The 55843-nt window shown below is 69.4% G+C and carries 55 protein-coding genes and 3 pseudogenes (1 of these 58 cut by a window edge); 35 read left to right on the forward strand and 23 right to left on the reverse strand.

Features of this window, described 5'->3' with window-relative positions; all coding sequences use genetic code 11:
* Window positions 1-152: 152 nt before the first annotated feature.
* Complete coding sequence (locus JI746_RS14675; RefSeq protein ID WP_201690470.1) at window positions 153-1151, reverse strand: LysR family transcriptional regulator; 999 nt, start codon at window positions 1149-1151, stop codon at window positions 153-155.
* Between the two features lie 164 nt (window positions 1152-1315).
* On the opposite strand from JI746_RS14675, the gene JI746_RS14680 reads away from it, so the two are divergent.
* From JI746_RS14680 to JI746_RS14695, 4 genes are all read left to right on the forward strand, one after another.
* Window positions 1316-2548, forward strand: a complete 1233-nt coding sequence (locus JI746_RS14680; protein WP_201690471.1) for an acyl-CoA dehydrogenase family protein — start codon at window positions 1316-1318, stop codon at window positions 2546-2548.
* Window positions 2549-2683: 135 nt separating this feature from the next.
* Window positions 2684-3664, forward strand: coding sequence for a Bug family tripartite tricarboxylate transporter substrate binding protein (locus tag JI746_RS14685; protein WP_201690472.1), 981 nt, complete (start codon window positions 2684-2686; stop codon window positions 3662-3664).
* A 24-nt stretch (window positions 3665-3688) separates the two neighbouring features.
* Window positions 3689-4885 (forward strand): CaiB/BaiF CoA transferase family protein, encoded by a 1197-nt coding sequence (locus tag JI746_RS14690; protein WP_201690474.1) that lies wholly within the window; start codon window positions 3689-3691, stop codon window positions 4883-4885.
* Between the two features lie 344 nt (window positions 4886-5229).
* Window positions 5230-6165 (forward strand): hypothetical protein, encoded by a 936-nt coding sequence (locus JI746_RS14695; RefSeq protein ID WP_201690475.1) that lies wholly within the window; start codon window positions 5230-5232, stop codon window positions 6163-6165.
* Window positions 6166-6498: 333 nt separating this feature from the next.
* Here the strand turns inward: JI746_RS14695 and pcaF are convergent, their stop codons facing one another.
* From pcaF to JI746_RS14735, 9 genes and pseudogenes are all read right to left on the reverse strand, one after another.
* Complete coding sequence (gene pcaF, locus JI746_RS14700; RefSeq protein WP_201690477.1) at window positions 6499-7704, reverse strand: 3-oxoadipyl-CoA thiolase; 1206 nt, start codon at window positions 7702-7704, stop codon at window positions 6499-6501.
* Window positions 7701-8711 (reverse strand): 3-hydroxyacyl-CoA dehydrogenase, encoded by a 1011-nt coding sequence (locus JI746_RS27675; protein ID WP_236599862.1) that lies wholly within the window; start codon window positions 8709-8711, stop codon window positions 7701-7703. The genes pcaF and JI746_RS27675 overlap by 4 nt, the downstream gene beginning before the upstream one ends.
* Window positions 8712-8769: 58 nt before the next feature.
* A pseudogene (locus JI746_RS27680) lies at window positions 8770-9777 on the reverse strand (enoyl-CoA hydratase-related protein); the annotation flags it as partial.
* Window positions 9777-10625: an alpha/beta fold hydrolase gene (locus tag JI746_RS14710; RefSeq protein ID WP_201690478.1), complete on the reverse strand. Its 849-nt coding sequence runs from the start codon at window positions 10623-10625 to the stop codon at window positions 9777-9779. The pseudogene JI746_RS27680 and the gene JI746_RS14710, both read right to left, overlap by 1 nt.
* An 8-nt stretch (window positions 10626-10633) precedes the next feature.
* The gene (locus JI746_RS14715; protein ID WP_201690480.1) at window positions 10634-10975 is read right to left on the reverse strand and encodes a hypothetical protein; all 342 of its coding nucleotides are present in this window, start codon (window positions 10973-10975) and stop codon (window positions 10634-10636) included.
* Window positions 10962-12320 carry an MmgE/PrpD family protein gene (locus JI746_RS14720; RefSeq protein WP_201690482.1) on the reverse strand — a complete coding sequence of 453 codons (1359 nt, stop codon included), beginning with the start codon at window positions 12318-12320 and terminating at the stop codon, window positions 10962-10964. Before JI746_RS14720 ends, JI746_RS14715 begins: the two co-directional genes overlap by 14 nt.
* Window positions 12321-12330: 10 nt before the next feature.
* Window positions 12331-14421, reverse strand: a pseudogene (locus JI746_RS14725) (acetate--CoA ligase family protein).
* Window positions 14422-14424: 3 nt separating this feature from the next.
* Complete coding sequence (locus JI746_RS14730) at window positions 14425-15402, reverse strand: tripartite tricarboxylate transporter substrate binding protein (protein WP_201690484.1); 978 nt, start codon at window positions 15400-15402, stop codon at window positions 14425-14427.
* Window positions 15403-15431: 29 nt separating this feature from the next.
* Window positions 15432-16589, reverse strand: coding sequence for an acyl-CoA dehydrogenase family protein (locus JI746_RS14735; RefSeq protein ID WP_201690485.1), 1158 nt, complete (start codon window positions 16587-16589; stop codon window positions 15432-15434).
* A gap of 98 nt (window positions 16590-16687) precedes the next feature.
* Here JI746_RS14735 and gcvA point away from each other — a divergent pair, with 98 nt between their 5' ends.
* The 10 genes from gcvA (at window position 16688) to JI746_RS14785 (ending at window position 25178) form a co-directional block, all read left to right on the forward strand.
* Complete coding sequence (gcvA, locus tag JI746_RS14740; protein ID WP_201690486.1) at window positions 16688-17593, forward strand: transcriptional regulator GcvA; 906 nt, start codon at window positions 16688-16690, stop codon at window positions 17591-17593.
* A gap of 240 nt (window positions 17594-17833) precedes the next feature.
* Complete coding sequence (locus JI746_RS14745) at window positions 17834-18325, forward strand: RpiB/LacA/LacB family sugar-phosphate isomerase (protein ID WP_201690487.1); 492 nt, start codon at window positions 17834-17836, stop codon at window positions 18323-18325.
* Between the two features lie 13 nt (window positions 18326-18338).
* Entirely contained in the window at window positions 18339-19109 is a 771-nt protein-coding gene (locus tag JI746_RS14750) for a FadR/GntR family transcriptional regulator (RefSeq protein WP_201690488.1), read from the forward strand.
* The gene (rbsK, locus tag JI746_RS14755; protein ID WP_201690489.1) at window positions 19106-20029 is read left to right on the forward strand and encodes a ribokinase; all 924 of its coding nucleotides are present in this window, start codon (window positions 19106-19108) and stop codon (window positions 20027-20029) included. The genes JI746_RS14750 and rbsK overlap by 4 nt, the downstream gene beginning before the upstream one ends.
* Window positions 20026-20709: an amino acid ABC transporter permease gene (locus tag JI746_RS14760; protein WP_201690490.1), complete on the forward strand. Its 684-nt coding sequence runs from the start codon at window positions 20026-20028 to the stop codon at window positions 20707-20709. Before rbsK ends, JI746_RS14760 begins: the two co-directional genes overlap by 4 nt.
* Entirely contained in the window at window positions 20706-21377 is a 672-nt protein-coding gene (locus tag JI746_RS14765) for an amino acid ABC transporter permease (protein ID WP_201690492.1), read from the forward strand. Before JI746_RS14760 ends, JI746_RS14765 begins: the two co-directional genes overlap by 4 nt.
* Window positions 21374-22099 carry an amino acid ABC transporter ATP-binding protein gene (locus JI746_RS14770; protein ID WP_201690494.1) on the forward strand — a complete coding sequence of 242 codons (726 nt, stop codon included), beginning with the start codon at window positions 21374-21376 and terminating at the stop codon, window positions 22097-22099. Before JI746_RS14765 ends, JI746_RS14770 begins: the two co-directional genes overlap by 4 nt.
* A 32-nt stretch (window positions 22100-22131) precedes the next feature.
* Entirely contained in the window at window positions 22132-22938 is an 807-nt protein-coding gene (locus JI746_RS14775; RefSeq protein WP_201690495.1) for a transporter substrate-binding domain-containing protein, read from the forward strand.
* 4 nt (window positions 22939-22942) lie between these two features.
* A complete protein-coding gene (locus JI746_RS14780; protein ID WP_201690496.1) occupies window positions 22943-23854 on the forward strand; it encodes an amidohydrolase family protein in 912 nt (303 codons plus the stop codon).
* Between the two features lie 4 nt (window positions 23855-23858).
* Complete coding sequence (locus JI746_RS14785) at window positions 23859-25178, forward strand: PQQ-dependent sugar dehydrogenase (protein WP_201690497.1); 1320 nt, start codon at window positions 23859-23861, stop codon at window positions 25176-25178.
* Window positions 25179-25235: 57 nt separating this feature from the next.
* Here JI746_RS14785 and glmS read toward each other — a convergent pair whose 3' ends face one another.
* Window positions 25236-27080: a glutamine--fructose-6-phosphate transaminase (isomerizing) gene (gene glmS, locus JI746_RS14790; protein WP_201690498.1), complete on the reverse strand. Its 1845-nt coding sequence runs from the start codon at window positions 27078-27080 to the stop codon at window positions 25236-25238.
* A gap of 135 nt (window positions 27081-27215) precedes the next feature.
* Between glmS and JI746_RS14795 the strand changes: the two genes are divergently transcribed.
* The 3 genes from JI746_RS14795 (at window position 27216) to JI746_RS14805 (ending at window position 29012) form a co-directional block, all read left to right on the forward strand.
* Entirely contained in the window at window positions 27216-27707 is a 492-nt protein-coding gene (locus tag JI746_RS14795) for an Lrp/AsnC family transcriptional regulator (protein ID WP_201690991.1), read from the forward strand.
* Between the two features lie 92 nt (window positions 27708-27799).
* On the forward strand, window positions 27800-28015 hold the full coding sequence (locus JI746_RS14800) for a hypothetical protein (protein WP_201690499.1): 216 nt from the start codon (window positions 27800-27802) through the stop codon (window positions 28013-28015).
* 16 nt (window positions 28016-28031) lie between these two features.
* Complete coding sequence (locus tag JI746_RS14805) at window positions 28032-29012, forward strand: M23 family metallopeptidase (protein ID WP_201690500.1); 981 nt, start codon at window positions 28032-28034, stop codon at window positions 29010-29012.
* Between the two features lie 276 nt (window positions 29013-29288).
* On the opposite strand, the gene glmU is transcribed toward JI746_RS14805, so the two are convergent.
* On the reverse strand, window positions 29289-30689 hold the full coding sequence (gene glmU / locus JI746_RS14810) for a bifunctional UDP-N-acetylglucosamine diphosphorylase/glucosamine-1-phosphate N-acetyltransferase GlmU (RefSeq protein ID WP_201690502.1): 1401 nt from the start codon (window positions 30687-30689) through the stop codon (window positions 29289-29291).
* Between the two features lie 18 nt (window positions 30690-30707).
* Here glmU and JI746_RS14815 point away from each other — a divergent pair, with 18 nt between their 5' ends.
* Both JI746_RS14815 and JI746_RS14820 read left to right on the forward strand, forming a co-directional pair.
* On the forward strand, window positions 30708-31586 hold the full coding sequence (locus JI746_RS14815; protein WP_201690504.1) for a DUF6279 family lipoprotein: 879 nt from the start codon (window positions 30708-30710) through the stop codon (window positions 31584-31586).
* On the forward strand, window positions 31583-32728 hold the full coding sequence (locus JI746_RS14820) for an MFS transporter (protein ID WP_201690506.1): 1146 nt from the start codon (window positions 31583-31585) through the stop codon (window positions 32726-32728). The genes JI746_RS14815 and JI746_RS14820 overlap by 4 nt, the downstream gene beginning before the upstream one ends.
* 36 nt (window positions 32729-32764) lie before the next feature.
* On the opposite strand, the gene JI746_RS14825 is transcribed toward JI746_RS14820, so the two are convergent.
* From JI746_RS14825 to JI746_RS14840, 4 genes are all read right to left on the reverse strand, one after another.
* A complete protein-coding gene (locus JI746_RS14825; RefSeq protein WP_201690508.1) occupies window positions 32765-33070 on the reverse strand; it encodes a hypothetical protein in 306 nt (101 codons plus the stop codon).
* 248 nt (window positions 33071-33318) lie between these two features.
* Window positions 33319-34308 (reverse strand): MBL fold metallo-hydrolase, encoded by a 990-nt coding sequence (locus JI746_RS14830; RefSeq protein WP_201690510.1) that lies wholly within the window; start codon window positions 34306-34308, stop codon window positions 33319-33321.
* Between the two features lie 27 nt (window positions 34309-34335).
* Complete coding sequence (locus JI746_RS14835; RefSeq protein ID WP_201690512.1) at window positions 34336-34881, reverse strand: gluconokinase; 546 nt, start codon at window positions 34879-34881, stop codon at window positions 34336-34338.
* Between the two features lie 40 nt (window positions 34882-34921).
* Window positions 34922-35416: a DUF2917 domain-containing protein gene (locus JI746_RS14840; RefSeq protein ID WP_201690513.1), complete on the reverse strand. Its 495-nt coding sequence runs from the start codon at window positions 35414-35416 to the stop codon at window positions 34922-34924.
* A gap of 136 nt (window positions 35417-35552) precedes the next feature.
* On the opposite strand from JI746_RS14840, the gene JI746_RS14845 reads away from it, so the two are divergent.
* Window positions 35553-36536, forward strand: a complete 984-nt coding sequence (locus JI746_RS14845; RefSeq protein ID WP_201690514.1) for a LysR substrate-binding domain-containing protein — start codon at window positions 35553-35555, stop codon at window positions 36534-36536.
* Window positions 36537-36669: 133 nt separating this feature from the next.
* Here JI746_RS14845 and JI746_RS14850 read toward each other — a convergent pair whose 3' ends face one another.
* Entirely contained in the window at window positions 36670-37272 is a 603-nt protein-coding gene (locus JI746_RS14850; RefSeq protein WP_201690515.1) for a 5-formyltetrahydrofolate cyclo-ligase, read from the reverse strand.
* Window positions 37273-37281: 9 nt separating this feature from the next.
* Here JI746_RS14850 and JI746_RS14855 point away from each other — a divergent pair, with 9 nt between their 5' ends.
* Window positions 37282-39288 carry a lytic transglycosylase domain-containing protein gene (locus JI746_RS14855; RefSeq protein WP_201690516.1) on the forward strand — a complete coding sequence of 669 codons (2007 nt, stop codon included), beginning with the start codon at window positions 37282-37284 and terminating at the stop codon, window positions 39286-39288.
* 58 nt (window positions 39289-39346) lie between these two features.
* On the opposite strand, the gene JI746_RS14860 is transcribed toward JI746_RS14855, so the two are convergent.
* Complete coding sequence (locus tag JI746_RS14860; protein WP_201690517.1) at window positions 39347-40747, reverse strand: amidase; 1401 nt, start codon at window positions 40745-40747, stop codon at window positions 39347-39349.
* 101 nt (window positions 40748-40848) lie between these two features.
* On the opposite strand from JI746_RS14860, the gene JI746_RS14865 reads away from it, so the two are divergent.
* Both JI746_RS14865 and JI746_RS14870 read left to right on the forward strand, forming a co-directional pair.
* Window positions 40849-41535, forward strand: coding sequence for a glutathione S-transferase family protein (locus JI746_RS14865; protein ID WP_201690518.1), 687 nt, complete (start codon window positions 40849-40851; stop codon window positions 41533-41535).
* A gap of 24 nt (window positions 41536-41559) precedes the next feature.
* Entirely contained in the window at window positions 41560-42804 is a 1245-nt protein-coding gene (locus JI746_RS14870) for a multifunctional CCA addition/repair protein (RefSeq protein WP_201690520.1), read from the forward strand.
* Here the strand turns inward: JI746_RS14870 and JI746_RS14875 are convergent.
* The 3 genes from JI746_RS14875 to JI746_RS14885 are packed head-to-tail and all read right to left on the reverse strand — an operon-like array spanning window position 42777 to window position 45019.
* Window positions 42777-43703, reverse strand: a complete 927-nt coding sequence (locus JI746_RS14875) for an ROK family protein (protein WP_201690522.1) — start codon at window positions 43701-43703, stop codon at window positions 42777-42779. The two genes, JI746_RS14870 and JI746_RS14875, sit on opposite strands and share 28 nt — an antisense overlap.
* Window positions 43704-43707: 4 nt before the next feature.
* A complete protein-coding gene (locus tag JI746_RS14880; RefSeq protein WP_201690524.1) occupies window positions 43708-43902 on the reverse strand; it encodes a DUF2905 domain-containing protein in 195 nt (64 codons plus the stop codon).
* Window positions 43903-43924: 22 nt separating this feature from the next.
* Window positions 43925-45019, reverse strand: coding sequence for a class I SAM-dependent methyltransferase (locus JI746_RS14885; protein WP_330893008.1), 1095 nt, complete (start codon window positions 45017-45019; stop codon window positions 43925-43927).
* A gap of 17 nt (window positions 45020-45036) precedes the next feature.
* Between JI746_RS14885 and JI746_RS14890 the strand changes: the two genes are divergently transcribed.
* From JI746_RS14890 to JI746_RS14945, 12 genes and pseudogenes are all read left to right on the forward strand, one after another.
* Window positions 45037-45795, forward strand: coding sequence for an SDR family oxidoreductase (locus JI746_RS14890; protein WP_201690526.1), 759 nt, complete (start codon window positions 45037-45039; stop codon window positions 45793-45795).
* On the forward strand, window positions 45792-46160 hold the full coding sequence (locus JI746_RS14895) for a dihydroneopterin aldolase (protein ID WP_201690527.1): 369 nt from the start codon (window positions 45792-45794) through the stop codon (window positions 46158-46160). The genes JI746_RS14890 and JI746_RS14895 overlap by 4 nt, the downstream gene beginning before the upstream one ends.
* Window positions 46161-46347: 187 nt before the next feature.
* Complete coding sequence (locus JI746_RS14900) at window positions 46348-46752, forward strand: DUF1924 domain-containing protein (RefSeq protein ID WP_201690528.1); 405 nt, start codon at window positions 46348-46350, stop codon at window positions 46750-46752.
* 7 nt (window positions 46753-46759) lie between these two features.
* A complete protein-coding gene (locus JI746_RS14905; RefSeq protein ID WP_201690529.1) occupies window positions 46760-47215 on the forward strand; it encodes a diheme cytochrome c in 456 nt (151 codons plus the stop codon).
* Window positions 47187-47894: a cytochrome b/b6 domain-containing protein gene (locus JI746_RS14910; protein WP_201690530.1), complete on the forward strand. Its 708-nt coding sequence runs from the start codon at window positions 47187-47189 to the stop codon at window positions 47892-47894. Before JI746_RS14905 ends, JI746_RS14910 begins: the two co-directional genes overlap by 29 nt.
* An 8-nt stretch (window positions 47895-47902) precedes the next feature.
* Window positions 47903-48574: a winged helix-turn-helix domain-containing protein gene (locus JI746_RS14915; protein WP_201690531.1), complete on the forward strand. Its 672-nt coding sequence runs from the start codon at window positions 47903-47905 to the stop codon at window positions 48572-48574.
* A complete protein-coding gene (locus tag JI746_RS14920; RefSeq protein ID WP_201690533.1) occupies window positions 48568-49932 on the forward strand; it encodes an ATP-binding protein in 1365 nt (454 codons plus the stop codon). The genes JI746_RS14915 and JI746_RS14920 overlap by 7 nt, the downstream gene beginning before the upstream one ends.
* A gap of 4 nt (window positions 49933-49936) precedes the next feature.
* Entirely contained in the window at window positions 49937-50854 is a 918-nt protein-coding gene (gene ttcA / locus JI746_RS14925; protein WP_201690534.1) for a tRNA 2-thiocytidine(32) synthetase TtcA, read from the forward strand.
* 118 nt (window positions 50855-50972) lie between these two features.
* Entirely contained in the window at window positions 50973-51584 is a 612-nt protein-coding gene (locus JI746_RS14930; RefSeq protein ID WP_236599865.1) for a DUF4136 domain-containing protein, read from the forward strand.
* A gap of 71 nt (window positions 51585-51655) precedes the next feature.
* Entirely contained in the window at window positions 51656-52300 is a 645-nt protein-coding gene (locus JI746_RS14935; RefSeq protein ID WP_201690538.1) for a histidine phosphatase family protein, read from the forward strand.
* Window positions 52269-53462 carry a DSD1 family PLP-dependent enzyme gene (locus JI746_RS14940; protein ID WP_201690540.1) on the forward strand — a complete coding sequence of 398 codons (1194 nt, stop codon included), beginning with the start codon at window positions 52269-52271 and terminating at the stop codon, window positions 53460-53462. Before JI746_RS14935 ends, JI746_RS14940 begins: the two co-directional genes overlap by 32 nt.
* Window positions 53463-53542: 80 nt before the next feature.
* Window positions 53543-54676: pseudogene (locus JI746_RS14945) on the forward strand (sterol desaturase family protein); the annotation flags it as partial.
* A gap of 94 nt (window positions 54677-54770) precedes the next feature.
* On the opposite strand, the gene ruvB reads toward JI746_RS14945, so the two are convergent.
* On the reverse strand, window positions 54771-55832 hold the full coding sequence (ruvB, locus tag JI746_RS14950) for a Holliday junction branch migration DNA helicase RuvB (protein WP_201690544.1): 1062 nt from the start codon (window positions 55830-55832) through the stop codon (window positions 54771-54773).
* Window positions 55829-55843 carry the 3' end of a Holliday junction branch migration protein RuvA gene (gene ruvA / locus JI746_RS14955; RefSeq protein ID WP_201690545.1) on the reverse strand. It continues 561 nt past the right edge of the window, so the window shows 15 of its 576 coding nt (coding positions 562-576); its start codon lies beyond the right edge, outside the window — the gene reads right to left on this strand; the stop codon is at window positions 55829-55831. Before ruvA ends, ruvB begins: the two co-directional genes overlap by 4 nt.

Raw genomic sequence — 55843 nt, forward strand, 5'->3', positions numbered from 1 at the left:
ACGAGCGACCAGCGCGCATATCCGGCGCAGCACACCACTGGACGCCCCCGCCAGGGCAAGCACGCGCGACCAGGCACGCCGCCTCCCAGAAGGTTCGCGCCGAGATTTCACACAGCCTCGGCCGGGAGCAGTCCTCCCGAGTCAGCCGCCAATCAGGCGCCGGGCTCCTGGTCAGCCGAATTGCGTCTGGCAAGTAACGGCACCGCGATCTGTGAAGCCAGCGCCGCCACCGCCTTGCTTGCGAGGGTAAACGGCCGTTGGGTGCTGGTGGCCAATACGACATGCTGTCGGAAAATGCGCTCGGCCAAAGCCACGGCTCCCAAGGTGCCGTGGCGTAGTTCCTCACTGATGGCATGGCGAGGCAGCGTGGTGACGCAGTCATGCTGCTCCAGCATGCTCTTGAGAATGACGGACGAACTGCCCTCCAGGATGACGTTCAGGTGCAAACCATGACGCCGCGCCTGTTCGTCGAGCAAAGTTCGAGTGGCATTTGGCGGAACTGGCAGCACCAGAGGGAGTGGGGCGAGGACGGCCAACGTGATGCTCGCCGGCAGATGGGAGCGCGCCACGCCTGACCCTGATTCCGACAGCGCGCGCTGCAGTATCCGGCGCCGACCGACGACGCAGATCTGCGCATCGAGCAGCTTGCGGTAGCTGTTGGTGCCTTGGGCGCGGTATCGATTCAGTAGGGCCATGTCGATCCTGCCCTGGCTCAATGCGACTTCCATGTCCCCGCTGTACCCCTCTATGACCCGCAGCCGGATCTCGGGGTGGAGGCGCGCGACTTCGCCATAAAGCGCCGCGGCCATGAAGCCCGCCACGCCAGGCACCATGCCAATGGTGACTGTGCCGCTGGGGATGCCTGTGTGTTCCTTTCCAAGCTTGACGAGTTCGTCCGCCCCGGACAGGAGCGCCTCCACCCGCGGCAGCAGCTGCTGTGCCAGGGCCGTCGGCTTCACACCTCGCCCGGTACGATGAAAGAGCGCTCCGCCTAACGCATGCTCCAGTTCGACGATCTGTCGGCTGACCGCTGATTGAGCCAAGCCAATTTCCACTGCGGCACGAGTCAGGCTGCCGCTGCGAGCAGCGGCCAGCAGCGTCCGCAACGACTTCAGCGTGAGCTGCTCCAGGGAGTCGGATGAGGTGGTCATGGGGCGGGAGCCATCTCGATCGGAGATAACTGATTCTCGCACTTGCAGTTGGCCCAAGCCGGCCAGGTTCCTACAGTGGTACGTGACAGGAGCGCTCTCGGCCGAGACGCACTCGCGACGCAGATCACGAGACCCCTGGCTGGGTCGCAAAAGGAGACCAATTCATGCCCCCCGTACAAGCCCCACCGCGCCTCTTCGGTGATCACTTCCTGCGCCAGCTGCTGCCCGATGAACTTGGGATGCTTGAGAAGGTGCGAATGCTCGTACGCGATGTCATCGGCCCCAAAGCTGCGGAGGTGGGGCGCAGCGACACCTTCGCGTGGGGCAACTTCCACCTTCTCGCCCGCGAAGGCGTTGTCGCCACGGCATTTCCCCGCCAATACGGGGGAACCGATGCGAGGCAGGCACTACGCATCCGCATCATCGAGGAGCTCGGCCGCGTCTGCAGTGCATCGGCATCGATCGTGACGGGTACGGACCTGTCGAGTCGTGCGATCGTTTCCGGCGGATCCGAGGAGATGAAGCAGCGGCTCGTTCCGCAGCTTTGCACCGGCGAGGTTCAAGTTGCGTTTGCACTGACCGAGCCTGAAGCAGGCTCGGACGTCCGAGGCTTGCGAACGACCGTGCGTCGGGACGGCGACAGCTATGTCGTGAGTGGCCGGAAGAAATTCATCACCCGGGGCACCACGGCGGATTCCTTCATCGTGGTGGCGCGAGGGGCCGACGATCCCGCCGTGTTCATCGCCGTTCTGGTACCGAGGGATGCTCCGGGCTTCTCGATCAGCTCCGAGGTGGGGAAGCTCGGCTGGTTCGGGGTTCCGATCTCCTCGCTGGAGTTCAATGACGTCGCCGTGCCAGTCAGCCAGCGGCTAGGCGCAGAGGGGGACGGCTTCAACCTCGCCCAGGACGCACTCCTTCGAGCCCGTATCGGCCATGCGGCAATGGCGCTGGGACGCGCCATCGGAGCCGTCGAAATTGCCGCGACCTACATGAGTGACCGCTCTCTCTTCGGGAAGGCACTGGGCGAGCACCAGGGTGCGCAGTGGATGCTCGCCGAGATGATCACTCAGATCGAGGGGGCCAGAGCCCTGGTTGCCGTCGCTGCCGAGAAGTACGACCGCGGTGATGCCGACGTGGCGATCTTCGCATCCATGGCGAAGCTCCAGGCAACCGATCTGTGCATGAAGGTAGTGGTCGACGCCCTGCAGCTGACGGGCGGACGCGGCTACCTGCAAGACTTCCCCCTTGAGCGATTCTTCCGCGACGCAAAGCTCAACCAGATCGGCGAAGGATCCAGCGAGGTGCACAAGACGGTCATCGGGCGGGATGCGGTCCGGCGTACGCGTCTGGCGGAGCGCAATCCTTGCCTTCGCCCCGGCTCCCTCGTCGACTACTGACCGCAGAACCGCTTGGGCAGCGGCACGCCAACTGCAACTCCAGAGTAACCGCAGCATGGATTGCCCAAGCCATCAACCAACACTCGAGGGGCTCCGGGTACCGGGCTCCTGACTCGAATTCCACGAGAGGCTCCCATGAAAGCAATGCGTCATCTCCTCGCAACCCTGATTGGCGTCCTGCCGCTGGTTACCGGCGTTCCGGCAGCCGCGCAGGGGGAATTTCCCAACAAACCTTTGCGCGTCATTGTTCCGTTCCCGGCCGGCGGGGTCGTGGACGCGCTCGCGCGCGTGGTAGGCGACAAGTTGTCCGCGCGCTACGGACAGCCCGTCATCGTCGAGAGCAAGGCCGGCGCGGGCGGGGCAATCGGGACCGAATTCGTGGCCAAAGCTCCTGCGGATGGGTATACGTTGCTGATGGTCTCGCCCAGCCACGCGGTTGCACCCGCAGTCCAGAAGGGGCTGAACTGGGATCCCGTGCGCGACTTCCGGGGCATCGCTGGCTTCGGAATCATTCCGAATGTCATCGTGGTCCACCCCAGCGTTCCGGCCCACTCGATGGTGGAGTTCATCGAGCTTGCGAGGAAAGCGCGAGACCCGCTCACTTACGCGACCTCCGGAGTTGGCACCTCCTCGCACCTCGCTGGAGAGCTTCTGGCCCAGTCCGCGAACATCAAACTGACGGCTGTGCCCTACAAAGGACAACCCGACGCGGTCAGCGACCTCCTGTCCGGGCGCGTGAACATGATGCCGATGTCCGTGAGTCTGGCGCTGCCGCATATCAAGGCAGGCAAGCTGCGCGCACTGGCGGTGACGACGAGCGAGCGGTCGTCTGCGATGCCAGAAGTGCCAACCGTGGCCGATGCTGCGAAGCTGCAGGGTTTCGGAGTCGGAACCTGGCTCGCGTTGCTTGCCCCTGCGAAGGTGCCAGACGCGGTTGCAGCAAAGCTGTCGGTGGACGTTGCGGCGATCCTGGCAATGCCGGACGTCCAGTCCAGGATCCAGACGATGGGCTTCGATCTCCATCCCCAGAGTGGTGTGCAATTCGATGCATTCCTCAAGACGGAAGTGACGAAGTGGGCGCGTGTCGTCAAACAGGCCGGTATCCAGCCGAACTGAGCGGGGTCACTTCCAATGCATGCGATGAATGAAGGTGCCCTCGCCGGGGTCCGCATCCTGGACATGGCCACGGTGCTGGCCGCGCCTGCAGGTGCTACACACTGCGCCGATCACGGGGCCGACGTGGTGAAGCTGGAACTGCCTGACGGTTCCGACGCCTTGCGAGGCCTCGCCCCGGTCAAGGACGGTGTACCGCTCTGGTGGAAGATCGCCAACCGCGGCAAGCGCGGCATCACGCTGGACGTGCGCAAGTCGCGCGGCCGCGACATCTTCCTTTCAATGCTGCCGCGCTTCGACGTTCTGGTGGAGAACTTCCGCACCGGAACCATGGACCGTTGGGGCTTGGATCTGGCTACGCTCCATCGGGCGAATCCGAAGCTGATCGTGATTCGCCTCACGGGATTCGGCCAGACAGGTCCGTACGCGACCCGTCCCGGGTTCGCGCGAGTGTTCGAGGCCATGAGCGGGTTCACGAACCTGACGGGAGAGGCGGGGGGCGCACCTCTGCATGCCAACTTCCCGGTGGGCGACGCGGTAGCGGGCCTGTATTGTGCCTTTGCCATCGCCATGGAAGTCGCGCGTCAGCGCGGTGACGCTACCGCGAAGGGTGTGGAAGTCGATCTGTCGGCAACGGAAGCGCTGTTCCGGCTGTTGGACCCGTTGCCGGTGGAGCACGAGCAACTCGGCCAGGTCCGTCATGCCGAAGGGAACTGTGCCAGCTACACGGCTCCTTCGAACATGTACCGCACCCGGGACGGTATGCACTTGTCGGTGGTTGCTTCCTCCCACGCCATCTTCTCGCGGCTGTGCGAAGCGATGGGTCAGCCGGATTGGCCGAAGGACCCCCGGTTCGCCACCAACCCCGCCCGCGTCCGAAATCTCGCTGAACTCGATTCAGCCATCTCGGAGTGGTTCGCTGCGCGCGACTACACCGAGATCGTGGCGTTGCTGGAACCTGCGGGAATTCCATTCTCGAAGGTCTACACGATCGCGGACATCGAGCAGGACCCGCACTATCGTTCCCGGGAAGCCATCATCCGGCTGCCCGATCCCGACTACGGCACGCTGCCCGCCCCCTGCGTGGTCCCACGCGTCACCGGCCGCCGTCAAGCCGTGCCACGTACCGGGCCTTCCGTGGGCGAACACAACGCGGAGATCTACGGCGAATTCGGCATCAGCGCCAATGAGTTGGACGCCCTGCGTTCCGAAGGTGTCGTGTGAGGTCGGCACGGGTCGCGTTCGCTTTCGACGAAACAACCGTGGAGTGTCGCGGCTGCTGAACGTGGGACTGAGGCGGTGGGAGCGATTCCCAACGGACGGAAGGCTAGTCCGCACGAACCTGGCAATCGTGCGGAATGCGCCTCGGTGTTGCTCCCGTGTCTCACCCGTTTGGCTTAGAGCTCCCGTTTGCAGGTCTGGGAGCTTGCGGCGTGCGCCACCGGGCGCAATGATGAAGGCGATTGAAGGTGGCGGCCGCGCCCGCCGCCAGCACGGGAAGGAACAAGTCAGTGACAACGAGCAGCTCCCGCTTGGGCGCGGATTTGGCCGCAGCCAAGGCGGCATGGATGGCCAGCGAGTGGCGCGCCGCATACGCCGGCGCAAAAGGCGCTCTTACAGAAGCCTTGGCGGTGCGCCATCCTCAATTTCAGGCCGAGGCCAGTTCGCTGCTCGCGCAAGTGCTGACTCTCCAGTCCCAGTTCCGCCTCGCCGCGCAGCTCGCCAACCGAGCACGCGCCGCTTTCGCGGAACTGCAGGACCCCGCCGGTGCCGCGGACGCCATGCTCACATTGAGCTACGTCGAGAGCGCGCTCGGGCACGCCGAATCCGCCGCTGCCGCTGCAGCACAAGTCAGCGCGGGCAACTGCACGGTTCAGCGGCGCGAGGCGAGTGGACTGACGTACCGTGGGATTGCCGCTATCTGGCGAGGTGATTACGGTACCGCCCGCGGCGTTCTCGATAGCGCTTGCGAGCTCTCACCGCAAGAAGTCGGGTCGGGCGCGGCGGCCTTTCAGCCTTTGGTTAACGCGATATTCGCGGAGGTGCTCCGAAGCGCGGAACTTCGCATGAAGGGGAACCGCTCTGAACTTACGCAACTTGAAGCCCTGCTTGCCGAGGCATGGAAGCTGGCCAAGACAGGCTCGACGAAATGTCTCGTGAGCATTTCGGCGCTCCCAGGCATGTTTCTCCTGTGCTTCTCCACTTGCTTTTACGCGAGCAGATCCGGACAGAGCGCGCGTGCGGACAAGTACTACCTGAAGTGCCTGGAGCACGCGTCCAGGCTTCCTGAGACCAGCTGGATGCAGGCCTTGGTGTTGTGGGCCAGGCTGGAGCGCAGCATCGCCGCGCGGGAGGTTCACGAGGCTGTCGTTTCCGCCGGTCGCATGCTGGTCGTGGCCGGAGCGGGCGAGCATGAACCAATGAAGGCACTGGCCAGGCGCCTCGGCTCCGAGGCGCAGAACTATCTCGGAAGCGCTGCCTCGCCCTACGCGACTTACATGTAGGGCGTCTCAGCCCGACGGCGCCGCGAAGAGGCTAGCAGTCCACGTAGAAGCGCCAATCCAGGAGATCAGCAGGAGCTCATCTCCGCTGCTCCGCCGGAGCAGGAAACCTTCGAAGTCGCTACTGAGGAGGATGCCGCTACGCGGACAGATGATGCCGGCAGCAGCAGTTACGACCATTCCGAACGGGACGCAGGAAGCTTCACGTGCTTGCCTGCATCGCGGCCGCAAAACGTTCTCCGAACTCCCGACGAAGCACCTTGCGCAGTTTCGCTGCCTCGTGCCTCCTCTTCTCCTCGGGTGAACGGCCGCAAGGACGGGACTTACCGACCGGGTCTACACCCGTTCCAGCACCACAGCGATCCCCTGTCCGACGCCGATGCACATCGTGCAGAGCGCATAGCGGCCGCCGGTGCGGTGCAACTGGTTCACTGCCGTCGTCGCCAGCCGTGCGCCCGACGCACCGAGCGGATGACCCAGCGCGATCGCACCGCCGTTGGGATTCACGCGGGCGTCATCGTCGGCGAGCCCGAGATCGCGCAGCACCGCGAGCCCTTGCGCCGCGAACGCTTCGTTCAACTCGATCACGTCCATGTCGGCCAGCGTCAGCCCCGCCAGCGCCAGCACCTTGCGCGTCGCGGGGGCCGGACCCATGCCCATGATGCGCGGCGCAACGCCGGCCGTCGCCATCGCCACGATGCGCGCGCGCGGCGTGAGACCGTACCTGGCGGCTGCGGCTTCGCCGGCGAGCAGGAGCGCGCAGGCGCCGTCGTTCACGCCCGACGCATTGCCGGCGGTCACCGTCCCGTCGGGCCGCACGACGCCCTTGAGCTTCGCCAGCGCTTCCAGCGATGTCTCGCGCGGATGCTCGTCCCGATCGACCCGCAGCGGCTCGCTCTTCTTCTGCGGGATGCTGACCGGAACGATCTCGGCATCGAACACCCCGCTGCGCTGTGCGGTCAGTGCCTTCTGCTGCGAGCGCAGCGCCATGCGGTCCTGCGCCTCGCGCTCGATGCGGAATTCCGTGGCGACGTTCTCGGCCGTCTCCGGCATGGAATCCACGCCGTAGCGTTCCTTCATCAGCCGGTTGACGAAGCGCCAGCCGATCGTCGTGTCCTGCACGCTGTTGGCACGCGAGAAGGCGCTCTCTGCCTTGGGCAGGACGAACGGAGCGCGCGTCATGCTTTCCACGCCGCCTGCGATCATCAGGTCGGCTTCGCCGGACTTGATCGCGCGCGCGGCGGTGCCGAGGGCGTCGAGGCCGGAGCCGCACAGGCGGTTGACGGTCGCTCCGGGCACCTCCGCCGGCAGCCCGGCCAGCAGCGCACTCATGCGCGCGACGTTGCGATTGTCCTCGCCGGCCTGGTTGGCGCAGCCGTAGATCACGTCGGTGACGGCCTGCCAGTCGACGCGGGGGTTGCGCTGCATCAGCGCGGAAAGCGGGATCGCACCGAGGTCGTCGGCCCGCACGGAGGCGAGCGCGCCGCCGTAGCGACCGAAGGGCGTGCGGATCGCGTCGCAGATGAAGGCTTGTCGGCTCATGCAGGTTCCTTGCTTGCCGGGGTGAGGAGAACGCGGCCCGGGTCCCCGGGGCGAAAGCCCGGTCCGCTCACTTGGGCGAGCCAGCGAAGATCGGTGGCCAGTGCGTCGGCGCCACGTTCGCGCGCCCAGAACACGGGGCCGCCGCGGTGGCGCGGAAATCCGTAGCCGTTGACCAGGGCGACGTCGACGTCGCTGGGGCGCGCAGCCACGCCTTCGGCCAGCAGGAGGGCCGCTTCGTTGACCATGGCGAGCAGCGCGCGGCGCTGGATCTCCTCGGCACCGAACCTCCGCCGCGCAATGCCCTTGCGCTGGCTCTCGGCCTCGATCAGCTCTTGCACCTGCGGGTCGGGTGCTCCGCGCGACTTGCCGCCGGCTCCTTCATGCGCGTAGTAGCCGGCCCCCGTCTTGCGACCGAGCCGGCCCGCTTCGCAGAGCAGGTCCGGAATGCGCACGTAGCGATCCTGCGGGTCGCGCGTGGCGGCCTGGCTCTGGCGCATGCGCCACGCGACGTCCAGCCCCGAAAGGTCCGCGACCGCAAATGGCCCCATGGCGAAGCCGAACGCCTCCAGCGCGGCATCCACTTGCTCGGGCAGCACGCCCTCCTCGAGCATGAACTCGCATTGCCGCCGGTACGCCGAGAAGACGCGGTTGCCGACGAAGCCGAAAGCGTTGCCGGTCACGATGGGCAGCTTGCGCAACCTCTTCGCCAAAGCGAGCGCCGTGGCGAGCACGTCGGGCGCCGTATGTTCGCCGCGGACGACCTCCACCAGTCGCATCACGTTGGCGGGGCTGAAGAAGTGCAGGCCGACGACGTCCGGCGGCCGACCGGTCGCGCCGGCGATCGCATCGACGTCCAGGTACGACGTGTTGGTGGCAAGCACGGCGCCTGCGCGCGCCGCCGCATCGACGCGCCGGAACACCTGCTGCTTCACCGCCAGGTCTTCGAAGACGGCTTCGATCACCAGGTCGGCCTCCCCCAGGAGCGCCCAGTCCAGGCTCGCTTTCAACCGCGCCCTCGCAAGCGTCGGCCGTCGCCTGCGCCACCTTTCCGGCCCCGACACGCCCGCGGTAGTGGTCCCGGATGCGCTGCACGCCGCGCTGGAGGGCCACTTCGTCCTGTTCCAGCACGCTCACGAAGAGTCCGGCATCGAGCGCTGCGATGGCGATCCCGCAACCCATGGTTCCGGCACCGATGATGGCGACGCGGTCCACCCGGCGCGCGTGCACACCCTCGAGCGCCGGATGCCGGGCGGCGTCGCGCTCGGCGAAGAATTGATGCCGAAGCGCACGCGCCTCGCGCGACAGGCGCATCTCCTGGAAGACCGCCCGCTCCCACCGCAGGGCCTCCTCGAAGGGCAGCGTCGCGGCTTCCTTCACGGCCTGGATCGCCGCCAGGACCGCCGGTCGGCTCTTGCCGGCCTTGCGTGCGTCCGCCGCCGCCTTCTCCACTTCGGCTTCGCCGCAGGGCGGCACGCTGCGCGAGCGCAGCAGCGCTTTCGCACCCCGCAGCGCGCGGGCGTAGTCCACGGCGCCGGCCTTCAGGTCGCCGTCGGTCACGGCGTCCACGAGGTGCAAGGCCAGCGCTTCTTCGGCGGGCACCCGTTCGCCCGTGCACACCATGCGGATGGCGCGCGGCAGCCCGACCACGCGCGGCAGGCGCTGCGTCCCGCCCGCACCCGGAATGAATCCCAGCGTGACTTCGGGAAGTCCGACGACGGTGCCGGCGCTGGCGATGCGGGCATCGCAACCCAGCGCGAGTTCGAAGCCGCCGCCCAGTGCGGCGCCGTGCAGCGCAGCGACGACCGGCTTGCCGCAGTCTTCCACCGCGGCGATGACGGCAGGCAGTTGCGGCTCCTCCAGCGGCTGGCCGAATTCCCGCAGGTCCGAACCCGCGATGAAGGTGCGCCCCGCGCCGATGATCACGCCGGCCTGCAGCGCAGGATCGGATGCCAGTGCATGGATGGCGTCCAGCAAGCCGCGGCGCACGGCGAGCGAGCCGGCATTGATGGGCGGGTTGTCGACGACGATGACCAGCACGTCACCCTCGCGTTCCGTTCGGATGCTATCGTTCATCAGGATTGCTCGTGATCGGTTGAGAGGAGCCAGGAGAGCACGAGCTCGTTCACGCGCTCCGCGGATTCGTATTGCACCCAATGGCCGGCGTTCGGCACGATGCACGCGCGGGCATGGCGCCTCCCCTCCATGAGCGGGGCTGCTGCCAGCGAAGGATGCGCCGTCACGTCATGCTCTCCCCACGCAAGCAGCAGCGGCCCCGTGTAGCCCTGCAGGCACCGCCCCAGGCCGCCCGCGCGCGAAAGCGGCTTGCTGTTGAACCGGGCCCGCTCGCACGCCTGCGAATGGATCGCGAGCGCCTGCACGTCGACGTTCGCCGGGTCATGGAACATGTGCATGGCGAGGTTGTGGCGCATCGCTTCTGTCCACGCCGCCCCGCCCTTGGGCAGCTCGCGCCAGGAGCGCAGCTCACCGCGCGGCCGGCGCGCGCCGCCGTGCCCCGCTGGCCCGAGCAGGACCATCTGGTGAATCGCTCCCCGCCGCAGCGCCAGGTGCGCCGCCACCAGGGCTCCGAAGGAGAAGCCGGCCAGCCGCAGCGGCATTCCGCGAGGAACCACGGCGTCCAGGGTCTCCAGCGTCGCGGTCACCAGCGCGTCCATCGACGGCTCCAAAGGCTTGTCCGAATCGCCGTAGCCGGGAAGGTCCGGGATCCACAGCGTGAAGTGCGCCGCCCACGCCCGGATGTTGCGCGCCCAGTGGGTCCACCGGCCATGGCCGCCGTGCAGCAGCACCATGGAGGGGCCCGAACCGAAGCGCCGCCAGGAGACCTGGCCGTCTGCAAAGGCAATGCGGCGCCGCTGCGCTTCGCGCTCGAGCCCCTCGAGCGCGGTCTGATCGAAGCTGGACATCGCGACCTTCAGGCAGGCAGGGTGGAAGGGAGTGGACGCCACTGCGTCCGGATCCCTGCGGCAGGCAGGGACGGCGCCTCCGTCGGCGGCGCGCACAAGGCGCGGACCCAGGCGATGCCATTCGGGCGCATGGGCGAACACATGCCGGCCCAGCGCGCGGCGTCGACCTGCATGCGCCGGATCTCCCGCTCGGAGCAGCGCAGCAAGAGGCGTTCGCACGCGATGCGCACATCACGTGGCATTTCGATGCGGCGCGCATCCAGCATCAGGTAGCGTCGGCAGGCCACACGCCAGTGCCCCCGCGAGAGGCTCTCCTGAACCAGAGCCAGCAGGGGTTCACCGGCGCTCACGCACGACCCCGAGCTCCAGCAGCTCGGCGGAGGACAGCGCATCGAGCCGGTGGATCTGCTGCAAGGTGTCCTTCGCGGCCTGTTCGCCGATCACCGGCGTCGACAGTTCCATGAACTTGTCGTGCAGCTCCGCGTCGGTGAGCGGCTCTTCCGGGTCGCCGCGACGATGCAGTTGAAGATGTTCCAGCCGTTCGCTCTTGCGCGTGGTGATGATGGCCCGCGCCGAGCGTTGGCGCGGAAAGCGCCCGGTCAGCTCGGGATCCTCCACCAGCTCGATGCGCTCCATCAGCGATGCGATCTCCGGCTTCGTCACCCATTCGGGCTGGAACGCCTGCGTGCGAACGCGCCCGTAGAGAACGGCGTTGGCCACCCCGTAGCGCAGGCAGAACTTCGCCTCGAAGGGCGTGGCGGCGGTCTTGCGGCCGGTGACGTCGAGCGACACGCGATAGCCCTCGATGCGGATGCGATCGATGTCGTTCGCCCTGAGCCCGTGCGCGCGGCACAGTGCCAGGGTGGCATCGATGGCGGCGAAGGTGTGCCCGCAGCCGCCGTGGTTCTTGAAGGTGATGTGCATCACGTTGTGATGCGAGCCGAGATCGGAGAAGGCCTTCTCCCAGTCGGGATCACCTGACATGGCGGCCCCGAAGCCGGCCTCTCCTTCGAGGATGTCGAGGGCACCGGTCACGCCTTGCCGCGCCATCATCGCCGCGGTGAGTCCGCCCTCCGCCGCACGCCCGGCGTGCAGCGGCTTGCTCATGGCGTCCGAGCGGAAGGCCTGCTGCAGGGCCGCGGCAAAGGTCGCCGAGGTCGCGATGGCATGCGCCGTCTGTTCCGCGTCGAGACGCAGGGCAACGCTGCACGCCGCGGCGGCACCCAGCGTCCCGACCGTGCCGGTGGGATGCCAGAAGCGGTAGTGCGCGGGCGCCATCGCCGCCCCGACGCGGGTGGAGACCTCGTAGCCGGCCAGCACGGCGCGCACCAGCAGTTCGCCGTCACCGCCGACCGCCTGCACCGCCGCCAGCGCAGAGGCGATCACGGGGCACCCGGGGTGGTAGATCGCGTCGCGAAAGATGTCGTCGAACTCCGCGATGTGCGATGCCGTGCCGTTGATGAAGGCCGCCAGCCGTGCCGGGGCGCGCTGGCCGTCGAAGTGGAGGACGGCGGGACCGCGACCGAGTTCGTCCGCGAAGGCCGCTCGCATCAGGGTGGCGGGGGGCTGTTGCGCGCCGGCGAGGAGCGCCGCTGTCCAGTCGAGGACAGCGCGGCGCACGTGGTGGCGGACTTCGTCCGCGATGGGCGCGGTGCGCTGGGCCGCCACGTAGGCAGCGATCTTGTGCATCAGCATGGCGCGCCCCTCATTTGACGGATTCCAGGATCAGCGCGTCGACCGCGAGGACCCCTTCGCCCTCGGCGAGCACCATCATCGGGTTCACCTCCGCTTCGCGGATGCGCAGGTCCGGCCGCACCGCGAGCTGGGAAAGGGCTGACACCGCCTTCGCGAGCGCTTGCAGGTCGCCCTTGCGCTTGCCGCGCAGGCCGGTGAGCGGCTTGAGCGATTGCACCTCGGCGATCATCTCGCGCGCGGTACCTACGTCCACCGGGGCGAGCCGGATGCTGCGGTCGCGCGCCACCTCGGCCCAGATCCCGCCGGCCGCCAGCATGATGATCGGGCCGGCCTGCGGGTCGATGCGCTAACCCACCAGCACCTCGCCGAGCGAGCGCTGCATGGGCTGCACCAGGACCTGGTCGCAGGGCGCGCCCGGCGCCCGCTCGTGCAGGTTGCCGCGCAAGGTCGCAAGCGCCTGCTCCAGCTCGCCGCGGCTGGCGATGTTCAGCACGACGCCGCCGACTTCCGTCTTGTGCGGAATGTGCTCGGAGCACACCTTGGCAACCACCGGGAATGGGAACGGCAGCTCCGGCGCGGGGCCGGCCAGGGGAACCAGCACCGCGGGGGCATGCGGCACACCGAGTTGTTCGAGGACGCCATAGGCCTGCGCCTCGCTGAGCGTGCGCGTCGCGCCGTCCGCCGGCGCGGCGGGCAAGGCAAGCTGCCTGGGCGCGCGGCGCGCGAACACGGAAGCGATCGCATCGGCGCAGGCTTCGGGCGAACGGAAGCAGGGCACGCCGGCTTCGGTCAACTGGCGCAGCGCCTCGGGGGCTTCGGGCACCAGCATCGCGGCCAGCGGCTTGTCGGCGCCCGCACTGTCGATGATCGGCTTGACCGCCAGCTGCGGATACAGGCGCGCCGACGATCCGACGACAGCGAGCACCAGGTCGAATTCCGGCGCTTCGAGCAGGATCTCCAGCGTCTTCTTCATCACCTCGTACCTGGTGCCCGCGAGCGTGAGGTCGACCACGCGTCCGGCCGTGCCGGGAATGCCGGCAGCGTTCAGCTTCGCCACCGTTTCCGGGGAAGCCGGCTGCACGGCGATGCCGCGGATGCCCAGTTGGTCCACCGCCATGGCGGCACCACCGCCGGTGGTGGTCACGACGCCGACGCGGCGGTGCCCCGGGCCGGTTTTGCCCAGCTCCACGCGGCGTGCCAGCGGGAAGGTCTCGAGCAGCGCATCGAGCACGCCCACGCGGGCGATGCCCATGTCCTTGAAGAAGGCGTCGGCGACGTCGTCCTCGCCGGCGAGCGCACCGGTGTGCGTGGCCGCCATTTCCGCTGCGGCTTCGGAGCGACCCAGCTTGTACGCGATCACCGGCTTGCCACGCCGGGCGGCTTCGGCCGCGAACGCGCGCAGTTCCTCGCCGTCGCCCAGGCTTTCCAGGAACAGCAGGTAACCCTCGATCGCCGGGTCGTCCAGCGTGGCGGCGCAGATCTCGCCCACGCTCAGGTCCACTTCGCCGCCGACCGACACCAGACCGGCGAAACCGATGCCGCGCGCCTTGCCGCGCGACACCAGCGCGCCGATCATGCTGCCGCTTTGCGAAGCGACGAACACCTTGCCCGAGGGCAGGTCGGGCTCGGCGAAGGCAGCATTGGCGGTGAGCACGAGCCGGGTGTGCGTGTTGACCACGCCGAGGCTGCTGGGCCCCAGGATGCGGATGCCCGTCGTACGGGCCAGTTCGCGCAACACCTCTTCGCGCTGCGCACCTTCCGCACCCGACTCGGAGAAGCCGCTGGCCAGCACGGTCGCAACCTTGACACCGAGGGCGGCGCCCTCCCGCAGCGTGTCCAGCACGCTTCCGGTCGGCGTCAGCACGAAGACGTGTTCCGGCACTTCCGGCAAGGCAGAGAGGCCGGGCCAGGCCTGCTCGCCCTGCACGATGGCGCGGTTCGGGTTGATCGGGTAGACCTTGCCCTGGAAGCCTGCTTCGCGCAGGAACTTGAGAGGCCGCCCGGCCGTCTTGCCCGCGTCGTCGGAGGCACCGACCAGGGCGATGCTGCGAGGGGCCAGCAGGGCGTGCGCCAGCGCGGCAGATGCGTGAGAGGAGTCCATCATTCAGTCCAGTTTGATGTGCATCGTCTTGAGCAGCTTGTCCCAGTGGCTGACTTCGTCGCGGATGTAGGTCTTGAATTCGGCGGGCTTGTTGCCCACGACGACGGCGCCCTGCGCCTCGAGCTTCTCCCGGACGTCGGGAGCCGCCATGGCCTTGGCCACCCCGGCGTGCAGCCTGGCGATGATGGCTGGCGGCGTGCCCTTCGGCGCGAGCAAGCCGTTCCAGGAGTCGACCACGAAGCCGGGCACGCCGGCTTCGGCCAGGGTGGGAACCTGCGGAAGTTGCGCCAGGCGCTTCTCGGCAGCCACCGCGAGCGGACGCACCTTGTTTTCCTTCAGCAAGGGCAGCGCCGACACCGACGTCATGAACGCCATCGTCACCTGGCCCGCGAGCAGGTCCTGCATCGCCCCGGCCGCGCCCTTGTAGGGAACGTGGATGATGTCGATGCCCGTGCGGCTCTTGAGCATCTCTCCGGCGAGATGCTGCGTGCCGCCGTTGCCGGTGGACCCGAAGGAGAGCGTTCCCGGCTGCTTCTTCGCCAGCGCGACCAGTTCGGGCAGCGTCCTGGCCGGCACGTTGTCGGCCACCGCCAGCACGGCAGGCGCGGACATCAGCAGCGAGACCGGCTCGAAGCTGTCCTGCACGTTCCACTTGAGGTTCTTGTACATGAACCCTGCCATCGTGATCGGCGCCGCCGCGACCAGCAGGGTGTAGCCGTCCGGCGCTGCGTTGGCGACGAACTCGGAGGCGATGTTCGAGCCTGCGCCCGGCTTGTTCTCCACGATGACGGGCTGGCCCAGCGCCTGCCCCAGCTTGGTGGCCAGCAGGCGCGCCGTGAGGTCCGTCGGACCGCCGGCCTGGTAGCCGACGATCAGTCGCACCGGCTTCGACGGATAGCTGGTGACGGGCTCCTGCGCGGATGCGGGCATCCCGGCACCAAGGCACGCTGCGATCGTGAACGCGGCAAAGATCTTCTGCATCACTGGTCTCCTGGTCTTCGGATGGGGGCTCAGGCCGCTTTGGGAGGCCGTTGCGGGAACTGGCGGTCGAAGACGCCTTCGGCGATGCGGTTCTTGAGCATCTCGATGGAGCCGCCGGCGATCATCCAGCCGCGCGTACGGCGCACGCAGTATTCGACGATGGACTCCTGGCTGTAGCCCATGCCTCCCATGACCTGGAGGGCTTCGTTCGCGACGTCCCAGCCGGCCTGGTTGCAGGCCAGCTTGGCGAGTGCCGTGCTCTGGGCCGACGGGAGGCCATGCTCGCCCTCCATCGCAGCCTTGTAGAGAAGCAGCTGGGCGGACTCCAGCTTCAGCTTCATTTCGGCGAACTTCCACTGGATGCCCTGGAACTCGCACAGTGCGCGGCCGAACTGCTTGCGGTCCTGCGCGTGCGCGCGGGCGGTGTTGAAGCAGAGCCGGCCCAGCGCCAGCGAGCGCGCCGAGTTGCCGAGCCGCTCAACGTTGAAGCCGGAAATCTGCTTCTTGAAGCCGCCCTCGCCCAGCAGGATGTTCTTCTTCGGAATGCGGCATTCCTCGAAGTACAGCTGGCTCCAGGTCTCGCCGCTCATGAAGGCCGACGGGGAGCCGACCTGGAAACCGCGCGCTCCGCGTTCGACGAGGACCGAACCGATGCCGCTCACGCCAGGCGCGAAGCGCACGTAGATCAGGAACAGCCCCGCCTCCGGGCTGTGGGTGGAGAACACCTTGCTGCCGTTGATCACGACTTCGTCGCCCTCGATGCGGGCGGAGGTTTTCAGCTCCGTCACCGCCGAGCCCGCGTCCGGTTCGCTCATGCCCAGGGCGATCAGTTTCTTGCCGGCCAGCAGGTCCGGCAGGAAGCGTTGCTTCTGTTCCGGGGTGGCGTACTCGACGAAGGTCCGCACCGGGCCGAAATTGCCCGCCTGCACGATGTCGGCGCTCTTGGGGCAGGCCAGCGCGACCTCCTGGATCGCCAGCACGGCGTGCATGAGCGAGCCACCCTGCCCGCCGTCCTCCTCCGGGAATGCAATGCCCAGCAGCCCCTGCTCGGCGATGAGACGCGCGGTGTCCCAGGGGAAGTGCGGCGAATGGGCACGCTCCAGTGCGCCGGGGGCGAGCTTGTCCTGCGCGAACCGGCGGACGGATTCGGCGAACGCCTCGTGTTCTTCACTCAGTTGAAAGTCCATGGGAACGGGTCTCCAGATCGATGCCCGGATCATGGGCCGCGTCGCCGCTGACGAAAACTGCCAATTCGGTGCCCAGGAATGACCTAAAGTCATGCCTCATGGCACGCCGCATCCCTCCGCTCAATCCGCTGCGCGTGTTCGAGGTCGTCGCCCGGACCGAAAACCTGACGGCCGCCTCGCGCGAACTGCACGTGAGCCAGTCGGCGGTGAGCCGGCAGATCGCGGTGCTGGAGAAGTACGTGGGCGTCGAGCTGTTCCGGCGCGAGCGGCATGGCGTCGTGCTGACGCGCGCGGGCAAGGACTACGCAGAGGAGATCGTGCCGGCCTTCGAGGCCATCGCGGCGGCCACCGGGAAGCTGACCAAGGCGAGTGCGCAGGGCAGCCTGCGCGTGCGGACCTACACCACGTTCGCGGCCAAATGGCTCATCCCGCACCTGCCGGATTTCAAGCGCAGGCATCCGGACATCGACGTGCGGATCTTCAATGCCGTGCCGGATGTCGACTTCGACCGGGACGCGGTGGACCTCGCGATCCAGTTCGGTGACGGGCACTGGCCGCGCAGCAAGACCGACCTGCTGTTCCACGACGAGATCGAACCCGTGTGCTCGCCGGCGTACCTGAAGCGGGAGGCCGGGCGCAAGGGACCGGAGGAACTGCTGCGCAAGCGCCTGCTCGTCTCGCAGTACCGGCGCTCGGACTGGGACGACTGGCTGGCCGCGCATCGACTGCAGGCGCAAGCCGCCCAGGCCGAGCGGATGTCGTTCAGCAGTTCGATCCTGACCTGGCAGGCGGCGCTCGATGGCCTCGGGGTGGCCATCGGGCAGCCCGCGCTCCTGCGGGCGGAGCTCGATGCCGGCCAGCTCGTTCGCCCCTTCGGCAAACCCTTGAAGCGCGAGAAAGCGCACTACCTCGTGCGCCCCGAGGTGCAGCGGGAGTCTCGAAAGGTCATGGCTTTCCGGGACTGGTTGCTGGAAAGCGTCGGGCAGGATCGCAATCACATCTGAATGCGGCCCGAGGTGTGGTGGAGGACGTCGCGGACGGGACGTTCTCCGAGCTTCGCACCCTGGGCAATGAACGCTTCCGGACTCGAAGCGGACGTCCGCGGGCAAGCCCCGTTGACAAGGCGCAGCTCGGCGGTCTACCCTTGGTCATACCACGGTAAGGCAGCGCCGAAGCCGGCTGCAGCATGTCGCGAGAGGCACCCCATGTCCAGAGACGAATCACGCTCACCCCACGCAATCGCGGTGCCACGCTGGCCGGCGGTCGGCCTGGCGAACGACCACGCCGGATTCCTGCTGAAGGGATTCGTCAAGGGCGTCCTGGCGCAGCACTGCGACCAGGTCATCGACGTCGGGGCCAACTCGGAATCGCCGGTGGACTTCCCTGATGTCACGCGCCAGGCGATCAACCTCATTCGCGAGGGCAAGGTCAAGCGCGTGATCCTCGTCTGCGGCACCGGCGCGGGCGCCTGCATCGCGGCCAACAAGATACCGGGCATCCGCGCCGCGGTCTGCCACGACACGTTCGTGGCACGCCAGGCCGTCGAACACGACGACGTCAACGTGATGTGCATCGGCGCCTGGATCATCGGGCCGCAGGTCGCCCGTGACGTCATCGAGACCTTCCTCGCCTCCGAATTCAGCACGGAGGAACATTTCCGCCGTCGCGTCGAGAAGCTCGGCGACCTGGAGAGGGAAGCCGCGCGATCCTTGATGCAGGGGACCCAGCAGGGGTGAGCCGCTTCCCGCGATGACCAAGCCGATCAAGATCACGCATGGAACCGAGGCCAAGGAGGACGGCTTCGACCGCGTGCTGTCGTTCCTGCGGGGCGAATTGATGTCGGGCCGCGTGAAGGCCGGCGACCGGCTGCTGCCGGAACGCGACCTCGCCAGCGCGCTCGGCGTCAGCCGGCCGGTCATCCGCGAAGCCCTGACGGCGCTGTCCACGCTGGGAGCGGTGGAGATCCGGCGCGGCTATGGAACGGTGGTCCGCGAGCCGGACTTCACGGCGCTGGCGGATTACTTCAGCCTCGTCCTCGCCCAGCAGGCGGGCGCGGTGGACGACGTGATGCAAGCCCGCATCGCCATCGAACGCCAGGCGATCCGGCTGGCATGCACGCGCGCCCTCGCGCCGGACCTGGACAGGTTGTCGCAGGCCCTGCAGGCGATCAAGGACACGATCGACGACCCCGCGCAAGGCGGTGCAGCGGACTTCCACTTCCACTCGATGATCGTGGAGGCCGCACACTCGCCGGCACTCTCCAGCGTCTATGCGGCCGTCGCCAAGCTGCTCCAGGAATCGCACCTGGAACGCCGCAAGGTGATCGCCAGCGTCCCGCAGGTGGACGCCTACCTCATCGACCATCACGAGTCCGTGCTGATGGCGATCCGCCGCCGGAATCCGGGTGAAGCGGATGCGCTGCTGCTGGAACACTTCGAGATCGGCGCCAACCTGCGCGAGGATGCCGGGGCGGCGCCTGCGCCGAAGCGCGCCGCCAAACGCAGCACCCAGCGGGCATGACTCCTGAAATCGTCGTCTTCGGCAGCATGAACATGGACCTCGTGGTCCGGGTGCCGCGCGCCCCCATCGGAGGCGAGACGCTCCAGGGGCTGTCGTTCTTCACCAATCCCGGCGGCAAGGGCGCGAACCAGGCGGTCGCCTGCGCTCGCCAGGGCGCTCGCGTCGCGATGGTGGGTTGCGTCGGCGCGGATGACTTCGGCAAGACGCTGCGCAATGCACTGGCCGAAGACGGCATCGCCGTCGCGAACGTCCGGAGCGTCGAAGGAAGCACCGGCGTGGCCGTCGTGATGGTCGACGAAGCGGGTGAGAACCGCATCACGATCGTGCCCGGCGCCAACGACGCGTTGAAGGCAGATCCCGAATCCCTCGACGGGCAATACCTGCTCCTGCAGTGCGAGGTGCCGATGGCCGAAGTCGTGGCCGCGGCCAGGATCATGCGCGCCAGGGGAGCGACCGTGGTGATGAACCCGGCGCCCGTGTGCCAGCTTCCCGACGAACTCTGGTCCCTCATCGACCTCCTCGTGATGAACGAGATCGAGGCCGCGGAGCTTTCCGGCCGTCCGGTGCACGACCCTGCCAGTGCGGCGGCGGCTGCGTACTCGCTTCGCCGGCGGGGGCCATCGACGGCCATCGTGACGCTCGGCAGCCAGGGCGTGGTCGTCGCGGATGATGCCGGCTGCCGCCACTTTCCCGCGCTGGCGGTGAAGGTGGTCGACACCACGGCCGCGGGCGACACCTTCATCGGCGCAATGTGCGCCGCGCGGGTGGCCGGGCAATCGACCGACGCCGCCGTGATGCATGGGATCCAGGCGGCCACGCTGTGCGTCACCCGCGCCGGCGCCCAGGCATCGATCCCCCGCCTCCACGAGCTGGGGGATGTGCAGCAGGCGGCAAGCCCTTCCGCCCTGGCCTGCCCATGACCTACAAGTTCGATTTCAGCAGCGTGCTGGCGCAATGGCCGCTGTTCCTGCACGGCGCCTGGCTCACCGTCAGGTTGTCGGTGGCCGCCACGCTGCTCGGCCTGCTGATCGGAACGCTGTGCGCCATCGGCCGCGGCAGCCAGAACCGGGCCGTGGCGCGCTCCTGCGGGATCTACGTCGAGGCGATCCGCAACACGCCCCTGCTGGTGCAGATCTTCCTGGTGTATTTCGGGTTTGCCAGCATCGGCCTGAAGGTTCCCGCCTTCGTCGCCGCCGTGCTGGCGATGGTCATCAACATCGGCGCCTACACCACCGAGATCATGCGCGCGGGCATCGAGTCGATCCACCGCAGCCAGATCGAGGCCGCCGAGTGCCTGGCGCTCTCGCGCGCGCAGATCTACTGGCACGTGATCCTGCGGCCGGCGATGGAACGCGTGTATCCCGCGCTCACCAGCCAGTTCGTGCTGCTCATGCTGGCCACTTCCATCACCTCGCAGATCTCGGCCGAGGAGCTGACGGCCATCGCCAACCGCGTGCAGTCGGACACCTTCCGCTCCTTCGAAACCTATGGCGTGGTGGCGGTGTTCTACCTGCTGCTGTCGCTCCTGATGCGCGGCGCCTTCTGGGCCGCCGGCCAGGCGCTGTTCACGCGCCGCCGCAAGCTGGGCACGCCGCTGTGAACAACGCCTTCAACGCGAACCACTTCGTGTTCCTGTTGCAGGGGGCCGGCTGGACCCTGGTGCTTTCGCTCATGGCGTTCGTCGGCGGGGGAGTGGGCGGTTTCCTCGTGGCCCTGTGCCGCATCTCGCCGATGCGCTCACTGCGCTGGCTGTCCACCGGCTACGTGCAGCTGGTGCAAGGCACGCCCCTGCTGATCCTGATGTTCCTCGCCTACTTCGGCCTGAGCATCGTCGGCCTGAGCCTGCCCGCCCTGGTGGCGGCGGGCCTGGCAATGACGATCTACGTCAGCGCGTACATCGGGGAGATCTGGCGCGGCTGCATCCAGGCCGTGCCGCGCACGCAGTGGGAAGCCGCCGAGTGCCTCGCGCTGTCTCGCGCGCAGCGCATGCGGCTCGTCGTGCTGCCGCAGGCCTTGCGGATCGCCACGCCGCCCACCGTCGGCTTCATGGTGCAGATCGTCAAGAACACTTCGCTCGCCTCGGTGGTCGGCTTCGTCGAACTGGCCCGCGCCGGCCAGGTGGTGAACAACTCCCTTTTCGAACCCTTCCTGGTCTACATGCTCGTCGCCGGTCTGTATTTCCTTCTTTGCTTCCCGCTGTCGTGGTGGAGCCGGCAGCTCGAACGCCGCCTGCTGGTGGCGCATCGCGTGGAGGTTGCGACGGCATGAGCGTGATCACCCTGGAGAACGTGCACAAGAGTTTCGGTGCGCTGAAGGTGCTCGATGGCGTGAGCTTCAGCGTGAACAAGGGCGAGGTGTTCGCCATCATCGGCCGCAGCGGCTCCGGCAAGAGCACGGCGCTGCGCTGCATCGACCGGCTGGAGCGCATCGACCAGGGCCGCATCCGGGTCTGCGGCCACGAGGTGAGCGATCCCGGGCTGGACTTGCGCCAGCTGCGCCTGGACGTCGGCATCGTGTTCCAGAGCTACAACCTGTTCCCGCACCTCACGGCCGCCGAGAACATCGCGCTGGCGCCGCGGCACAGCAAGGGCAAGACGCGCGCCGAGGCGAAGGAGCTGACCGAGCGCGTGCTGGCGCAGGTGGGCCTGTCCGACAAGGCCGGCAGCTACCCGGAACAGCTTTCGGGCGGGCAGCAACAGCGCGTGGCCATCGCCCGCTCGCTCGCGATGGAGCCGCAGGTCATGCTGTTCGACGAAGTGACATCGGCCCTGGACCCGCAGCTCACCGGCGAGGTCCTCAAGGTGATGGCCGACCTGGCCGCCGGCGGGATGACCATGGTGCTGGTGACGCACGAGATGTCCTTCGCCCGCAATGTCGCCACCACCACCCTGTTCATGCACAAGGGCCGCGTGTGGGAACAAGGCGGCCCCGGCATGTTCGACCGGCCGGAGACGGCGGAACTGCAGCAGTTCCTCGGCTCCGGCCTCTGAGAGTTCCCTTCCCGCCAACCACTGGAGACATCATGAGCCCCGAGAGCCTGTTCCGCCGCGCATTGCTGCTGGCCACCCTGTCCACTGCGTTCTTCAGCGCCCACGCCGACACGCTCGACAACATCCGCGCGGCCAGGAAGATCCGCGTGTCGATCGACCTGGCGGTGCCGCCTTCGGGCATGACCGACGCGAACATGAAGCCGACGGGCTCGGACTACGACGTGGCCGTGCTGCTGGCCAAGGACCTCGGCGTTGCGCTCGAAGTGGTGCCCACCGTGGGCGCCACCCGCATCCCGAACCTGCAGACCGGCAAGGCCGACCTCATCATCTCCACGCTGGCCTGGACCCCCGAACGCGCCAAGGTCGTCGACTACTCGATTCCGTACGCGCCGCAGATCTCCCTGGTGGGCGGCGTGAAGAGCCTCAACGTGAAGAGCATGGCGGACCTGGCAGGCAAGAGCGTCGCAGTCAACCGCAGCACGACGCAGGACAAGGACCTGACGGAGAACGCGAAGGGCGCCAACGTGGTCCGCTACGACGATGACGCAGGCGTGATCACGGCGGTGGTGACCGGCCAGGCCGACCTGGTCGGCACGTCCAGCGCGCTGTTCAAGACCATGCAGGAGAAAGCGCCGCAGCGCCAGCTGGAACAGAAGTTCGTGCTGCGCCTCAACGACCTCGGCATCGGCGTGCGCAAGGACGACCCGAAGCTGCTGGCCTGGGTGAACGACTGGGTCAAGAAGAACCATGCCAACGGCAAGCTGAACGAGATCTTCAAGAAGTACCACGGAACCGACATTCCGAAGGACGTCGTCGAGAAGTGGGTCGCCGCCAAGTAAGGCCATGCTGGCCCTGATCGACACCCACCACCACTTCTACGACCCGCAGGCGCACTACTACCCGTGGCTGAACGATGCGGGCTTTCCCCCGCATCGCTACGGTGACCACGCGGCACTGAAACGGCCGTACCTGCCGGCGGACTACGCGCGCGACACGGCGGGCGTGAACCTCCTCGGCAGCGTGCACGTGGAGGCCGACTGGGACCCGAAGGATCCGGTGGGCGAGATGCGCTTCATCGCTTCGCTGCGGCAACAGTGCGACCTGCCCTCCGTCGCCATCGGGCAGGCCTGGCTGCACCAGCCGGATGCGGCCAGCACGCTGGAGCAGCTCGCCGCCTTCGCCTTCGTGCGCGGCATTCGCCAGAAGCCGCGCGCCAACGCGGCTCCAGGCGGTCCCCCGGGCGGCATGACGGACGCCGCGTGGCTGCAAGGCTACGCGCGGCTGCAGCCCCTGGGCCTGCACTATGAACTGCAGACACCGTTCTGGCACCTGCACGAAGCGGTGCGCGTGGCCACGGACTTCCCGGACACTCGCATCGTCATCAACCATGCCGGCATGCCGTCCGACCGCAGCGAGGAAGGCTTGCGTGCCTGGCGCACGGCACTGGCCGCAGTGGCCGCGCAGCCCAATGTCGCGATCAAGATCAGCGGCATCGGCGAGGCGGGCTACCGCTGGCGACCGGACGCCAACCGCCGCATCGTGTGCGAGGTGATCGAGCTGTTCGGCGTGGACCGCTGCATGTTCGGCAGCAACTACCCGGTCGACAGCCTGTGCGCGCCGTTCCAGAGCATCTTCGAGAACTTCGCCACGTACGTCGCCGATTTCAGTGCGCAGGAACGAGCGCAGCTGTTCGTGGAGAATGCGCGGCGCATCTATCGGATCCCGGCGCAGCGCATCGAACAACAACAAGGATAAAACGATGAGTGGACGCACGAGCCTCTTCGCCCGCGGCGTGGCCCTGGTCGGCGAAGCAGCCCTGGTGTGGCGGCGCCGGACGCAAGGCGCCCTGCCGCCGCCGGCGGTGGGCGGCGCTCCGCACATACCGCCGGGGCGGCCCCAGGGCGCGGTGCCGACGCTGAAGATGCCGACCGCGCGCGGCTGGGCGGCAGGGCAGACGCCTGTCGCGGCGCCTGGACTGGCGGTGAACGCGTTCGCGGCGGGACTGAAGCATCCGCGCTGGATCCACGTACTGCCGAATGGCGACGTCACCGTCGCGGAGGCCCTCCTGGAACCCGGCGCCCCGCGGACGGTGTTCGACTGGGCGAGGATCGAAACGATGCGGCGTGCCGCCGCCATCGGCACCAGCCCGAACCGGATCACCCTGCTGCGCGACGCCGACGGCGACGGCGTCGCGGAAACCCGCGACACGCTGCTGCAAGGCTTGCGTCAACCCTTCGGCATGGCGCTGGTCGACAGAACGTTCTACGTCGGCAACACGGATGGCGTGCTTGCATTCCCGTACACGCCGGGCACGACGCGCATCGAAGCTCCCAGTCGCCCGCTCGCGAAGTTCAAGTCCGGTGGGCACTGGACGCGCAGCCTGCTGGCCGCACCCGACGGGAGCCGCCTCTACGTCGGCGTGGGATCGCTCACCAACATCGGCGACCTCGGCTTCGAGGTCGAGGAAGGTCGCGCCTGCATCGTCGAACTGGACCTGGCGAGCGGCGGCCAGCGCACCTTTGCCCACGGCCTGCGCAACCCGGTGGGCATGGCCTGGCACCCGGACACTGGCGAGCTGTGGACCGTGGTGAACGAACGCGACGGCCTGGGCGACGAAACGCCTCCCGACTACCTGACTTCCGTGCGCGAAGGCGGCTTCTACGGCTGGCCGTATTGCTACTGGGGCCGCACCGTGGACGATCGCGTGCAGCCGCAGGACACCGCGCGCGTGGCGCAGGCGATCACGCCGGACTATGCGCTGGGCGGGCATACCGCCTCGCTCGGCCTGTGCTGGATGCCGCGCGGGACGCTGCCCGGCTTCGACCAGGACGGGATGGTCATCGGCCAGCACGGCTCGTGGAACCGCAGCGTCCTCAGCGGCTACCGCGTGGTGTTCGTCCCCTTCGCCAATGGCCGCCCCAGCGGCGAAGCTCCACGCGACATCCTGACCGGCTTCCTCGCGCCCGACGAAACCGAATCCTACGGCCGTCCCGTGGGTGTGGCGATCGGGCCGGACGGGAAGTCGCTGCTGGTGGCTGACGATGTGGGAGACGTGATCTGGCGGATCGGGAGGGGATAGAAAGTCCGTCGCGGCGACGGAACACGCCGTCAAATGAATGATCCCAGACCCCGCCCATCATTCCACGGTAACGCTCTTCGCAAGATTCCTCGGCTTGTCCACATCCGTCCCCCGCGCGCACGCCGTGTGATACGCCAGCAACTGCAGCGGCACCACGTGCAGCAGCGGGCTGAGCGTGCCGTAGTGCTCCGGCATGCGGATCACGTTCACGCCCTCGCTGCTCTCGATCTTGCTGTCGGCATCGGCCAGCACGTACAGCAAGCCGCCGCGCGCGCGCACTTCCTGCATGTTGGACTTGAGCTTCTCCAGCAGGGCGTCGTTGGGGGCCACGGTCACGACCGGCATCTCGCTGGTCACCAGCGCCAGCGGGCCGTGCTTCAGCTCGCCGGCGGGATAGGCCTCGGCGTGGATGTAGCTGATCTCCTTGAGCTTCAACGCGCCTTCGAGCGCGATCGGGTAGTGCATGCCGCGTCCGAGGAACAGTGCGTGCTCCTTGGTGGCGAAGTGCTCGGCCCAGCCGATGATCTGCGGCTCCAGCGCCAGCACCGCGGACAAGGCGGACGGCAGGTGCCGCATCGCCTTCAGGTGCTGCGCCTCCTCGGTCTCCGTCAGGTGGCCGCGCAGTTGCGCCAGCGTGAGCGTGAGCAGGAACAGGCCTGCGAGCTGCGTCGTGAAGGCCTTGGTGGATGCCACGCCGATCTCCACGCCCGCGCGCGTGATGTAGGCGAGCTTGCATTCGCGCACCATCGCGGACGTGGCGACGTTGCACACCGTCAGCGATTGCTCCATGCCCAGCTCGCGCGCATGGCGCAGGGCGGCCAGCGTGTCGGCCGTCTCGCCCGACTGGCTGATGGTGACGATGAGCGTGCGCGGGTCGGGCACGCTCTCGCGGTAGCGGTATTCGCTGGCGATCTCGACCTGCGTGGGGATGCACGCGATGCCTTCGAGCCAGTACTTCGCCGTGCAGCCGCTGTAGTAGCTGGTACCGCAGGCGAGGATCAGCACGCGGTCGATCTGCTTGAAAACCGACAGCGCCTTGTCGCCGAACAGCTCCGGCATGATCTGCTCCACGCCTTCCAGCGTGTCGGAAATGGCGCGCGGCTGCTCGAAGATCTCCTTCTGCATGAAGTGGCGGTACGGCCCCAGTTCCGCCGCGCCGCTGTGCGCGTGCACGGTCTTCACCGGCCGCTGCACCGGCTTGTGGTTCCTGTCCACGATCCAGTAGCGACCGAGTTGCAGGTCGACGACGTCGCCCTCGTCCAGGTACACGATCTGGTCGGTCACGCCGGCCAGCGCCATCGCATCGCTGGCAAGGAAATTCTCGTCCTTGCCCACGCCCAGCACCAGCGGCGAACCGGCGCGCGCGCCGACCACGCGGTGCGGTTCGTCCTTGCAGAAGGCGGCGATGGCGTACGCGCCATGCAACTGGTGCACTGCCGCCTTCACGGCTTCGAACAGGTCGCCTTCGTAGAGGCTGTCGATCAGGTGGACGATCACCTCGGTGTCGGTCTGGCTGTTGAAGCGGTAGCCCCTGGCCTTCAGCGCCGCGCGCAACTCGTCGTGGTTCTCGATGATCCCGTTGTGCACGATGGCGACGCGCCCCGGCGCGGCCGCGGCGGCATCGCCGGGGCCGTGGCTGAAGTGGGGGTGCGCGTTGTGCACCGCCGGCGCGCCGTGCGTCGCCCAGCGGGTATGCGCGATGCCGGTGCCGCCCTGGATGTGCTCGCCCGCGACCTGCTCGGCCAGTTCGGCCACGCGGGCGGTGCTGCGGGCGCGCTTCAGGCCGTCCGCGTAGACGGCGACGCCGCAGGAGTCATAGCCGCGGTACTCGAGCCGCTGCAGGCCCTGGACCAGGATCGGGACGATGTTGCGCGCGGAGACCGCGCCGACGATGCCGCACATGGGACCACCTTCTTGGATTCGATTGGGCGACTTTAGGCGGAGCTGCGTGCAATATGCGTGCTATCTCTCGTTCATCCTGCAATACAATTGCATTTACTTCCCACATAGAAATAACATTTCATCTTGGCCGCCGCTCTGGAATCATTCGACGCCGATGCCATCGATTTGGCCCTGCTCGAGCAGCTTCAAAGCGACAGCTCCCTGAGCAACCAGGACCTCGCCGCCAAGGTCCACATCTCCCCGGCCACCTGCCTGCGGCGGGTGAAGCGCCTGCGCGAAGCCGGGCTGATCGAGCGCGAGATGGCGATCCTGAACCCGGAGCGCCTTGCCGCCACCCTGGGGCACGGGCTGGAAGCGGTGGTGGAGGTCTCGCTCGATCGCCAGGGCAGCGCCGAACAGGAGGCCTTCGAACAGCGCGTGATCGCCGACGAGGCCGTGCAGCAGTGCTACCGCGTCTCCCCGGGCCCGGATTTCATCCTGATCGTGCACGCGCGCGACATGCCGGACTACCTGGCGCTGGCCCAGCGGCTGTTCACCAGCGACGCCAACGTGCGCAACGTGAAGGCCTTCTTCTCGGTCAAGCGGGCGAAATTCCGGCCTCGGATCCCGGTGCCGCGCCGGGCCTAGGGGCCGAGGTCGCGGCGGAGTTTCCCGTGCCCCGCGTCGGACTTCGGCCTTGGGAGGTGCATCCATCCGCCGGCCCGGGCACAATCGGGCAAATGCCAGTGCACAACAAGGCCGCCCTCGCCGAGGAGCTTGCCGCGATCCAGGTCAGTCCCGAGGACGCCGAAGTCCTCAGCCCCAAGGAACAGGAAAAAGAGCGCCTCGCGCTGCTCGAGGAGCAGAAGAAGCGAAGCTGGATGGAGCAGACCGCCCACCAACTCGCCGGGCGCATCCCCATTTCCGTGTTCGCGCTCGGGCAGCTCGTCGGCTGAGCGAAAGAAGCAGCCGATGCGCTGGCCGGCGGCCGTCCTGCGGGGCCTGCTGCTGGTCTTCCTGCCCGTCCCGGCGCTGCCGCAAGCCCTGAGCCTGGCGCTGCCGATCCAGTGCCGGCCGGGTGTCGACTGCGAGATCCAGAACTACGTGGACCGCGATCCGGGCCCCGGCGCGCGGGACTACCAGTGCGGCTCGCGCAGCTACCAGGGCCACGACGGCGTCGATTTCCGCCTGCCGGATCTCGCCCGCCAGCGTGAAGGCGTCGCCGTGCTGGCGGCGGCCGACGGCGAAGTCGCGCGCCTGCGCGACGGCGTCGCGGATGTCTCCGTCCGCGCCACCGGGACGTCCGCCGTCGAAGGTCGCGAATGCGGCAACGGCGTGGTCCTGCGCCACGAGGCCGGCTTCGAGACGCAGTACTGCCACCTGGCCCGGGGCAGCATCGCCGTGCGCGTCGGCCAGCGGGTGAGCGCGGGCCATGTCCTCGGCCGCGTCGGCCTCTCCGGCCGCACGGAATACCCGCACCTGCACTTCACGGTACGACGAGGCCGGTCGCTCGTCGACCCCTTCGCCCATGGCGCGCCGCCGGGCACCTGCCAGCCGGGCCAGAGCCTCTGGCAGCCCGCGTTGCGCGAGGCGCTCGCGTACAAGGCGCGCTCGGTGCTGAACACCGGCTTCTCCGCCCGAGCGCTCGCCATCGAGGCCATCGATGAAGGGCCGGAGCTGCCCACCCCGCAATCCGCGGCCCTCCTGGCCTACGCGCGGGCCATCGGCCTGAAGGCCGGGGACGTGCAGACCATCACCCTGAAGGCACCGGACGGGGCCGTGCTTGCCTCCAGCACGGCGCAGCCGCTGCCGCGCGACCAGGCCCAGAGCATGGTGTTCGCCGGCGTGCGCCGGCCCGCCACCGGCTGGCCCAGGGGCCAGTACCGCGGCGAGTACGTCGTGCGCCGCGACGGCCAGGAGGTGCTGGCCCGGAACTTCGCCTTCTCGCTCTAGCTCAGTGCTAGCGATCGGCGCTGGTGCGGTGTGTGCCGCGCTGCGCTGATGGCCCCCGGTCCGGCACAGGACGGATTTGTCCGCCACACTCCATGTCCCCCGGCGCGGTTGAGAGCACGGGCCTTGGCTGATGCCGCGCCCGCGCCTCCTCCTTGACTTCCGGAGGCGGACAAACCCGTCCTGCGCCTGCGCGGCGGGATGGTCCGGCGATCGACCTCCGAGAAGGCCGTGACGCAGCGCTGCGCCGTGCGGCGGGCCCAGCGGCGTACCCGGCGCCTACTTCGGCGCCTTCTTCGGCCGCGACCAGTTCGTGATGCTCACCTGCCGCGCCCGTGCGACCGTGAGCACACCGGCCTCCGTGTTCCGGTTCACCACCGATCCGGCACCGACGGTGCCGCCGGCCGCGATGGTCACCGGCGCGACCAGCACGCAGTTGCTGCCCACGTGCACGTCCGCCTCGATCACGGTGCGGTGCTTGTTGGCGCCGTCGTAGTTGGCCGTGATGCTGCCGGCGCCGTAGTTCACCCGCTCGCCGACGACCGAGTCGCCCAGATAGGCCAGGTGGTTCGCCTTGGCGCCGCGCGCCAGGGTCGAATTCTTCACCTCGACGAAGTTGCCGATGTGCACCTCCGGGCCGAGCCTGGCGCCGGGCCGCAGCCGCGCGAACGGCCCGATCAGGGCGCCCTCGCCGATCTCCACCCCGGCGCTTTCGCCGTCGATGTGCGTGTAGGCCTGCAGCACCGCGCCGGCCGCGATGCGGGCGTTGGCGATCACGCAGTTGGGGCCGATGCGCACGTTGTCGCCCAGGACCACGTCGCCTTCGAACACGCAGTTGACGTCGATCTCCACGTCCTGCCCGCAGGTGAGCCGGCCACGCACGTCGAAGCGCGCCGGGTCCGCGAGCCGCACGCCCTGCTCCATCAGGGCCCGCGCCTGGCGCAGCTGGTAGGCCCGTTCGAGTTGCGCGAGCTGCAGCGGGCTGTTGACGCCCTCGACCTCCACGGGCTCCGCGGCGTGCGCCGCCACCACCGGGCAGCCATCCTGCACCGCCAGCTGCACGACGTCGGTCAGGTAGTACTCGCCCTGGGCGTTGTCGTTGGTCAGGCGCGCCAGCCAGTCCTTGAGGCGCTGCGAAGGCACGGCCATGAAGCCGGTGTAGACCTCGCGGATGGCGCGCTGCGCGTGGCTCGCGTCCTTGTGTTCCACGATCGCCTGCACGGCGTCGCCGGAGCGCACGATGCGGCCGTAGCCGATGGGATCCGCCATCTCGATCGTCAGCAGCGCGAGCCGCTCGCCGCCGCACTTGTCCACCAGCGCCTGCAGCGTTTCCGGCCGCACCAGCGGCACGTCGCCATTGAGGATCAGCGCGATGCCGTCATCGGGCAGCACCGGCACCACCTGCTGCACGGCGTGGCCGGTGCCCAGTTGCGGCTCCTGGCGCACGAAGTCGGGCACCGGCCGACCGGCGGCGGTGGCGGACTCGCGCAGCCAGGCTTCGACGCCCTCGGCGCCGTGGCCCGTGATCACGATCGTGCGGCGCGCGTCGAGCGCCTGCGCGGTCTCGATCACGTGCGCGATGAGGGGGCGGCCCCCCAGCTTGTGCAATACCTTGGGCGTGCGGCTTTTCATCCGCGTCCCCTTGCCGGCGGCCATGACCACCACGTCGACTGCTTTCATTCGGTACCCTTCGTGTCCATGAACTGGCTGGTTCCCACCCGCATCGGCGGAATTATCCTTGCGCTCGGCCTCGCGCTGGCGCTGTCCGCCTGCAGCACCATCAAGCTGGGCTACATGAACGTGCCGCACCTGGCGTGGTGGTGGCTCGACGGTTATGCGGACTTCAGCGACGACCAGGAACCGCGCGTACGCGACGCCATCGCCGCCCTGCACGCCTGGCATCGGCGCAACGAGCTGCCCCGCCTGGCCGAGCTGCTGGCGCGCATGGAGCAGATGGCCGGCAGCGACATCACGCCGCAGCAGGCCTGCAGCGTGGTGCAGGAGGTGCAGGCGCGGCTGCAGGCCGTCGCGCGGCAGATGGAGCCCTCGGCGGTGGCGCTGGCCGCCACGCTCAGGCAGCCCCAGCTGCGCCACGTCGCGCGCAAGTTCCGCAGCAACAACGAGCGCTTCCGCAAGGAATGGATCGCGCTGCCGCCCGAGGAGCAGCTCGCCAGGCGCTACGAGCAGACGCTGGACCGCATGGAGTCCATCTACGGCACGCTCGAGGCGCCGCAGCGCCAGGTGCTGCGGCAGCGCCTCGCCGCCACCAGCTGGGACCCGAACCGCATGCTGGCCCGCTGGCAGGCGCGCCAGCAGGACCTGCTGCAGATCATGACGCGCGTGTCGCAGGGCCTGCCGGCCGCGGAGGGCGGCGCGCAGCTGCGTGGCTGGTTCGACCGGCTGGAGCGACCCGCGGACCCGGCCTACCGCGCCTACCAGGAGGCGCTGCTGCAGGAAGGCTGCGCCACCTTCGCGGCGGTGCACCAGGTCACCACGCCGGCGCAGCGCGAGCAGGCCGTGCGGCGGCTGCGCGCCTGGCAACGCGACCTGCGCGACCTGTCCGAGCAGCAGCCGTGACGGCCGCCGCCTCGCGCCTGGCGCTGCTGTGGCGGCTGGGCGCGGCGACCACGCTGATCGTCACCGCATCCGCCATGGTGGGGCCCGTGCTGGCCGTGCTGCTGCAGCAGGCAGGGCACGGCACGGCCTTCATCGGCACCTTCTCGATGCTGCCCTTCCTGATGGTCGGCCTGCTGATCCCGCTGATGCCGCGCGTCCTGCTGCGCTGGGGCACGATCGCCTGCTACCGCGCCGGCGCGGTGCTGCAGCTCGCGGGGATCGTCGGATATGCGCTCTCGGACAGCCTCGCGGTGTGGGCGCTGTCGTCGGTCGTGATCGGCATCGGCGCGGCGGCGCTGTGGAACACCACCGAGGCGCTGCTCGCCGAGGAAGCGCCGCCCGAGATGCGCGGCCGCGTGATGGGGCTGTACCAGACCTCGCTCGGCGCCGCGCTGGCGGTCGGGCCCTTCCTGCCGGGCGTGCTGCGGCTGCAGGCGCCCACGGTCTTGTGGCTGGCCGTGGCGATGGTGGCGGGCTGCCTGCTGCTCGCCGTCACGGCGCCGGCCCACGAGCCGCACGCCGTGGCCCGGCCGCACACCGGGACGCTGCACGCTTTCCGCACCGTGCCCTGGCTGGCGCTGCTCGCGTTCTGCGGCGGGGTGTTCGAGGCGGGCCTGGGCGCCGTGGGCGCGGCGCATGCATCGGCCTCGGGCCTGAGCCTGCGCAGTGCCACCACGGTGGCGGGCGCCATCGGCTTCGGCAGCTTCCTGTTCCAGTACCCCGCCGGCTGGGCGGCGGACCGCTTCGCGCTGCGGCGCGTGTTCACGGGGGCGGCGCTGCTGCTGCTGCTGGCGAGCATCGCGATGGGATTCGCGGACCAGGCGCCCTGGCTGCTGTGGGCCTGCGGCCTGGTGTGGGGCGGCGTGGGGGGTGCGCTGTACACGCTCACCATGGTGCAGGTGGCGCACGCCTTCGCCGGCCGCGCCACCGCCGGCGGCGCCGCCGCGATGATCAGCGGCTACACGTGGGGAGGAACGCTGGGGCCCGTGGCCAGCGGCTCGGCCCTGCAGGGTGGCGGCGCTCCGGGCCTCGCCCTCGTGCTGGCATTGCTGGCGCTGGCGGCGCTTGCGGCCGCCCGGCGGGCGGTCAGCGCCGAGGCCTGACGCCCGCCACCCGCATGAAGGCCTGCGGCGCCTGCGTCAGTGCTCGCCCTTGGAGTGCGACTTGCCCTCGCGCTCGGCCTGTTCCAGCTCGCGCGCTTCGGATTCCGAGCGCGGCTTGGCCGCTTCGGCGTCGGCCTGCACGTCGGCCTTGTCCAGGTAGCCCTTGATGTTCTTCTGGTAGTCGCGGGAAGCGCTGTAGCTGCCCTCGCCCTCGACCTGGCCACCCTGCTGGGCCTGGCCGCGGGACTGGAAATCGGTGTCGCCGGCGCGCTGCTGCTGCGGGTCGCTGTCGCGTTGGGGTTGCTGCTGCAGGCTGCGGGGGGCGGACTTGTCGTTCGGCATGGACGGTGCTCCTCTTGGACGCGGCATGGATGCTTGCCGCCTGTCCAGCTTAGGAAGGCACCGGGAGCGGGGGTGTGGGTGGGGAGAGGGGGGTGGTGTAGTCGCGGGACTACAGGCGGCTCGATCGCTGGGGTTCGCGCGCTACGCGGCTCACCGCCAGCCTACAAGGATGCGCGCCACGCGTAGGCTGGCGGTGAGCCGCGCCAGCGCGAACCCCAGCAATGCAGGCGCAGCGCACCCCAGCGCACTCACGCCTGCAGCGACGCCCACATCTCCTTGTCCCGCTCCGCCGTCCACACCCGCGGATTCTTCAAACCGCGCGCCTCGTCGTACGCCCGGCTCACGTCGAAGGGCAGGCAATGCTCGTAGATGAACACGTTGCCGAACACCGGGTCCATCGCCTTGCGCGTGTGCGCCATCGTGGCCTTCAGGTCCATGTTGGCGGCCGCCGCTTCCTTCGCGCAGCGATAGAGCGTCTCGACCCACTGCCTGGTGTAGTCCAGGCCGCGCGTCACGCCCTCCGCGCCCTTGAGCGCCTCGCCGCGACCGGGCACCAGCGCCTCGGCGCCCAGCGCCCGCAGCGCCTCCAGCGTCGCCGGCCACTCCTCCAGGTGGGCGTCGCCGGTGTAGACGCCGGCGTTGTATTCGACCAGGTCACCCGAGAACAGCACCTTCTCGGACTCGACCCAGGCGATCGTGTCGCCGCGCGTATGGCCCCAGCCCGGCGACCAGATCTGCACCTTCACGCCACCCAGGTCGAGCGTGAGCTTGCCCGGCTTCTCCCCGCGGGTCGGGTCGCCCCCGCCGATCACCATCGTCGGCCAAGTCAGGCCCGGCACCGACTCGGCGTTGCGGAACAGGCGCGGGAAGCGGTCCATCTCCGACTGCATGTCTTCCTTGCCGCGCTCCACGATCAGCTCGTAGGTGCCCTGGCTGGCGATGATCTCCGTCGCGCCCTCGTCGAAATAGGCGCTGGCGCCGAGCACCCGCACCGCGTGGTAGTGCGTGAGCAGCACGTACTTGATCGGCTTGTCGCTCACGCTGCGGATGTGCGCGATCAGGTCGCGCGCCATGGCCGGCGTGGCGGTGGCGTCGCTGACCAGGATGAACTGGTCGCCGATGATCACGCCGGAATTCGGGTCGCCTTCGGCGGTGTAGGCCCAGCAGTGCGGCGACAGTTGCTCGAAGGTGATCTTCTTGTCCGCCAGGTCGGCCTGGCTCGCGAATGCCTTGGTCATGGCGGGCATTCTAGGGCGCGCGCTGCGTCATGCGCCGCTCGGCGCCAGGGCCGGAGACTCCAGCCAGCGCAGCGCCGCCTCGACGATGCGGTCGACGTGCAGCGTCGCATCCGCCACGTGCACGAGCGGCTCGCGCGCAGGATCTTCCAGCGCCTCGAAGTCCCCCGCCACCAGGCTGGGCGGATAGAAATGATCGGTGCGCGCGGACACGCGCTCCAGCGCCTGGTGCGGCGTGAGCGCCAGTTGCAGGAAGTGCAGCCGGCGGGCACCGGCACGCAGCAGTTCGCGATCGCCCCGCCGCAGCGCGGAGCAGGACAGCACCGCGCCGCGGGGGCGCGCCTGCAGTTCCTGCGCGAGCTGCCGCAGCCAGGCGGCGCGGTCTTCGGCGGTGAGGCGCTCGCCCGCGCGCATCTTGTCGATGTCGCTGGCGGGATGGAAGTCGTCGCCCTCGACCAGCGGCAGCGCCAGCCGTTCGGAAAGCTGCTGCGCGACGACCGACTTGCCGCAGCCGGCGACCCCCATCACCACGAGGTGCAGCGGGGATGCGGCAACGGGAGAGGAAGCGTCGGGCATGGCGGCGATGATAGACACCGCCGCCGGGTTGCGGGTGCGCTCAGACGGTCGCGCCGCGCCGCGGCAGGTGCCCGCTGCCGCGAACGTGCACGGCCTGCGACGCCACCTGCACCAGCCCCGTGCCCAGGCTGGCCAGCGCCCGCAGCAGCATCGCCGAGGCGAGCCGCAGGTCCGCCAGTGGTTGCCGCACGGCCGAGAAGTTGATCCGCCGGCGGCGCACGGCCACCGTCGCCGTCTCGACCAGCGGATCCCAGGCAAAGTAGGAAGCGCCGGCCGGCATCCAGGCCTCGATCACGACGCGCTCGCCGGCGCGCACGACCATGGAGCGGCCGACCTCCAGCACGTGGTCGCCGGCATCGAAGGGCGTGCCGCCGTGGGGGCCGTCCTTGGTGGCCCAGAGGCGCCCGTGGGCGACGCGCAGGATGCCGTCGGACGCCGGCCGCAAGGTGACCGCGCGGCCGCGGGGCAGCTTCCAGGTGCCCGGCAGCGTGGGGGCGGTCGCGGCGGAGAGCGTGGTGGCGGTGCGGTCGGTCATGGTCGGCTCCGGTGGGCGCCGCAGTCGGGCGGCGATGGCTTTTCGGAATGGCATGATCCTGCACGCCCCCTTGGCGGTCCAATGAAATCCGGCTACGCTTTTGATTCGTTTCCCGCATCAATCCGCCGAAGCCGCCATGCAGCACTCGCAGACCCACCTGCGCACCCGCCCGATTTCCGCCGGCCACCTGCGCGCCTTCGAGGCCGTGGCCCGGCACCTGAACTTCCGCGCCGCCGCGGAAGAGATGGCGCTCACCCAGTCGGCCGTCAGCCGCCAGATCCAGTCCCTCGAGCAGGAGGTGGGCGTGAGCCTGTTCCTGCGCCACACGCGTGCCGTGGAACTCACGAGCGCGGGCACGCAGCTGCTGACGGCGGTATCGCAGTCGCTGCCGCGCATCGACGGCGCCGTGCGGCAGATCCGCCAGAGTGCGGGGCGACGCGCGGTCTCGGTGACCACCTTCGCCTCCTTCGCGTCGATGTGGATGATCCCGCGGCTCGAGCAGTTCCAGCGCGACCACCCCGGCATCGACATCCGGATCGACGCCAGCGACAGCAAGGTGGACCTGGAAATCGCCGACGTCGACCTCGCCCTGCGCTACGGCCCGAAGGCGAACATGCCGCCGGAGGCGATCCGCCTGTTCGGCGAGCAGCTCACGCCGGTGGTGAGCCCGTGGCTGCTCAAGGCGGGCCCGCCGCTGCTCAAGCCCGCGGACGTGGCGCAGTTCGCGCTGATCGAGGCCGGCGACGCGCACCACACGCACCTGGCGTGGCTGACGTGGCGCCGCTGGTTCGACGAGCACGGCCTGCACAAGCTGCAGCCGCAGCGCTGGCTCTATTTCAACTACGCCTACCAGATGGTGCAGGCGGCCCTGACCGGCCAGGGCGTGGTGCTGGCGCGCCTGCCGCTGGTGGCCGAAAGCCTGGCCAACGGCGACCTGGTGGAGCCCTTGCCGAAGATGCGCATGGAGTCCCCGATGGCCTACTGGCTGATCGTGGGCCCGCGCAGCGCCCAGCGGCCGGAGATCCGCGCCTTCTGCGAATGGCTGATGGTCCAGAGCCGCATCACCCGCCAGACGATCGGCGAGGTGCCGGACCCGGATACGGTCGATCAGATGGATTGAGGAAGGCGGACAACCGAACGCAAAGGGCGCAAAGGTTCCGCAAAGGTCGCAAAAGGAACTCCTTCAAGGTCTTCTTTGCGTTCTTTGCGGAACCTTCGCGTCCTTTGCGTTCGGTTGTCGGCTGTCCGGTTTTCTAATCCTCGTCCCCCAGTGAAATCGGCCAGACCACCCCCAGTTCGTTGAGCATGGCGTCGAGGGCCACGTCGTGGGCTTCGGGTTCCAGGTCCGGGAGGAAGCCGGCGGCGAAGCCCAGGCCCACGGTGAAGGGGCGGGGCTGCAGCTGAGCCAGGGTGCGGTCGTAGAACCCGCCGCCGTAGCCCAGCCGGTAGCCGCCCACCCCGTAGCCGACGCACGGCACGAACAGCAGCGTGGGCTGCACGATTTCCGTGTCCTTGGGTTTGGGGATGCCGAACGCATCTTCTTCCATCGGGCAGCCCGGGAACCAGGAGTGGAATTTCAGGGTCCTAGTGGCCTTGTCCATCACCGGGAGGGCAATGCGGCGCATCTGCGGTTCGTCCAGCAGTTCGCCGTCTTCCTTCCATCGGTGCAGCGCCGGAAGGGGGTCGAATTCGCCCTTGATCGGCCAGTAAGCCCCGATGATGGCGTCGGGCCGTCCCACGAGCCAGATCCGCATCACGCGCTGGAGAAGTTCCGCGCGGTGTAGGCGATCCGGCATGTTCAGGCGTTGCTCGATCAACTGCTGTCGCAAGGCCCTTTTTTGTTCCGACCTGTCCATAATTTCCCGATGAAGTTGAAGACGATTCTGGCATCCCTTGCCATCGTCCTCGTGGCCTGCGTCCAGGCCCAGCCCCAGAACCAGGCCCGCGACGAGGTCCTGCTCGACATGCAGCGGGCCTTCGCCCAGGGCAACAAGGCCACCCTGGCCCAGTTGCTGCCCCAGGCCCAGGGCCACGTCCTGGAACCCTGGGCGCTGTACTGGGAGCTGCGCAACCGGCTCGATACCGCCAATCCGGCCGAAATCCAGCAGACGCTCGCCCGCCTGGCCGGCACCTACCAGGAAGACCGCCTGCGCAACGACTGGCTGCTGCTGCTGGGCCAGCGCCGCCAGTGGGACCTGTTCGCGCAGGAATTCCCCAAGTACCGCATGCGCGACGACCGCGAGGTGCGCTGCTATGCCCTGCTCACCGAAGCCCTGCGCGACGGCGCCAACACGCCGCCGGCGGTGGCGGAGGAAGTGCGCAAGCTGTGGCTCGCGCAGCGCGACGCCGACGACGGCTGCACCACCGCGGCCGCCCACCTGATCGAGACAGGTCACGGCGGCCGCAAGCTGACCAGGGCGGACGCCTGGCGCAAGGCCCGCCAGTCCATGGAAGCGAACCGGCCGCGCGCCGTGGCGGCGGCGGTGGAGATCGCCTCCACCCCCGATACCGTGAAGCTGCTGAACGAGGTCAACGCCGCGCCGTCGAAGTTCCTCCTGAGCAAGGTCACGGCGATCTCCCGCAGCCGGCGCGAGCTGGTCGGGCTCGCGCTGATCAAGCTGGCCACCAGCGACATCGACCACGCCGCCGCGCAGCTCGAAAACAAGTGGGGCCCGCAGATGAGCCCGGAGGAACGCGACTGGGTCTGGGGCGTGATCGGCCACCAGGCGGCGTTCCGCCTCGACCCGAACGCCGACGGCTACTACGCGCGCGTGCAACGCGACAGCCACCTGAGCGACGAACTGCTGCAGTGGAAGGTGCGCGCCGCGCTGCGCGCGCCCAAGGGCATCGCCTGGAAGAACGTGCTGGAAGCCGTCGATGCGATGTCGGATGCCAGCAAGGCGGACCCGGCCTGGACGTACTGGCGCGCCCGCGCACTGCTGGCCACCGGCCGCGGCGACAACCACCGCGCCGAAGCGCAGAAGCTGCTGGCCGGCATCGCCTCCCCCAAGGGCTTCTACGAACAGCTCGCGCTGGAGGAACTGGGGCAGAAGGTGGTGCTGCCGGCCAAGCCGGCGCCCATCACCGAGGACGAGAAGAAGGCCGCCCGCAACGATCCGGGCCTGAACCGCGCCCTGTACGCGATCGGCATCGGGCTGCGCCCCGAAGGCACGCGCGAGTGGAACTACACCACCAACCTGCACCAGTCCGGCGGCCTGGGCGACCGCGAGCTGCTGGCCGCGGCGCAGTACGCCTGCGACCGCGAGGTATGGGACCGCTGCATCAACACCAGCGAGCGCACGCGGGGCGAGTTCGACGTCGACCAGCGCTATCCGACGCCCTTCCGCGACGCGGTGGTCAAGCGCAGCCAGGAGATCAACCTCGATCCCGCCTACGTCTACGGGCTGATCCGGCAGGAAAGCCGCTTCGTCACCAACGCCCGCTCCGGCGTCGGCGCCTCGGGCCTGATGCAGGTGATGCCGGCCACCGCCCGCTGGACGGCCAACAAGCTGGGCCTGCGCGGCTTCAACCCCGACCAGCTGCACGACCGCGATACCAACATCGCGATCGGCACCGGCTACCTCAAGCTGGTGCTCGACGACTTCGGCGGCTCGATGCCCCTGGCCGCGGCCGCCTACAACGCCGGCCCGAGCCGCCCGCGCAACTGGCGCAACGGGCCCTGGCTGGAAGGCGCGGCCTGGGCCGAGACGGTGCCCTTCACGGAGACGCGGGACTACGTGAAGAAGGTGGTCTCCAACGCCACCTTCTATGCCGCGCTGCTTTCCGGCCAGCCGCAGTCGCTCAAGGCGCGGCTGGGCACGATCGGTCCGCGCGACACCGCCCAGCCCGAGCCGAACCGGGAACTGCCCTGAGGGGTTCCGTCGGCTGGCGGTCGACAGCGCTGCAACCGTAGGCTGAAATCCAGCCGGTTCAAGCCGCCAGCGGCGGCCGGCGCAGGTGCCAGTCGGTCGCCTGCTGCAGCGCCCAGCCCACCCGCAGCGCCATTGCCTCCTCGTTGGCCCGGCACACGATCTGCAGCGACGTCGGCAGCCCCCGCGCGTCGTTGCCATTGGGCAGCGCCAGCGCCGTGAGGTCCAGGTAGTTGGCGAAGCGCGTGTAGTGCGCCGGCGCCTTGGACTGGTCCACTTCGTCCACCGGCACCGCCGTCGTCATGGTGGTGGGCGTCAGCAGCGCATCGATGCCCTCCATCGCGGCGGCGAACTGCTGCTTCATCGTGTCGCGCATGCGCACCGCCTCGATGTACTCGCGGGCACTGAGGCTGCGGCCGGCGGCGATGCGGGGCCGCACGTGCGGGTCGAGCGGCGCCGCGTCGTCGTCGATCAGGTCGTGGTAGAGCGTGTAGCTCTCCGCCGCCATGATGCGCAGGTTGTGCGCGGCGACGTCGGCGAACTGGAAGGGCAGTTGCACGGCCACGATCCCGGCACCGAGCTTCTCGAGTTCCGCCAGTGACCGGTCGTACGCAGCCAGCACCTCGGCCGACGCGTACTGGCGCTCCGCCTCCGGCATGCGCGCCAGGCGCAGCCCGCGCACGCCGCGCTTGAGGCCAGGCAGCGGGTCGGCGTAGGGCAGCCCGCGCGTGAGCGGATCCAGCGGGTCCGGCCCCTGGATCACGGCGTACAGCAGCGCCGCGTCTTCCACGTTGCGCGCCATCGGGCCAGGCGTATCCAGCGTGGGGCTCAGGGGCAGCACGCCATGGGTGCTGACGCGGCCGATGGTGGTCTTCAGGCCCGTGATGCCGCACCACGACGAGGGCAGGCGCACGGACCCGCCGGTGTCGGTGCCGATCGCCCACGGCGCCAGCCCGGCGGCCACTGCGACGCCGGAGCCGCTGCTGGACCCACCCGGCGTGCGCGCGCGTTCCGGATCCCAGGGATTCCACGGCGTGCCGCGGCGGCTGTTGGTACCCCAGCCGCCCATCGCGAATTCCACGGTGTGCGTCTTGCCCATCACGATCATGCCCTGGGCGATCAGCTTGCGCGCAAGCGTGGCGGTGCGCGTGGCCTTGCGCTCCTTCCACACCTCGCAGCCGCCGGTGACCACCTTGCCTTCCAGCTCGATCAGATCCTTCAGCGCGATCGGGATGCCGTGCAGCGTGCCGACGGCGTGGCCGGCGCGGATCGCGGCGTCCGCCGCTTCGGCCGCCTGGCGTGCGTCGGCGGCGAACACCTCCGTGTACGCGTGCAGCTTGGGCTCCTGCGCCTCGATGCGTTCGAGGAAGGCTTCGACGAGTTCCACCGGCGACAGCAGCCGCTGCTGCAGCCCGCGCGCGAGCTGGTGGACGGGAGCGAAGGTCAGGTCTTGGGGTGCCATGGCAAATGCTAAACCGTGCCCGCATCAATGGCACAGGCTTTTTGCATCAATGCCTGGCCCACTCCGGCTAGCATCGCACGCACAGCTGCAAGGAGCCCGCGATGCTGACCCTCGCCATCGGCAACAAGAACTACTCGTCCTGGTCCATGCGCCCCTGGGTGCTGATGAAGCAGGCCGGCGTGCCCTTCGAGGAACGCAAGGTGCGCTTCGACAACTTCGAGGCGGACGACTCGCAGTTCAAGCAGGCCGTGCTCAAGATCAACCCGGCGGGCCGCGTGCCGGTGCTGCTGGACGACGACTTCGCCGTCTGGGACTCGCTGGCCATCGCCGAATACGTGGCCGAGAAATTCCCTGACCGGGCGCTCTGGCCGCGCGAGCAGCGGGCCCGGGCCCGCGCGCGCAGCGTCTGCGCCGAGATGCACTCGGGCTTCACCGCGCTGCGCAGCCACTGCGGCATGAACATCGAAGGTCCGCTGGCGGAGGTCGGTCGCCGCATCTGGCAGGAGCAGGCGGACGTGCGCAAGGACGTCGAACGCATCGTGCAGATGTGGGCCGAACTGCTGGCACAGCACCGGGGGCCGATGCTGTTCGGCGAATTCAGCGTCGCCGATGCGTTCTACGCTCCGGTGTGCATGCGCTTTCGCACCTATGCCCTGCCCCTGCCGGCCGAGGCCGAGGCGTACGTGGAGCGCGTATGCGCGCTGCCGGCCGTGAAGGCGTGGGTCGCCGACGCGCTGCAGGAGCAGGACTTCGTGCCCTTCGACGAGCCGTACCGCAAGTCGCGCTGAGTCATCGGAGCTTAAACTGCCCCCATGCGAACTTTCCGCGTGGGCGGCGCGGTGCGCGATGCCCTGCTCGGGCGGGCGGTGAACGACACCGACTGGGTGGTGGTCGGCGCAACGCCCGAGGACATGATCGCCGCCGGCTACCTGCCGGTCGGCAAGGACTTCCCGGTCTTCCTGCATCCCGCCACGCGCGAGGAATACGCGCTCGCGCGCACGGAGCGCAAGACCGGCCGCGGCTACCACGGCTTCGCCTTCCACGCCGCGCCCGACGTCACGCTGGAACAGGACCTCGCCCGGCGCGACCTCACGGTGAACGCGATAGCGCAGGCCCCGGACGGCACGCTGATCGATCCCTTCGGCGGCCGGCGCGACCTGCAGGCGCGCGTGCTGCGGCACGTGACCGAGGCCTTCCGCGAGGACCCCGTGCGCATCCTGCGCGTGGCGCGCTTCGCCGCCCGCTTCCACGACTTCAGCCTCGCCCCCGAGACCCTGGAGCTGATGCGCGCGATGGTGGCCGAAGGCGAGGCGGACCACCTGGTGCCGGAACGCGTCTGGCAGGAACTCGCCCGCGGCCTGATGGAGGACCAGCCCTCGCGCATGTTCGAGGTCCTGCGCGGCTGCGGCGCACTCGCCCGCGTGCTGCCCGAAGTGGATCGCCTGTGGGGGGTGCCGCAGCGCGCGGACTACCACCCCGAGGTGGACACCGGCGTGCACAACATGATGGTGCTGGACATGAGCGCGCGCCTGCAGGCGCCGCTGCCGGTGCGCTTCGCCTGCCTGACGCACGACCTGGGCAAGGGCACCACGCCGCCCGAAGTGCTGCCCAAGCACATCGGCCACGAACAGCGCAGCGCCGACCTGCTCAAGAAGGTCTGCAACCGCCTGCGCGTGCCCAACGAATGCCGCGAACTCGCCGACGTGGTCGCTCGCGAGCACGGCAACATCCATCGCAGCGGGGAATGCGGTGCGCCGGCGCTGGTGCGGCTGCTGGAACGCTGCGATGCCTTCCGCAAGCCGCAGCGCTTCGAGCAGGTGCTGCTGGCCTGCGAATGCGACGCCCGCGGCCGGCTCGGGCTGGAGGAACAGCCTTATCCGCAGCGGGACCGGCTGCTGTCAGCGCTGGCGGCGGCGCGAACGGTGGACACTGCGGGGGTGGCGGCGCAAGCCCGCGAGGAGGGCCTGGTCGCGGACCAGATCGGCCAGCGCATCCAGGCCGCGCGCGTGCAGGCGGTGGCGCAGCGGCTTCAGACCAGCAAGGCCAGCGCCGCGTAGTCGCCCACGCGATCGCCCAGGCCGGCCGGCACCAGTTCGCAGCCGTTGGTGAGGGCCGGCAGCTTGCCCGCCAGCTGCGCCTGCAGCCGCGGCAGCAGGTATTCCTGGTTGTGGAGGAAGACGCTCCCGCCCAGGCTGATGCGCCGCAGGTCGAGGACCACCGTGATGTTGTACAGCGCCCGGCCCATGATGCGGCACAGCTCGTCCACGCGGGCCGTGGCTTCCGCTTCGCCGCCGCGGGCGCGCTGCATCAGCGTCGCCGCGTCGGCGCCGAAGCGGCGCGCCACGGCATTGCCGGCGACCAGCGCCTCGAGGTCGCCCACGTTGCCGCAGCCGCACAGCGCATCGTCGTTGTCGCTGACGAACATGTGGCCGCCGTGGCCGGCGTTGCCGTTCTTGCCGCGCAGCACCCGGCCGTCGACGCACAGGCCCATGCCGACGCCGGTGCTCCAGGTGACGTAGGCGCAGTGCTCGTAGCCCTGCAACGCGCCCCAGCGGCGTTCGGCTTCGAGGGCGGAGACGGCGTCGTTCTCCACCCGCACGCCTTCGGTGAACCGGCGGCGCAAGGGGGCTTCGAGCGCTGCCGTCATCCAGTCGTTGGGCAGCCCGCGTGCCGGACCGGCGATGCCGCCGCAGATGTTGGGACTGGCGAGTTCGACCAGCCCCGCGTTCAACACGAAGGGGCCGGCGGAAGAAACGCCGACGCGCTGCACCGTCGAGGGCTCGACGCCGATCTCGCGGCTGGCTTCGTCCACCATCCGGATCACCTGCTGCGCGAGGGCGTCGTTGGCGCCGGTCTTGGCGGTGGGCTCGGCGCGCTTGCCCACCAGCTCCAGGCCGGCTCCGGAGTTGAGGCTGACCGCGATCTTGGTGCCGCCGATGTCGACGCAGGCTTTCATGGCTTCACAGGTACCGGGAGATGGCCGCGGCCACCATGCTCAGGAGGATGGTGGACGTCAGCGGAACGAAGAACTCGCGCCCGAACAGCTTGAAGCGCAGGTCGCCCGGCAGCCGGCCGAAGCCCAGCTTCTGCAGGCCCGGGGACAACCAGCTGATCAAGAGCAGCGCGAGGAAGACGACGATGACCCAGCGAATCATGTGAGCCCTAGTTTGCCTGCATTCACAGGGTATGGGTGCGGTCGCCGGAGCGGAAACCGAGCGCGTCCCAGAACGGGCCGCGATGGAAGGCGATGACCTTGAACAGCTCGCCCATCTCGTGCTCGGCGACCAGGCGCTGGGCGGCGATGCGCTCCTTCTGCAAGGCGGTCTCCAGCAGCTTGGCGAGGCCCGCATTGAGCAGGAAGCGCCCCTGCGTGGTGTAGCCCAGCGTGAGCATGCCCGCCTCCTGCGCCGCCACCGCGATGCCGGTGAAGTTGACGTGGGCGGTGATGTCCTTCTCCCCGGGCGCTTCCAGCGGGTCCGGATCGGCCAGGTGGCCGCGGTGGCACATCAGCGTGCCCATGTGGCGTTGCGCGTGGTAGTACTCAGCTTCCGGGAAGCCGTAGTCGATGAAGAAGGCCGCGCCCGCTTCCAGCCGCTCCGCCAGGCTGCGCACGAACGCCTCGGCCTGCGGGTGGATCTCCGTCAGGTAGTCCTGAGCGCCTTCCGGCTCGATCGGCGGACGCAGTTCGGTGGCGCGATCTTCCCAGGCGAGCCGGCCGTCGTCGACGCGCAGGCCGCGCTCGTGCCAGTTGCCACCTTGGCGCGCCAGCAGCTTCACCGGCATCGCATCGAGCACCTCGTTGCCGACGACCACGCCGCGCACCGTCTGCGGCCACTCGCTGGCCCACTGCACGCGGTCCGGCCAGGGCTGCAGCGTGGCGCGCTGCCGCTCGCGCAGGCTGGCCGAGAGCTCCACGATGGTGTAGCGGCGGATGCGGTCGCCCAGGCACGCCAGCAGTTCGCGGGCCAGCGCGCCCGAACCGGCGCCGAACTCCCAGAGTTCGTCGGTGCCCGTGCGGTCCAGCGCTTCGGCCAGCTGCACGGCCAAGGTGCGGCCGAACAGCGGGCTCATCTCGGGCGCCGTCACGAAGTCGCTGCCGGAAGACGGCAGGCCGCCGAACTTGCGCGAGGTGTTGGCGTAGTAGCCCAGGCCGGGCGCATAGAGGGCCAGCGCCATGTAGCGGTCGAACGGCAGCCAGCCGCCGGCGCGCGCGACCTGTCCGGCCACCAGCTTGTGCAGCGCGCTCGTTACACTCGATCCATGTTGGTTCACCGCCCCATTGTCGACGAATGAGCCCGGGCCGCACCGTTCTCGTCACCGGCGCCGGCCGGCGGCTGGGCCGCGCGATCGCGCTGGACCTGGCCGCGCAGGGCTGGCGCGTCGCGGTGCACTTCCGCGATTCGGAGCACGGGGCCATGCAGACGGTGGAAGCCTGCCGCCAGCACGCGCCGGCCGAAGCCTTCCGCGCCGACCTCGAAAACGAAACGCAGACCCGCGAGCTGTTCGACCAGGTGCTGGCCCGCTTCGGCAGCGTCGATGCCGTCGTGAACAACGCTTCGCAGTTCCAGCACGACAGCGCCCAGACCTTCGGCTACGCGGCGCTGGCCACGCACCTGGCCGCGAACACCGCCGCGCCCGTGGTGCTGGCCCAGTGCCTGGCTGCGCACGCGCGGGAACGCGCGGGAGCCGGGGTGGTGGTCAACCTCCTGGACCAGAAGCTGTGGAACCTCAACCCCGACTTCTTCAGTTACACGCTGTCGAAGGCGGCGCTGCAGGCGGCCACCACCCTGCTCGCCCAGGCGCTCGCGCCGCAGTTGCGCGTGGTGGGCGTCGCGCCGGGGCTCACGCTCACCAGCCACATGCTGTCGCAGGAGCGCTTCGAGCAGCTGCACAAGCTGTCGCCCATCGGCCGCTCCTCCACGCCGGAAGACGTGGCGCACGCCGTGCGCTTCGCGCTGGAGAATCCCGCGCTGACCGGCACCACCCTGCTGGTCGACGGCGGGCAGCACCTCATGAAGTTCGACCGCGATTTCTCGCTGATGCAATGAGCAAGGCCGGCACCCAGATCCTGACGCTCGAAGGCCTGCGCTTCGACGCCAACCTCGGCATCCTGGAACACGAGAAGGAAGCGCCGCAGCCGATCCTGGTCGACGCCGAATTGAACCTCGGCACCCAGCCGCTGCTGCCGCGCGACGACGACATCACCCACGTGCTCGATTACCGCAAGGTGCGCCGCATCATCATCGAGGAATGCACCGCGGTGCACGTCAACCTGCTCGAGACGCTGATCGGCAAGCTCGCGCACCGCCTGATGCAGCTTCCCGGCGTGCTGGGCGTGCGGGTGCGCATCGTCAAGCTGCGGATCTTCGAGGATTGCGAAGTGGCGATCCGGGTCGAGACGGGCCTGTGGTGACGGCCCGCCCGTAGCCTGGCGCTGAGTGCGCGCCGGCGCCGAACCCCCGCATGCCCGCGCTCCCGCGACCTTGACGGCGCGCAAGGTTTCCTGCCGGCACGCGACTAGCATGGTCCGAAGCCCGGCCGCCCGTTAAGAAAACGCTAAGCGCCCCTGCCCATCATCGGCCCTGCTTCAGGAGTTGCCGATGACACACACGATCACCATGCGCATGTCCCTTTGCGCCCTGCTGTTCGCCGCGAGCCTGCCCGCCGCGCGCGCAGCCACCCCTTCCGAGCTGGCCGCCGGCTACGCGGCGCAGGCCGGAACGGCGCCCGTCGCCAGCCGCGGCGAGCAGTTCTTCACCTCCCGCCATGGCCAGGAATGGAGCTGCGCCTCCTGCCACGGCACGCCGCCGACGGGCACCGGCAAGCACGCCGCCACCGGCAAGGCGATCGGCCCGCTGGCCCCGGCGTTCAACGCGCGCCGCTTCACCGATCCGGCCAAGGCGGACAAATGGTTCCGCCGCAACTGCAACGACGTGGTCGGCCGCGAATGCACCGCCGGCGAGAAGGCCGACGTGATCGCGTGGCTGCTGAGCCTCGGGAAGTGAGGACGCGATGCGCACACGCTTGTCCCTCCTCGCGCTCTCGCTGCTCGCCGCGCCCTTCGCGCAGGCAGACGGCTACCGCGCCGCCCCGGCGCTGCCCCAATACGTGCAGGAATGCTCCACCTGCCACATCGCCTATCCGCTGGGCGCGCTGCCGAATGCGTCCTGGCAGCGCCTGCTGCGCACGCTGCCACGGCATTTCGGCAGCGACGCATCGGTCGATCCCGCCACGCTGAAGGCGATTTCCACCTGGGTCGATGCCCATCCGCAGACCTGGAAGCGCGTCGGCGAAGCACCGCCCGAGGACCGCATCACCCGCTCCGCCTGGTTCGAGCGCAAGCACCGCGAGGTGGCACCCGCCACCTGGAAGCTCGCTGCCGTCCGCAGCCCCTCGAACTGCGCCGCCTGCCATCCGCGCGCCGAAGAAGGAGATTTCGATGAACACCGCGTCCGCATCCCCCGCTGAACGCCCCACGCGCACCCTGGTCTGGGATGCGCCGGTGCGCGTCTTCCACTGGCTGATGGTGGCGAGCTTCGCCGTCGCCTGGCTCACTGCGGAGAGCGAGCGCTGGCAGCTGGCCCACGTGACGGCCGGCTACACCATGGCCGGCCTGGTCGCCTTCCGCGTGGTGTGGGGCCTGGTCGGCACCCGCTACGCGCGCTTCACCGCCTTCGTCCGCAGCCCGTGGACGGCGGTGGACTACCTGATGGTCATGCTCTTGGAGCGGCGGCCGCAGCGCCACACCGGCCACAACCCTGCCGGCGGGCTCGCGATCCTGGCCCTGCTGACCCTGGCCGCACTGACCGCTGCCAGCGGGTGGGCGAACTACAACGAGCTCGCGGGCCACTGGATGGAGGACGTGCACGAGGTGCTGGCCAACACGATGCTCGGTCTGGTGGCGCTGCACGTCGTCGCCGTCGTGGCCAGCAGCGCGCTGCACCGCGAAAACCTGGTGGGCGCGATGATCCACGGCCGCAAGCCGGTGCCGCGCGCCCAGGGCATCCGCAGTCCGTGGCGCAGCGTGGCGGCGCTGCTGCTGGCCGCCGTGCTCGCCTTTTGGTGGCTGCAGTGGGAGTCCGCGCCGCAGCAGCCGCAGCCGCAGCAGGAGCGGGCGGCGCATCGGCACAAGCACCAGGGCCACTGAAGGCGTCCATGCGCATCCTGCTGGCCGAAGACGATCCGCTGCTGGGCGACGGCCTGCAATCGGGCCTGCGCCAGCTCGGTTTCCAGGTCGACTGGGTGCGCAGCGGCGACGCTGCCGAACGCGAGCTGTGCGCCGGCGTGCATGCGGCGGCGGTGCTGGACCTGGGCCTGCCGCGCAAGGACGGCCTCGCGGTGCTGGCCGCCGCCCGCGCCCACGGCGTCCACGTGCCCGTGCTGGTGCTGACGGCGCGCGACGCCATCCCGGACCGCATCCGCGGGCTCGATGCCGGCGCCGACGACTACGTGCTCAAGCCGGTGGACCTGCACGAACTGGCCGCCCGGCTGCGCGCCCTGGTGCGCCGCTCCCACGGCCAGCCGCAGGAAGTGCTGCGCGCGCAGGACGTGGAGCTGGACCCCGCCGCGCGCACGGTGCGCAAGGCGGGCCACCTGCTGCAGCTGCCCACCCGCGAGTTCGACCTGCTGCACGCGCTGATGCTCAATGCGGGCCGGGTGCTCACGCGCGAGCAGCTCGAACAGCACCTCTATAGCTGGGGCCGCGAAGTCGAGAGCAATGCGGTGGAGGTGCACATCCATCACCTGCGCCGCAAGCTGGGCGGCGCCTTGATCCACACCGTGCGGGGCGTCGGCTACACGCTGCTGCGGGAGGCGGCCGCGTGTTGAGGCCCACGTCCCTGCGCGGACGCCTGCTGCTGATGGTGCTCGGCGCCTCGCTGGCCGTCTGGCTGGCGGCCGCGGCCGCCACCTGGGTCGATGCGCGCCACGAGCTGGATGAACTGCTCGATGGCCACCTGGCGCAGGCGGCGGCGCTGCTGGCCGCGCGCCAGGTGCGCAAGTTCAAGGACGACGAGCACGTCGACGCCCCGAGCCTGCACCGCTACGGGCCGCGCGTCACCTTCCAGGTGTTCCACGAAGGCAAGCTGGCGCTGCGCTCCCCGTCCGCGCCCGACGAACCCCTGGTGGGCGACGGCGAAGCACCGGTCTCGGGCTTCCATACCGTGGCGATCGGCGACGAGGACTGGCGCGTGTTCGCCACCCGCGGGGCGAAGAACGACGTCCAGGTCTTCGTGGCCGAACAGGTCGCATCGCGCGACGCCATCCTGTACGCGGTGCTGCGCAGCACCCTGTGGCCCATGCTGCTGGCCGTGCCGGTGCTGCTGCTGGCCGGCTGGTGGGCGGTCGCGCGGGGCGTGCGTCCGCTGCGCACCGTGGGCGCGGCGCTGGCGCACCGGCCGGCGGAAGACCTGCGCCCCGTGCACGCCCCCGATGCGCCGGACGAGATGCGCCCGCTGCTCGATGCGCTGAACGGCCTCTTCGGGCGCATCGCGCAGCTGCTGGAACGCGAGCGGCGCTTCACCGGCGACGCCGCGCACGAACTGCGCACGCCGATCGCGGCGATCCGGGCGCAGGCGCAGGTGGCGCTGGGCGCCAGCGCGGAGCCGCAGCGGCGCCAGGCGCTGGAACGCACGCTGGCCGGCTGCGACCGCGCTTCCCGCGTGCTGGAGCAGTTGCTGATGCTGTCGGGGCTGGAAGCGGAAGCACCGCGCAGCCGCGAGCCGGTCGACCTGTCCGCGATCGCGCAGGCTGCCGTGGCGGACCTGGCCCTGGCCGGCATCGCCCGCCAGCAGAACGTGAGCCTCGCAGCCGGTGCTGGCGCCATCGTCGATGGCAACGAGGCCCTGCTGGCCGCGCTGTGTCGCAACCTGGTGGACAACGCGATCCGCTACAGCCCGCCGGGTGCGCGCATCGAGGTGCGGGTGCGCCGCAACGCCGACGGCGTCCTGCTGGCCGTGGAAGACAGCGGCCGCGGGATGAGCGACGAAGACCTGCAGCGGCTGGGCCAGCGCTTCTTCCGCGCCGAGGGCAGCGAGGCGCCGGGCAGCGGGCTGGGATGGTCCATCGTGCAGCGCATCGCGGCCGCCCACGGCGCCACCGTGCAGGCCCGCCGTTCGCCCCGGCTGGGAGGGCTGTGCGTGGAAGTCTCCTTTCCCGGCGCGCCGCAACCCGCAATGCGAAAATAGCGGCATGAGTGCCGTCTGGATCGACAACGACCCCTCCCCCGCCCCCGCCGCGAAGATCGAGCGCGAGAACCACAAGCTGGAAAAGCGCCTGTGCCGCCTGGTCGGCCAGGCCATAGGCGACTACGCCATGATCGTGCCGGGCGACAAGGTGATGGTCTGCCTGTCGGGCGGCAAGGACAGCTACGCCCTGCTGGACATCCTGCTGAAGCTGCAGCGGCGCGCGCCGGTCGACTTCGGGATCGTGGCCGTCAACCTGGACCAGAAGCAGCCCGGATTCCCGGCGCACATCCTGCCGCAGTACCTGGAAAGCCTGGGCGTGCCCTTCCGCATCGAGGAGCAGGACACCTATTCCATCGTCAAGGACAAGATTCCCGAGGGCAAGACGATGTGCAGCCTGTGCAGCCGGCTGCGCCGCGGCATCCTGTACCGGGTGGCGGGCGAACTGGGCGCGACGAAGATCGCGCTGGGCCACCACCGCGACGACCTGCTGCAGACGCTGTTGCTCAACATGTTCTTCGGCGGCAAGCTCAAGGGCATGCCGCCCAAGCTGCAAAGCGACGACGGCCGCAACGTCGTCATCCGCCCGCTGGCCTACGTGAACGAGAAGGACCTGGTGCGCTGGGCCGAAGTGCGCCAGTTCCCGATCATTCCCTGCACCCTGTGCGGCAGCCAGGAGAACCTGCAACGCCGGCAGGTGGGCGACATGCTGCGCGACTGGGACCGGCGCTTTCCCGGGCGGCTGGACAACATGCTCCACGCCCTGCAGAACGTGGTGCCTTCGCACCTGGCCGACCCGGTCCTGCACGACTTCCGCAACCTGGCGGCCACCGGCGTGCCGAGCGAGGATGGCGACAAGGCCTTCGACCACGAGGAACTCCCGGTGGCGGAGGCCCTGCCCGCCCTGCAGGTCATCAAGCTCTGACGCCGCGCCGGCGCGGCGCCGTCCTGCATGTAAACGCGCCCCACCGGCGGGGGCAACTCTCTACCATTTGGCAGAGATGCGGGGCGCCTGCGCCTCCTTCGGAGGTCCCATGTCGAGCTTGAAGAGATTCCTGCATTTCGGCCTGCTGGCCGCCAGCGCGCTGCTGCTGTCCGGCTGCGCATCCACCTACCTGCTGGACAACCAGGTCCAGTCCTTTTCCCAGCTGGCCGCGATGCCGGCGCCGGCGACGTACCGGTTCGAGCGCTCGCTCTCGCAGCAGGTCGATCCGGCGCAGCAGGCGCTGGAGGCGCTGGCCGATCCCGCCTTGTACAAGGCCGGCTTCCGTCGCGACGACGCCGCGCCGCGCTACAGCGTGCAGGTCGGCGCGCGCACCGAGCGCAGGCTCTCGCCCTATGCGGACCCGTACTGGGGCCCCTGGGGCTGGGGCGGCGGCTGGGGCCTGGGCTTCGGCGGCCGGCACTTCGGCCTGGGCCTGGGCGGCCCGTGGCCGAACACGGACTCCTATTGGTTCCACCGCGAAGTGACGGTGCTGGTGCGCGAGCTGGCGAGCAATCGCGTGGTCTACGAGACGCACGCGATCAACGACGGGCCCTGGCTCGACAACCGCTCGGTGCTGCCGGCGATGTTCGAGGCCGCCTTGCAGGGCTTCCCGAATCCGCCGCAAGGCCCGCGCCGCGTCGACATCCAGGTCGGTGCGGCCGCGAACTGACCGGGATGCGATCCAACGCGTCTGTAAAGTATTTTCCGCGCTGCGGAATGGGCCTCCATACAATGCGACCGATGGAAGCCACCCGCATCATCGCCGTGCGGCATGGCGAGACGGCCTGGAATGTGGATGCGCGCATTCAGGGCCAGCTCGACATCCAGCTGAACGACACCGGGCGATGGCAGGCCCGCCGCGTCGGCTACGCCCTGTCCGGGGAGCAGCTGAGCGCCATCTACTCCAGCGACCTGGGCCGGGCGCACGAGACCGCACGGGCCATCGGCGAAGCCGCGGGCATCCCGGTCATCGCGCATCCGGGCCTGCGCGAGCGGCGCTTCGGCATGTTCGAGGGACGCACCTTCGACGAGATCCAGCGGAACTGGCCCGAGCACGCGCAGAACTGGCGCAAGCGCATCCCCGAATGGCAGCCGCCCGAAGGGGGCGAATCGCTGCTGCAGCTGCGCGAGCGCGTCAACCGCACGGTGCACGACCTCGCCTCGCGCCACAACGGCGAACAGATCGCGATCGTGGCCCACGGCGGCGTGCTCGACACCCTCTATCGCATCGCGACGGGGCAGGCGGTGAATTCGCCGCGCACCTGGCAGCTCCCCAACGGAGCCATCAACCGGCTGCTGTGGACCCCCGAGGGCTTCACGCTCGTGGGCTGGTCGGACACGCAGCACCTGGAACATGCCGCTTTCGACGAAAACACCTCTTTCTGAAGAACTCAAGCGGCTGGTGGGACAGCCCGCCGCCGCCATCGACACCCCCGCGCTGGTCGTCGACCTCGATGCCATGCAGCGCAACCTGAGCCGCATGGCGGAGTTCGCGCGCAAGCACGACATCCGCTGGCGCCCGCACGCCAAGATGCACAAGAGCTCCGCGCTGGCGCGCCTGCAGATGCAGGCCGGCGCCGTGGGCGTGTGCGTGCAGAAGACGGCCGAGGCCGAGGCGATGGCGGCCGGCGGCCTGAACAACATCTACATCAGCAACGAGGTGGTCGCGCCGGCCAAGCTGGCCCGCGTGGCGCAGCTGGCCCATGCGCTGGCGCTGGAACACGGCCAGCTCGCGATCGCGGTGGACAGCCTGGAAGGCGTGCAGCGCCTCGCCAATGCGATGAACGACCGGCGCCAGAGCGGCCCGCCGGCCGTGATCGACGTGTTCGTGGAGATCGATGTCGGGCAGGGCCGCTGCGGCGTGGCGCCGGGGCCGCTGGCGGTGCAGCTCGCGCTGGAGATCCGCAAGCATCCCGCGCTGCGCTTCGCCGGCCTGCAGGCCTACCACGGCAAGGCGCAGCACCTGCGCACGCCGCAGGCGCGGCGGGAGGCGATCGCCCAGGTGGTGCGCGACATGCAGGCCACCCGCACGCTGATCGAACGCGAAGGCATCCCGGTGGACCTGGTCACGGGTGCCGGCACGGGCAGCATGGTGTGCGAGGCGGCGAGCGGCGTCTACGGCGAGTTGCAGGCCGGCTCCTTCCTGTTCATGGACGCCGACTATGGCGCCAACGAGCGCGACCCGGCGCAGCCGCAGTTCGAGCACGCGCTGTTCGTGAAGTCGCAGGTCATGAGCGCCGGCCCGCAGCATGCGGTCTGCGATGCGGGGCACAAGAGCCACGCGATCGACTCGGGCCTGCCCAAGGTGCTCACGCTGCCCGCCACCGGCGAGCTCGATTACCTGAATGGCGGCGACGAGCACGGCGTGCTGAAGCCCGCGCGCGGCAACACGCGCGTGCCCCGGCTGGACGAGACGATCTGGCTGATCCCGGGCCACTGCGATCCGACGGTGAACCTGCACAACTACCTGATCGGCGTGGTGGGTGGCCTCGAGCGCGGGCGCGTGGACAAGATCATCCGGGTTGACGCCAGAGGCGCGCTGACGTGATTCCGCTAGGCTGGCGGTGAGCCGCGCGAACCCCAGCGTTTCCTGATCGGTCGCGCCGGCCGGAGAAAACGGCGCGCCCCATGTCCTTGAGTCCGAGCCAGGTCATCGTCCTCGCGACACCGGTGTTCCTGCTGCTGATCGCGCTGGAATACGCCTGGGGCCGGCGGCGCGGCCGCGACACCTACCGGCTCAACGACGCCATCAACAGCATCTCGCTGGGCATGCTGAGCGAGGCGAGCGGCGCGCTGCTCGCGGTCTTCCGCATCGGCATCTACACGGCGCTGGCCGGCCACATCGCGCTCTGGCGCAACGACGCGTTCTGGCTCTCCCCGGCGGGCTGGCTGCTGGCGCTGCTGGCCTACGACTTCTGCTACTACTGGCAGCACCGCACCGGCCACCGCGTCGCGCTGTTCTGGGCCGCGCACGTGGTGCATCACCAGAGCCAGGACTACAACCTCTCCACGGCGCTGCGCCAACCGAGCACCTACCCGTTCCTGAACTGGGTCTTCTACGTCCCGCTCGCGCTGGCGGGCGTGCCGCCGCTGGTGTTCGCGGTGGTGGCGCTGGTGGACCTGCTGTACCAGTTCTGGGTCCACACCGAGCACGTCGGCAAGCTCGGCTGGTTCGACCGCTGGTTCTGCTCGCCCTCCAACCACCGGGTACACCATGCCGTGAACGACGGCTACCTCGATCGCAACTACGGCGGCATCCTGATCGTGTGGGACCGATTGTTCGGCACCTTCCGCGAGGAAGGCGAGCGCTGCGTCTACGGCACGCGCGCGCCGCTGCAAAGCTGGGACCCCCTGTGGGCCAACCTGGAAGTGTTCGCGGCCCTGGCGCACGACAGCTGGCACGCGCGCGTCTGGGGCGACAAGCTGCGCGTGTGGATCAAGCCGCCGGGGTGGCGGCCGGCGGATGTGGCCGAGCGCTTCCCGCGGCCGGCGTTCGCGCTGGAGCGGGTGACGCGCTTCCACCCGCCCATGTCGAAGGGCATGGCCTGGTTCGTCGGCGTGCAGTTCGTGGCGATCCTTGGCGGGGTCGCGCTGTTCCTGTGGCATGCCGACCAGATGCCGCTGGCGCGCGCCGGCTTGTGGCTCGCGCTGCTCACGGCCGCCCTGTGGGCCGTGGGGGCGGTGATGCAGGGGCGCATCACGATCGTGAAGGTGCTGCTGATGGAAGTCGCGGCGCTGGCGGGCAGCGTCGCTTTCGTAGGCTGGCGGTGACGCGCGCCAGCGCCGGAACCCCAGCGCTCCGCGCATCGCTGGGGTTTCGCTGCGCTCCACCGCCAGCCTACAGGAACGCTCCCGTTCAGGAATCGAACAAGCCACCCTCCGGCCGCGGCGGCGTGACGCCCAGGTGCCGGTACGCCGCCATCGTCGCCACGCGCCCGCGCGGCGTGCGCTGCAGGTAGCCTTGCTGGATCAGGTACGGCTCGATCACGTCCTCGATCGTGTCGCGTTCCTCGCCGATGGAGGCCGCGACGTTGTCCAGGCCCACGGGGCCGCCGTCGAAGCGGTGGATCACCGCCTCCAGCAGCTTGCGGTCCATCAGGTCGAAGCCCTGCGGATCGACGTCGAGCATCGCCAGCGCCTTCTGCGCGATCTCGCGCGAGATGTGGCCGGTGCCCTTCACGTCGGCGTAGTCGCGCACGCGGCGCAGCAGGCGGTTGGCGATGCGCGGCGTGCCGCGCGAGCGGCGGGCGATCTCGGAGGCGCCTTCGGCATCGATCGGTGCCTTGAGCAGGCCCGCGCTGCGGTTGACGATGAAGGTCAGTTCCTCCGCCGTGTAGAACTCCAGCCGCGCCACGATGCCGAAGCGGTCGCGCAGCGGGTTGGTCAGCATCCCCGCGCGCGTGGTCGCGCCCACCAGCGTGAAGGGCTGCAGGTCCAGCTTGATCGAGCGCGCCGCCGGCCCTTCGCCGATCATGATGTCGATCTGGTAGTCCTCCAGCGCGGGATAGAGGATCTCCTCCACCACCGGCGACAGGCGATGGATCTCGTCGATGAACAGGACGTCGTTGCGTTCCAGGTTCGTCAGCAGCGCCGCCAAGTCCTTGGGCTTTTCCAGCACCGGGCCGGAGGTCTGGCGAAGGTTCACGCCGAGTTCGTGCGCGATGATGTGCGACAGCGTCGTCTTGCCCAGGCCCGGCGGCCCAAACAGCAGCACGTGGTCCAGCGCCTCGCCGCGCTTGCGGGCCGCGCCGATGAAGATCTCCAGCTGCTCGCGCGTCTTGGCCTGGCCCACGTACTCGGCGAGGCCCTTGGGGCGCAGCGCGCGCTCCAGCGCTTCCTCCGCCGGCGACACCGGCGCCGCGGAAACGACCCGCTTGGCGGGCGGCGGCGGAACGAAGTCGTCCGTCTGGATCGTCATCGGGCCAGGGC

This window comes from Ramlibacter alkalitolerans, assembly GCF_016722765.1.
Classification (GTDB): Bacteria; Pseudomonadota; Gammaproteobacteria; order Burkholderiales; family Burkholderiaceae_C; genus Ramlibacter; species Ramlibacter alkalitolerans.

Bases quoted from the DNA above. Each gene is read 5' to 3' on its own strand.
- JI746_RS14675 (WP_201690470.1), bottom strand. From the start codon at position 1,151: ATGACCACCTCATCCGACTCCCTGGAGCAGCTCACGCTGAAGTCGTTG.
- JI746_RS14680 (WP_201690471.1), top strand. From the start codon at position 1,316: ATGCCCCCCGTACAAGCCCCACCGCGCCTCTTCGGTGATCACTTCCTG.
- JI746_RS14685 (WP_201690472.1), top strand. From the start codon at position 2,684: ATGAAAGCAATGCGTCATCTCCTCGCAACCCTGATTGGCGTCCTGCCG.
- JI746_RS14690 (WP_201690474.1), top strand. From the start codon at position 3,689: ATGAATGAAGGTGCCCTCGCCGGGGTCCGCATCCTGGACATGGCCACG.
- JI746_RS14695 (WP_201690475.1), top strand. From the start codon at position 5,230: ATGGCCAGCGAGTGGCGCGCCGCATACGCCGGCGCAAAAGGCGCTCTT.
- pcaF (WP_201690477.1), bottom strand. From the start codon at position 7,704: ATGAGCCGACAAGCCTTCATCTGCGACGCGATCCGCACGCCCTTCGGT.
- JI746_RS14710 (WP_201690478.1), bottom strand. From the start codon at position 10,625: ATGTCCAGCTTCGATCAGACCGCGCTCGAGGGGCTCGAGCGCGAAGCG.
- JI746_RS14720 (WP_201690482.1), bottom strand. From the start codon at position 12,320: ATGCTGATGCACAAGATCGCTGCCTACGTGGCGGCCCAGCGCACCGCG.
- JI746_RS14730 (WP_201690484.1), bottom strand. From the start codon at position 15,402: ATGCAGAAGATCTTTGCCGCGTTCACGATCGCAGCGTGCCTTGGTGCC.
- JI746_RS14735 (WP_201690485.1), bottom strand. From the start codon at position 16,589: ATGGACTTTCAACTGAGTGAAGAACACGAGGCGTTCGCCGAATCCGTC.
- gcvA (WP_201690486.1), top strand. From the start codon at position 16,688: ATGGCACGCCGCATCCCTCCGCTCAATCCGCTGCGCGTGTTCGAGGTC.
- JI746_RS14750 (WP_201690488.1), top strand. From the start codon at position 18,339: ATGACCAAGCCGATCAAGATCACGCATGGAACCGAGGCCAAGGAGGAC.
- rbsK (WP_201690489.1), top strand. From the start codon at position 19,106: ATGACTCCTGAAATCGTCGTCTTCGGCAGCATGAACATGGACCTCGTG.
- JI746_RS14760 (WP_201690490.1), top strand. From the start codon at position 20,026: ATGACCTACAAGTTCGATTTCAGCAGCGTGCTGGCGCAATGGCCGCTG.
- JI746_RS14770 (WP_201690494.1), top strand. From the start codon at position 21,374: ATGAGCGTGATCACCCTGGAGAACGTGCACAAGAGTTTCGGTGCGCTG.
- JI746_RS14775 (WP_201690495.1), top strand. From the start codon at position 22,132: ATGAGCCCCGAGAGCCTGTTCCGCCGCGCATTGCTGCTGGCCACCCTG.
- JI746_RS14780 (WP_201690496.1), top strand. From the start codon at position 22,943: ATGCTGGCCCTGATCGACACCCACCACCACTTCTACGACCCGCAGGCG.
- JI746_RS14785 (WP_201690497.1), top strand. From the start codon at position 23,859: ATGAGTGGACGCACGAGCCTCTTCGCCCGCGGCGTGGCCCTGGTCGGC.
- glmS (WP_201690498.1), bottom strand. From the start codon at position 27,080: ATGTGCGGCATCGTCGGCGCGGTCTCCGCGCGCAACATCGTCCCGATC.
- JI746_RS14800 (WP_201690499.1), top strand. From the start codon at position 27,800: ATGCCAGTGCACAACAAGGCCGCCCTCGCCGAGGAGCTTGCCGCGATC.
- JI746_RS14805 (WP_201690500.1), top strand. From the start codon at position 28,032: ATGCGCTGGCCGGCGGCCGTCCTGCGGGGCCTGCTGCTGGTCTTCCTG.
- glmU (WP_201690502.1), bottom strand. From the start codon at position 30,689: ATGAAAGCAGTCGACGTGGTGGTCATGGCCGCCGGCAAGGGGACGCGG.
- JI746_RS14815 (WP_201690504.1), top strand. From the start codon at position 30,708: ATGAACTGGCTGGTTCCCACCCGCATCGGCGGAATTATCCTTGCGCTC.
- JI746_RS14825 (WP_201690508.1), bottom strand. From the start codon at position 33,070: ATGCCGAACGACAAGTCCGCCCCCCGCAGCCTGCAGCAGCAACCCCAA.
- JI746_RS14830 (WP_201690510.1), bottom strand. From the start codon at position 34,308: ATGACCAAGGCATTCGCGAGCCAGGCCGACCTGGCGGACAAGAAGATC.
- JI746_RS14835 (WP_201690512.1), bottom strand. From the start codon at position 34,881: ATGCCCGACGCTTCCTCTCCCGTTGCCGCATCCCCGCTGCACCTCGTG.
- JI746_RS14840 (WP_201690513.1), bottom strand. From the start codon at position 35,416: ATGACCGACCGCACCGCCACCACGCTCTCCGCCGCGACCGCCCCCACG.
- JI746_RS14845 (WP_201690514.1), top strand. From the start codon at position 35,553: ATGCAGCACTCGCAGACCCACCTGCGCACCCGCCCGATTTCCGCCGGC.
- JI746_RS14850 (WP_201690515.1), bottom strand. From the start codon at position 37,272: ATGGACAGGTCGGAACAAAAAAGGGCCTTGCGACAGCAGTTGATCGAG.
- JI746_RS14855 (WP_201690516.1), top strand. From the start codon at position 37,282: ATGAAGTTGAAGACGATTCTGGCATCCCTTGCCATCGTCCTCGTGGCC.
- JI746_RS14860 (WP_201690517.1), bottom strand. From the start codon at position 40,747: ATGGCACCCCAAGACCTGACCTTCGCTCCCGTCCACCAGCTCGCGCGC.
- JI746_RS14865 (WP_201690518.1), top strand. From the start codon at position 40,849: ATGCTGACCCTCGCCATCGGCAACAAGAACTACTCGTCCTGGTCCATG.
- JI746_RS14870 (WP_201690520.1), top strand. From the start codon at position 41,560: ATGCGAACTTTCCGCGTGGGCGGCGCGGTGCGCGATGCCCTGCTCGGG.
- JI746_RS14875 (WP_201690522.1), bottom strand. From the start codon at position 43,703: ATGAAAGCCTGCGTCGACATCGGCGGCACCAAGATCGCGGTCAGCCTC.
- JI746_RS14880 (WP_201690524.1), bottom strand. From the start codon at position 43,902: ATGATTCGCTGGGTCATCGTCGTCTTCCTCGCGCTGCTCTTGATCAGC.
- JI746_RS14890 (WP_201690526.1), top strand. From the start codon at position 45,037: ATGAGCCCGGGCCGCACCGTTCTCGTCACCGGCGCCGGCCGGCGGCTG.
- JI746_RS14895 (WP_201690527.1), top strand. From the start codon at position 45,792: ATGAGCAAGGCCGGCACCCAGATCCTGACGCTCGAAGGCCTGCGCTTC.
- JI746_RS14900 (WP_201690528.1), top strand. From the start codon at position 46,348: ATGACACACACGATCACCATGCGCATGTCCCTTTGCGCCCTGCTGTTC.
- JI746_RS14905 (WP_201690529.1), top strand. From the start codon at position 46,760: ATGCGCACACGCTTGTCCCTCCTCGCGCTCTCGCTGCTCGCCGCGCCC.
- JI746_RS14910 (WP_201690530.1), top strand. From the start codon at position 47,187: ATGAACACCGCGTCCGCATCCCCCGCTGAACGCCCCACGCGCACCCTG.
- JI746_RS14915 (WP_201690531.1), top strand. From the start codon at position 47,903: ATGCGCATCCTGCTGGCCGAAGACGATCCGCTGCTGGGCGACGGCCTG.
- ttcA (WP_201690534.1), top strand. From the start codon at position 49,937: ATGAGTGCCGTCTGGATCGACAACGACCCCTCCCCCGCCCCCGCCGCG.
- JI746_RS14935 (WP_201690538.1), top strand. From the start codon at position 51,656: ATGGAAGCCACCCGCATCATCGCCGTGCGGCATGGCGAGACGGCCTGG.
- JI746_RS14940 (WP_201690540.1), top strand. From the start codon at position 52,269: ATGCCGCTTTCGACGAAAACACCTCTTTCTGAAGAACTCAAGCGGCTG.
- ruvB (WP_201690544.1), bottom strand. From the start codon at position 55,832: ATGACGATCCAGACGGACGACTTCGTTCCGCCGCCGCCCGCCAAGCGG.